The organism is Planotetraspora silvatica (assembly GCF_016863315.1).
Taxonomy (GTDB): Bacteria; Actinomycetota; Actinomycetes; order Streptosporangiales; family Streptosporangiaceae; genus Planotetraspora; species Planotetraspora silvatica.
On record NZ_BOOQ01000026.1, the window covers coordinates 115,344 to 171,231 of the forward strand.

A 55,888-nucleotide genomic window follows, 5' to 3' on the forward strand; every position below is an offset into this window, starting at 1 on the left:
CGCATCCCCGGGACGTTGCCTCCGTTGGAGGCGTCGGTGATCTTCCCGTGCTGCAGCGTGTTGTCCACGGCGATCAACCCGCCCGGCGCGAGCCGTACCAGGACCTCCTCGTAGTAAACGGGGTAGCCGGCCTTGTCCGCGTCGATGAACGCGAAGTCGATCCACTCCTCGCGAGGCAGTGCCCGCAACGTCTCGGCCGCCGGGCCGAGACGAAGCTCGATCTTGTCGGCCACGCCCGCCTTGTCCCAGTAGCGGCGCGCGATCGACGTCCATTCGTCGCTCACGTCGCAGGCCAGAAGGCGCCCGTCGGACGGCAGGCCACGGGCGATGCAGATCGAGGAGTAGCCGGTGAAGGTCCCCACCTCGACGGCCTGCCGTGCTCCGGTGAGCTGGACGAGCATGGTGAGCAAAGTGCCCTGCTCGGGGGCGATCTGCATGCCGGCGTTGCCGCCGGTGACCCGCAGAGTCTCCTCCGCCAGGCCGAGCAGCAGATCGTCGGGCGGGCTGGTGTGCGAGGCGGCGTACTCGGCCACGGCGACGTCGATGAAATTGGCAGCCTTCATGACGACCACCCTAGACAACGCCGATCGCGAGGAGCATGGCGATTCGGACATGCTTCGCGCCGCGTCCACACCGCTCCGGCGGCGGTCCGAGGGCCACCGCCGCAGCAGGCAGCCGTCTCGTCATTCGAGATCGATGTGCCAGATGCTGAAGTCGTATGGCAGACTGCTAGGCACTATGCGCTTCGGTCTGCTCATTATCAGCAGGCGCGCCGGCTAAAGGACAACGCCGGCGCGCAGACCTCTCACGTCCGTGGGGGGTCTTTTTGTTTGGCCGGAAAACCCGGGAAGCGCGCGCGGCGACATGAACACCCGCGAAGGAGACAGAGCAATGGCCGATGACGGCTTCCATGTGTATGACACGACGCTCCGTGACGGCGCCCAGCAGGAGGGGCTCAATCTCACGGTGGCCGACAAGCTGGCGGTCGCGCGGCACCTGGACGGCCTCGGCATCGGCTTCATCGAAGGCGGCTGGCCCGGCGCCAACCCCAAGGACACCGAATTCTTCCGGCGGGCCCGAACAGAGCTCGACCTGAAGCACGCGCAGCTCGCCGCGTTCGGCGCGACCCGCCGGGCCGGAGTGAAGGCCGCCGACGATCCATTGGTGGCCGCATTGCGCGAGTCCGGCGCGCCGATCGTGACCCTTGTCGCCAAGAGCCATGACCGGCACGTGAAGCTGGCCCTCCGGACGACACTTGAGGAGAACCTCGCGATGATCCGCGACACGGTCTCCCATCTGCGCGCGGAGGGCCAGCGCGTCTTCCTCGACGCCGAGCACTTCTTCGACGGCTACAAGTCGAACCCGGCGTACGCGCTGGAGGTCCTCCGTACCGCGGCGGAGGCCGGGGCGTCGGTGATCGCGCTCTGCGACACCAACGGCGGCATGCTGCCCGACGAACTCGCGGGCGTCGTCCATGAGGCGGTGGGCACGGGCGCCCGGATCGGCATCCACTGCCACGACGACACCGGCTGCGCGGTGGCCAACACCCTCGCCGCGGTCGCGGCCGGCGCGACCCACGTTCAGGGCTGTGCCAACGGGTACGGCGAGCGCGCCGGGAACGCCAACCTGTTCACGGTGGTCGCCAACCTGCAGCTCAAGAAGGGCTTCGACCTCGTCCCCGCGCAGTCGCTCGGCGACATGACGCGCATCGCCCACGCGATCACCGAGGTGACCAACGTCACGCCCAACTCGCACCAGCCGTACGTCGGGACCTCGGCGTTCGCGCACAAGGCAGGGCTGCACGCGTCGGCGATCAAGGTCGATCCCAACCTCTACCAGCACATCGACCCCGCGGAGGTCGGCAACGACATGCGGATGCTGGTGTCCGACATGGCCGGCCGGGCGTCGGTCGAGCTCAAGGGCCGCGAGCTGGGCTACCAGCTCAGCGGCGACCAGTCCCGCCAGCTCGTCGACCGGGTCAAGGAGCTGGAGTCCCGCGGGCACACGTTCGAGGCGGCGGACGCGTCGTTCGAGCTCCTGCTGCGCGACACGGTCTCAGGCGAGCGGAAGCGGCACTTCTCGGTCGAGTCGTGGCGGGTGATCGTCGAACGGCGTCCCGCCGGGGACATCGTGAGCGAGGCCACCGTCAAGCTGCACGCCAAGGGTGAGCGGATCGTCGCCACGGGTGAGGGCAACGGCCCCGTCAACGCGCTCGACAAGGCCGTACGGCTGGCCCTCGAGCAGCTCTACCCGGAGCTCGCGGCGGTGCAGCTGGTCGACTTCAAGGTGCGCATCCTGGAGGGCACGCTCGGCACGGACGCGGTCACCCGCGTACTGATCACGTCAAGCGACGCCACCGGCGAGTGGGCGACCGTGGGCGTCGACGAGAACATCATCGAGGCCTCGTGGCATGCGCTGGAGCAGGCCGTGACGTACGGCCTGCTGCGCGCGGGACACACCGCCTGATCGTTCAGGCCCGGCCCGCGGAGAGTCGGGGGCGCGGGCCGTGGGGAGTCGGGGGCGCGGGCCGTGGGGAGTCGGGGGCGCGGGCGCGGAGGCTCCGGGGCGCGGCCGCGAAGATCAGGACTCGCGGGGCGCGGCGCTCTGGACCACCTCGAAGGACCACAACTCCGACCCTGAGGCGGCCGGGCCCTGTCCGTGGCCATGCCCCTGGGCCTGCCCGTGACCGTGGCCCTGCGCGCCGGCCTCCGCCGCCGCCCGGGCGTGGCCCGCCTGGAACGCCTGGCTCTGCTGCCAGCGCTGGAAGTCCTCCTCGCTCCGCCAGCGGGTGTAGACGAGGTAGCGGTCCGTGCCCTCGACGGGGCGCAGGAGCTCGAACCACTCGAACCCGTCGGAGGACTCGACCATCCCGGCACGGTTGGCGAACCGCTTCTCCAGTTGCTCGCGCATCTCCCCGGGCACCGTCAGCACATTGATCTTCACGACCGAAGGCACATGGACTCCCGTACGACTCGATGCTCGTCTGACCGGTGACCCCTCGGGCACCAAGGACCACCATACGGCGACCGTACGGCCCTGCCTGGCGGGCGGCTCGCCGCGAAGCGAAAGTCGAGTGTGACCACTCGTCGATCGGCACTAGGCTCGTGACGTGCGTATCGCGAGGTTCTCCACGGGCGACGGGGTCGCTTTCGGAGTGGTGGAAGAGGGCGAGCAGGTCATCGCCAAGATCGACGGTCATCCCTTCGGCGGGATCCAGCTCACGGGTGAGCGGTATCCGCTGGCGGAGGTCCGGGTGGTCGCCCCGATGTTGCCGAGCAAGGTCATCGCGATCGGCCGCAACTACGCCGACCACGCCAAGGAGATGGGCAACGAGGCCCCGGCCGAGCCGATCGTGTTCCTCAAGCCCAACACGTCGGTGATCGGGTCGGGCGAGGCCATCGCGTACCCGGAGAAGCTGTCCGAGAGGGTCGACTTCGAGGGCGAACTCGCCGTGGTCATCGGGCGGCTGTGCCGTGAGGTGCCGGTCGAGCGCGCGTTCGACGTGATCTTCGGTTACACCTGCGCCAACGACGTGACCGCCCGCGACCTCCAGTCCAAGGACGGCCAGTGGACACGGGCCAAGGGCTTCGACACGTTCTGCCCGCTGGGCCCGTGGATCGAGACCTCGCTCGACCCGAGTGACCTCGCGCTCACCACCACCGTCAACGGCGAGCTTCGGCAGAGCGCGCGCACATCGCTGCTGCTGCACGACATCCCCACGCTCATCGCGCACGTCAGCGCCTTCATGACCCTGCTGCCGGGGGACGTCATCCTGACGGGCACTCCCGCCGGGGTCGGCCCGCTGTCCGTCGGCGACGAGGTCAGCATCGGCATCGAAGGAATCGGAACTCTCACGAACCGGGTGGTCTCACGTGACTAGGGTGCGCTTCGCCCCCTCACCGACCGGCATGTTCCACGTCGGCGGGGCACGTTCCGCGCTGTTCAACTGGGCGCTGGCCGAGCAGTCCGGCGGCACCTTCGTCCTGCGCATCGAGGACACCGACGCGGCGCGCAACCGGCCGGAGTGGACGGAGGGCATCATCTCGGCCCTCGCCTGGATCGGCATCAACGGAGACTCGCCTCACTTCGAGGGCCCCTACTTCCAGTCGGCCTACGAGCAGCAGCACCGCGAGGCCGCGGCGAAGCTGCTGAAGGACGGTCGCGCCTACCACTGCACCTGCACGCGCGACGAGGTCAAGGCCAGGACGGGTTCCGAGCACCAGGGCTACGACGGCTTCTGCCGGGACCGGGGTCTGGCCGAGGGCGCGGTGCGGTTCCGCACGCCCGACGACGGCATCACCGTCGTGGAGGACAAGGTCCGCGGCCGGGTCGAGTTTCCGAACTCGGCGATGGAGGACTTCGTGATCGTCCGCGGCGACGGCTCGCCGCTGTTCGTCCTCGCCAACGTGGTCGACGACATGGAGATGCGGATCGACAGTGTCGTCCGGGCCGAGGAGCACCTGTCGAACACGCCCAAGCAGCAGCTTCTCTGGGAGGCGCTCGGCGCCGAGCCGCCCCAGTGGGCGCACGTGCCCGTGATCGTCAACGAGAAGCGGCAGAAGTTGTCCAAGCGGCGCGACAAGGTCGCCCTGGAGTCCTATCGGGACGAGGGCTACCTCGCGGAGGCGATGGTCAACTACCTGATGTTGCTCGGCTGGTCGCCCGGTGACGACCGCGAGATCCTGCCCTGGTCGGAGATGATGCCGCTGTTCCGGCTGGAGGACGTCAACCAGTCGCCGGCGTTCTTCGACGAGAAGAAGCTGCGGGCCTTCAACGGCGAGTACATCCGGGCGCTGCCGCTCGACATCTTCGTCGCCCGCTGCGAGCCGTGGCTGGACCCGTCCTGGGACCGGGGCGTGTTCGGCAGGGTGGCGGAGCTGGCCCAGACCCGGATCGCGGTGCTCTCGGAGATCACGGCCAACGTCGACTTCCTCTTCCTGGAGGAGCCCGTCTTCGACCAGGCGTCCTGGGACAAGGCGATGAAGCCGGGGGCGGCGGAGATCGTCTCCAGCTATGCCGAGCGACTGGAGACGGTCAGCTGGGACGCGGAGTCGCTCAAGGTCGCTCTGGAGGAGGTCGGCGCCGAGCGGGGGCTCAAGCTGGGCAAGGCCCAGGCCCCGGTGCGAGTCTCGATCACGGGCAGGACGGTCGGCCTGCCGCTGTTCGAGTCCATCGAGGTTCTCGGCCGAGCCCGCTCCCTCGACCGCCTCCGGACCACCCTGACCAAACTCACCTGACCCGTTCCTTGGGCGTGATCATGCACAGGTTCGTGAATGTAAGCCTTGAGCTGGCCGAACACCGCGCGTGATCATGCACCGGTTCGGTGCTTGCGGGCATGACCTGCGCAGATCTCAGTCGTGATCATGCACAGGTTCTTATATATGCAACCTGACCAGCCCGGACGCATTTCGTGATCACGCATGGGATGTGCCAGACGGCTCTCGCGCCGGCGTGTGGCCGGTCCCACCACCGGCCCGCGCCCGTCGGCGTCGTCGCCATCCCCCTGTAAGACCTGAGACCGTCCGCGTCAGATCTCCGACGGGTCGTTCCATCCTTCGTACGGCTTCATGCCGAGGAGGTGCTCTGCTGACTCGAAGAGGATCGACCGCGCGATGGAAAGGGCGTCGTCGATGTCGTACTGGCCGGTCCAGACACGCTCGGCCAGAACGCGGGCGAGCTGCTTCCGGACGATCATCGCTTTGCCGTAGACCCAGTCGATGCAGTACGCGTCGGAGAAGAACGCGCACTGACTCGTCGTGGGAAGCATGTCGAGCCGTTCGCTCATGAGCTGCCGGATCGAGTCGGGGTAGAAGTTGTGCCACCAGTAACCCGCGATCGAGAGGTTGGGCAGCTCCCGGGCGAGGCTGGCGAGCCCGTGGTTGGCGTGGCGGGTGGCGTTGTTCACCTGGAAACGCAGGCCGGGATGCCGGTCGATCATGAGGGCGAGCTGGCCGAGGGTGTCCTGGCGCAGCCGTGCCCCTGTCTCGAACGGAAGAGGCTCCGCGCCGAAGCTGAACTGGAAGGCGACGTCAGGGCGTTCCGCCTCAAGCCGCGTGAGCAGGAGTTCGTTGAGGTAGGAGGCGTAGATGCCCCGCTCCGCGGGGCCGGCCGTGTCACGCCTCGCGAGCGCGGCCTCGAACTCGGCGGCCGTCGGCGCCGTGTAGTCGATGTCGGTGGACAGGTGTGTCGCCATGGCGATGAGGTATCCGGGGATGAGCCGTACGAAATGCGCGGTCGCCTCGTCGGCGTCCGCCGCCGAGCGGATGCGTTTCGGCAGATCGGGGCGGACACCGCCGCCGATCTCCATCGGGCCTCCTGCCGCGTCCATCGCCCAGCATCGCTCGAGTTCGTAGAGGGGCGTGTCGAACTCGCCCCACTGCGCCCGGGTGACCATCCCCCACTCGAGTGAGTACAGGAGCCGCGAGTCGTCGGCTCCCTCGCCACGGCGTGTGTACTCCGCGTTCGTGCGGGCGATCCTCAGACGGTCGAGGATCGAGTACGCCCAGTCGGCGGACGCCGACCGCTCCCGGATGATCGCGTCGAGGCGACGCCAGTTTCCGGGCTCGATCGGCTCGGTCCAGTCGTAGAGGTCGCGCAGGATCATCCGCAGGCCCCACGCGTTGCTCGTGTTGCGGGCGCGGTGCAGATAGGGGAGCGCGCGTTCGATGCGCGACTCCGCCTCCGCGTCGTCAGGGGCGTCCGGGTACGGGGTGAGGCGCGCCCCGTCCGGGGCGCCCGCGGCGTAGAGGTCGCTGATGACCATGTGGTAAAGCAGCACGTCGTGGAGGCCTCGCGCCGCGAGCGAGCCGCTCGTGAGGTGCGTGTGCACGTCGTACATCGGGACCTCGGCGAGTCCGTCTTCGAGCTGCCGGGTCAGTTCGTCCTGGTTCATGGTCGTGCTCCTCGGGAGGTTCTACAGAGGCAGCGGAGCCGTCGCGAGGAGTTCGTCGACTTCCTCGCGATTCGGCAGTCGTTCCGGTCCGCCGCGACGGGTCGAAAGGACGGCGGCCGCGGCGGAGGCGAAGCGGAGGGAGTCGAGCGGTGCGACGCCGCGCGCGATCGCCGAGGCGTACGCGCCGTGGAACACGTCGCCGCAGCCGGTCGTGTCGATCGCCTCGACCGGGAAGGCGGGCATGTGCCGCGCAGGGTCGCCGCCGGCCGAGTGGAAGAGGCCGTTGGCGCCGTCCGTGACGGCCGCCAGCGTCCGCTCGGGGCCGCCCAGCCCTTCGGCGGCGTCCGACGGGCTGGAGGTGCCGGTGACGGCCATCGCGAACGCGGCCGGGAGGATGAGATGGTCCACGAGGTCGAGCAGCTCGCGTGAACGGGGGTGCTGGATGGTCTCGCAGTCGGCGACGATCGGGATGCCGCGGTTCCTCGCGAACTCCGCGGCGACGATCGCGCCCGGCACCCCGTGACCGTCGAGGAGAAGCACGGCGCACTCCCCGACCCGGGAGAGGTCGGGGGTGTCGTCCGGGCCCGCCGGGCTCGAGTCGTCGAAGAAGATCGTGCGCTCTCCCGACGGCGCGACGGCGATCGTGGAAAGCACAGGGTGCACGTCTTCACGCCGTGGCGCGAACGAGGTCGTGACACCGAGCTCCGCCAGCTCCTCGTCGACGAACGCCCACTCGTCGTGTGAGCCCAGGAGCCCCTCGAACGAACATGTCGAGCCGAGTCGGGCCGCCGCCTGGAGGGCCAGGGCGGTCAGGCCGCCGATCTGCCGCCGCCGGCCGATCACGCGTGCCTTTTCACCGGCGACGGCCGGGCTCTCTGTGTAGAGGAAGTCGTCGACGGCGACACACCCCAACCCGACGATGTCGATCATTCGCAGCGATCCTCCTAGCCCGCACGTTCACCCTAGAGCGCGTCGTCGACCGCTACGCCGTCGTGGATCACGGACTTGAAGGCCTTCGCGACGGCGGCGGGATCATCGTGGCCCCAGACGTTGCGTCCGACGGTGAGTCCGACGGCACCCGCCTTGAGTGATTCGTTCGCGGTGGTGAGCGCTTCGTGGAGGCTCGACGTGCGCAGGCCGCCGGCGACGACGATCGGCCGGGGGGACGAGTCGACGATCTCCGCGAAACTGTCGATGGAACCGGTGTAGGCGATCTTGATGACGTCGGCGCCGCACTCGATGCCGCAGCGGGCGGCCCATGCGATGTCCTCGGCGTCGGTGACGATCTCGGGCCCGTTCACGTAGGAACGCGGGTAGATGTGGGCGATCACCGGCAGTTCGAGTTTCTCGGCGGCGGCCACGGTGCGATCGAGGTAACGGAGGTAGGTGCCCTCGTTCGGCCCGCGCACGCCGATCGCGAGGGCGATGGCGTCCGCGCCGAGCCGCAACGCGTCCTCGGGTGTCGCGAGCACCTCCATCACCCTGTCGTCCGGGGTGAAGCAGCCCGCCTGCACGATGAGGGGGAGCGTGCCGGCGTACGGCATCCAGATCGCCCTGGCCGAGCCCGCGAACATCGTGATGGCGTCGGGTGCCACGTCCACGAGTGTCTTGACCATGCTCGGGAGGTCGCGCAGACCGTCCTGCATGGTGCGCGGATACCCCACGAAGTGGTCGACCGCGACGGAGAAGAACCGTCCGCTGGGGTTGGAGAAGATCCTGTTCAGGCGTACGGCCGTGCCGAGACCCGGCATGGGGCAGGTTCCTTTCGTTTCGCTCCACCTGCGGGCGCAGCTGGACGAGGTATTCCTAACACTCAAAAGAAAGTAAAAGCAAGTATTGTGTTTGCGTTACGTTGGGATTAAGGTCCCTTCAACCGAAGTGCGGGTGTGCAAAGCAAGTAAACGAAAGACCAGCACTGTCGATCTCTTGTCTGTTGGGGTCTCACGGGGAAGGCTGCCGGCGGGCATCGGGAGCATGAGAAGGAGCGCACCTTGATCACAGCAACCGCCCGGCGCCTCCGAAGGGAGGTCGCCCTGGTGGCGATCTCCGCCACCGTGGCACTGGGGACGACCGGATGCGGCGGATCGTCCGGATCCAACGACGACACCCCGGGCCAGATCACCCTCACCGTGCAGGACTACTACACCCAGCCCAGTTCGGGCGTGTACGACGCGATCTTCAAGCAGTACGAGCAGACCCACCCGAACATCAAGATCAAACACGTCGAGCTGCCCGGCCCGACCTACCTCACGCAGGTCCTGCAGCAGGCGCAGTCGAACACGCTGCCTGACGTGCTGATGCTCGACAACCCGACCCTTCCGCAGGTCGCGGACACGGGCGTGCTCCAGCCGCTCAGCGACATCGGGAACATCGATCTCTCGCAGTTCATCGACTCCGCCAAGCAGATGATCACCTACAAGGGCGCCGTGTACGCGGTCCCGATCGTGACGACGACGGTGGCGCTGTTCTACAACAAGGCGACCTTCTCGAAGGCCGGGCTGCAGCCTCCCCGCACCTGGCAGGAGCTCCTGACGACCGCGAAGCGGCTTTCCGGCGGAGGGAACTACGGCATCGGCGTCACGGCCGACACGAGCGACGGCGGCGACGCGCCATGGCAGTTCCTCCCGTTCGCCTGGAGCAACGGCGGGTCGCTGGCGGATGCGTCGTCACCGGAGATGAAGGAAGCCCTCCAACTGTGGGTCGACCTCGTGAACGAGGGCGCCATGTCCAAGTCGGTCGTCAACTGGGGCGCCCAGGATCTCGTCGATCAGTTCTCGGCCGGCAAGCTGCCGATGATGGTCAACGGCGCTTGGAACTTCCCGGCCCTCGACGCCGTCGGCGGCCTCGACTACGGCGTGGTGCCCCTGCCGGTCAAGGACTCGAGCCACAAGGCGAGCGGTGCGTTCGGCGGCGAGGTCTGGTCGATCCCGAAGTCGACCCCGTCCGACCGGCAGAAAGCCGCACTCGACCTCCTGGCCTACCTCTCGAACGCGGACAACTCCGTGAACATCGCTGTGAAGTCCTACGCGGTGCCGCTCGTGCAGTCGGGCATTCCGAAGGCGGTCCAGCAGATCGGGCCGAACCTGCAGCCCTTCGTGGACGAGCTGGAGAACGGACGCCAGCGCACCGAGAGCGTGGGCGCCCACCTGCCCCAGGCGGCGCGCATCCTGACGAATGCCATCCAGTCGGCGCTCACCGGGACGAGAACGGTCGACGACGCGCTGAACGACGCCGCGCAGCAGATCAAGCCGCTCCTCATCAGTCAGTGACGACCGGCGGCCGGAGGGGCGTCCTCTCCGGCCACCGCCACCCGAAAGGCAACCATGTCCACCGCGACCGAAGTCGTGACCCGTCGCTCCGCCGAGTCGACCGGTCGTGCGCCACGGCGTCCCGTGGCGCGCAGGAGACTGGTCTCTGCCGCGTTCGTCGCCCCGCTCGTCGTGTTCCTCCTGGTCTTCTTCGCGTATCCGCTCGGGCTCGGCATCGCGATGAGTCTGCAGGACTTCGACGTGGCCGCGCTCGTGCGCGGCTTCGGTGACTTCGTCGGCCTCGCGAACTACGTCGACGTCCTCAAATCCCCGGTGACGCAGGCCGCCGTCGTCCGTACCGTGATCTTCACGGTGTTGTCCGTGGTGTTCTCCGTGGGGATCGGGCTCGCCATCGCGCTCTACTTCAATCGCCGGTTCCCGCTCAGCCGCTTCCTGCGGGCGCTGATCCTGCTGCCCTGGCTCCTGCCGACCATCGCGAGCGGCACGCTCTTCAAGATCATGTTCGCGGACGACGGCCTCGTCAACAAGGTCCTCGCCACCCTCGGGATCATTCAGCAGCCGGTCCCGTGGCTCACGGACCCGACGGCCGCCATGGCCGCGCTCATCCTCGTGAACATCTGGGCGGGGATCTCCTTCCCCGCCGTCGCGTTCTACACCGGACTGCAGGACATTCCGCGCGACCTGTACAACGCGGCGGCCGTCGACGGCGCGGGACGCTGGCGGGTGTTCCGCAGCATCACGTTCCCGCTGCTGCGGCCGGTCACGATGATCGTCCTCGTCTACGGAATCATCTACACGCTCAAGGTCTTCGACATCGTCTACGTGATGACCGGCGGCGGGCCCGCGGACGGCACGCAGCTCCTGTCGACCTGGGCCTACACCGAGTCCTTCACCAACTACAGCTTCGGCGGCGGCGCCGCCGTGAGCAACATCCTGCTGGCGTTCAGCCTGGTCGCCGCCTCGTTCTACATCTGGCTGCAGAGGAGGTCGGCTCGTGTCTGAGACACGGGAAACCCGCCGCGCCGCGTCCCTTCCGCGGCAGCTCGCCTGGACCGCCGGCGCCGTACTCATCATCGCCGCGCTGGTGTTCCCGGTGTACTGGATGGCCGTGCTCGCCTTCGACGACAGTAGGTCGATCCTCGCCGACACCCCGGTGTTCTGGCCGCGGCAGCCCTCGCTCGACAACTTCACGCACGCCTGGGACCTCGTCGCGGGGAACATCCTGATCAGCACGATCGTCGCGCTGTCGGTGACCGTCATCACGCTCGTCATCGCGGTTCCGGCGTCGTACTATCTCGCGCAGTTCCGGTTCCGCTGGACGGCGGTCATCATGCTCGGGCTGCTCGTGGCGCAGATGATCCCGGGCATCGCGCTCGGGCTGAGCTTCTACACGATGTTCGCGCAGGCACACCTGCTGAACTCGTACGTGGGGCTCATCCTCGCCGACACCACCTACGGCATCCCCTTCGCGGTGGTGCTCCTGCGCGCGTTCATGGAGTCGGTCCCCGCGGACACGCTCGCCGCCGCCCGCATCGACGGATCAGGTGAGTGGCGCGTGTTCATCAGGATCGCGGTGCCGCTCGCAACGCCGGGGATCATCACCGCGGCGCTGTTCGCCTTCCTCTTCGCGTGGGGCGACTTCCTGTTCGCCGTCACGCTCAACGGCACGGGTGCGGTTCAGCCCGTGACCGTCGGACTGTACAAGTTCGTCGGGACCTACGGCTCCGACTGGGGTGGCATCATGGCCTCGGTCGTGCTCGCGATCATCCCGGCGAGCGTCTTCCTCATCCTCGCCCAGCGCTGGCTCACCGTCGGCGTTCGCACGGGCGGCATGACCGGGTGACGGTCTCCGTCATCATCAGTGAAAGGAACCCCTCTTGTCGGAACGTCCGATGGATCGCCCGATCCGCGTCACGGTCTGGAACGAATTCATTCACGAGCGTCGCGACGAATCCGTGCGCGCGATCTATCCCCGGGGTATGCACGCGGTGATCGGCGACGCCCTGGTGCGCGAGTTGGGTGAGCGCGTCACGGTACGGCATGCGACGCTCGACATGCCCGAGCACGGCCTGACCGACGAGGTGCTCGAGGCGACCGACGTGCTCACCTGGTGGGGGCACTGGGCCCACCAGGACGTCTCCGACGAGATCGTCGCCAAGGTCGTCGACCGGGTGCGCCGCGGCATGGGCCTGGTGGTCCTGCACTCCGCGCACTTCTCGAAGGTGTTCCGCACGTTGATGGGCACGAGCTGCAGGCTTCGCTGGCGAGGGGGCGAGGACCGTGAGCTGGTCTGGACCGTGAACCCGGCGCATCCGATCGCGCGGGACGTCCCCGTCCCCATCGTGATCCCCGAGCAGGAGATGTACGGCGAGTTCTTCGACATCCCCGCGCCCGACGAACTCGTCTTCGTGAGCTCGTTCAGCGGTGGTGAGGTGTTCAGGAGCGGCTGCTGCTTCTACCGGGGGCACGGGAAGATCTTCTACTTCAGCCCTGGTGACCAGGAGTACCCCGTGTACCACCATCCCGCGGTCGGCCGTGTGCTCGCGAACGGGGTGGAGTGGACGGCGCCGGCGGCCGGCGTCCTCGGCAGCGAGTACGCGCCGGAGCTGTGCGAGACCGGTTGGTACGACGAGGAGATCGCGAAGCAGGGCGCCGCCCAGGCCGAAGCGCTCGCCGCAGAGGCGAAGGCGGGTGTGCGATGAGCGGCGGGACCCTTCGCGTCGGCGTCGTGGGGCTCGGCTGGGCCGGTGTCACCCATGCGGACGCCTACGCGCTCCTTCCCGGGGTCGAGGTGCACGCCCTCGCGGGCCAGGAGCCGGAGCAACTGGCGGCGGTCGGTGAGCGGCTCGCGGTCCCGCACCGCTACACCGACTGGGAGGACCTGGTCGCACGCGACGATCTCGACATCGTGAGCATCGCGGCCCCCAACTGGTTGCACGACCAGGTGGCGGTCGCCGCGCTGGAGGCGGGCAAACACGTGCTGTGCGAGAAGCCGCTCGCGCTCGACGCCGCGCGTGCGCGGCGGATGGTGGACGCCGCCGTCGCCGCGGATCGTGTGCTCTGGACGGTGTTCAACTACCGGGAGCGCGGCGACGTCCGTACGCTCCGGCGTTTCGTCGACGAGGGCGGCCTCGGGCGGATCTACCACGTCAAGGCTTCCTGGTCACGGCGGCGGCACCCGATCGGCGACACGTGGTTCACCCGCAGGGACCGGTCGGGCGGCGGACCTCTGATCGACATCGGGGTGCACATGCTCGACCTCGTCCTCTACCTGATGGACGAGCAGGTCGTGACCCGCGCGTCGGGGTTCACGCACGCCGAGCTGGTGCCGGCCTCGATCGCGGCGGCCGGCGGCGACTCGGCGGGCTACGAGGTCGAGGATCTCGGCGGCGGCATGTTGCGGACTCGGTCGGGCGCGAGCGTCTACCTCGAGGCCAGCTGGGCGTTGCACGCGCCGATCCCCGACAACGAGATGGCGTTGACCCTGCACGGGACGGAGGGAGCCGCGACCCTCGTGATCAAGGATTACGCGCCGGTCGGGACCCTCCAGTTCTCGACGGACGTGGCGGGGAGGCCTGCGGAGACCTTCCCCGTCGTCCCGCTCGGCGGCGGCCACGCGGACGTCGTCGCGAAGTTCGTCGCGGCGGTCCGGTCGGGCGAATGGGGGGAGCATCGCGGGATCGAGGGGCTCCGGCGATCGATCGTCATCGACGCGCTCTACCGGTCCGCGGAAAAGGACGAGGAAGTCGACGTCGCGTACGAACGCGACGCGTAATCGAAGGGGAACTCATGGTTGCGCCTGGTAACGAGGGCGCGAGCGGAGGCGGTGAGGCGGCGAAGCTCCTCTCGCCGGACCGCCGCAGCCAGATGCTCGCCCTCATCACGCGTGAGGGGAGCGTGCAGGTCGACGAGCTGAGCGAGATCTTCGGAGTCTCGAAGGTGACGGTCCGCGGCGATCTCGACTGGCTCGCGAGCCGTCAACTGGTCACGCGCGCCCGGGGCGGAGCAGTCGCGATGAACGCACACGCGCTCGCCACGGGGTTCTCCGAGCGCGCGGCGCTGAACTCGGACGAGAAGCGGCGCATCGCCCGGGCCGCGTACGAGACACTCGGCTCGAACGAGACGATCATCCTGGATGCGGGCACCACCGTTTTCGAGCTCAGCAGAATCCTCGGCCAGTCGAGCGGGCTCACGGTCGTGACGCCCGCTCTCAACGTGGCCGCGCAGGTCACCAACTATGCGGACATCGAGCTCATGGTGGTCGGCGGCCGGTTCGACTCGCAGACGATGGGATCGATCGGGTCGATCGCGGAACGGGATGTGGCCGAACTGCCGGCACACCGGGCCTTCGTCGGCGCTCACGCCATCGACTCCGACTTCGACGTCGTCGACGTCTCGGTCGAGGTCGCACGCCTCAAGCGGGCCATCGCAAGCTCGGCTCGCGAGGTCGTGCTTCTCGCCGACTCCAGCAAGTGGGGCAGGAGCGGGCTCGCGAAGGTGGTGCGGCTGACCGAAGTGAGCATGGTGATCACCGACTCCGGGATCGACGACCGGATCCGAGGCGAGATGGAGGATCTGGGGGTCAAGGTTGTCATCGCCTGAGACCCCGATCCGCATCGGGATCGTCGGCACGGGATTCATCGCGCGTGCCCACGCCGAGGCCTACCGCCGGGTGCGGGACCTGGGGACGGGGCGGCCAGTCGAGCTCGCGTCTGTGGCTTCGCGGCGGCTGGACAACGCCCGGTCCTTCGCGGACAGGCATGGGATCCGGGACGCGATGGACGACTGGCGCGGCCTCGTCGGGGCCGACGTGGATCTGGTGGACGTGTGCACGCCGAACGATTCGCACGTGGAGATCGCCGGCGCCGCGATCGACGCCGGCCACGACGTCGTATGCGAGAAACCGCTTGGACGCGACGCGACGGAGGCGCGCGGGCTGGCGGACCGCGTCGAGGCGAGCACAAGGCGGCTGTTCTGCGTGTTCAACTATCGTTTCGTGCCCGCAGTCGCGTTGATCGCGGAGCTCGTCCGCTCGGGTGAGTTCGGGGACCTGCACGGGTTCCGCTTCGACTACTCGCAGGACTGGGGGCTCGGCGAGGGAACAGGGTGGAAGTTCGACGGTGTGGCCGCCGGATCCGGTTCTGTCGGCGACCTCGGCTCGCACGCCTTCGACCTCCTGCGTGCGCTCGTCGGGCCGATCGACTGGATCTCCGCCAGGACGACGACCGTCGCCCCCGGCCGTTCCGTGGACGACGCGTTCGTCTCGCTCGTCACCACGGTCGGCGGGGTGAGCGGGACCGTGTCGTCGTCCCGCGTGGTCCCCGGCGCCAAGAACCGTCTCGCCCTCGAGATCACCGGAACCCGCGGTGCGGTCTCGTGGAACCTCGAGCGCCTCAACGAGATCACGGTCGTCCGGGAGACTCCGGGCGGCTTCGAGCGGACGACACGGCTCGTGACACGGTCCGCCGATCCGTCGATCGATCGCTGGTGGCCCGAAGGGCACGTCCTCGGCTGGGAGGCGGCGATGTTCGGCAACCTCGCGGCGGTGATCGAAACGCTTTCCGGGCGCGCCGACTGGTGGGCGCTTCCCCCGGCGGATCACCGTGACGGGCTCGCCGCGGCGCTGGCGGTCGATGCGACGCTGGCCTCGGCGGCGGATGCGACGGCCGGCGCCGCCACCGTGGCGCCGGTGGGCGGCGAGTCGTAGCGGCAGGGCCGTGTCGTCCTGATCGGCGTGGCCCTTCACGAACATGATCGGAGCCCCCGGGGAGCGTTCACGCCCCCCGGGGAAAGTCCTTGGGCCTCAGAGGAGGCCGCGGCGGGTGAGGAGGGGGGTGATCTCCGGGTCTCGGCCGCGGAAGTTCCGGAAGGCCGTGAGCGCGTCGACGCTGCCGCCCTTCGACAACAACTCCCGCCGGAACTTGTCGCCGTTCTCGCGCCGGAGGCCGCCGTTCTCCTGGAACCACTCCACCGTGTCGGCGTCGAGCACCTCGCTCCAGATGTAGGAGTAGTAGCCGGCGCTGTAGCCGCTCGCCCAGATGTGAGCGAAATACGTGCTCCGATAACGGGGAGGCACGGCCGCGAGGTCCACTCCGGCCCGCTTCAGCGCGTCCGCCTCGAACCGCTCCGCCTCGCCGCCGGTGTAGGCCGTGTGCCAGGCCCAGTCGAGCAGGGTGGCGGCCAGGTACTCCACGGTCGCGAACCCCTGGTTGAACTTCTGCGCCTCCAGCATGCGGTCCACGAGTTCCTGCGGCATGGGCTCGCCGGTCTCGTAGTGCTTCGCGTAGTTCGCCAGGATCTCCGGATCGGTCGCCCACATCTCGTTGACCTGTGACGGGTACTCCACGAAGTCTCGCGGCACGGCCGTACCCGAGAAGCGCGGGAACCTGACGTCGGAGAACAGGGCGTGCAGCGCGTGCCCGAACTCATGGAACATCGTGTTGACCTCGTCGAACGTCATCAGGGTCGGCTCGCCCTTGACGATGTTGAGGTTGTTGACCACGACGGGCCCGGTGCCCAGGAGGGCCGACTGCTTGACCAGGCTGTTCATCCACGCGCCGCCCCGCTTGGAGGCCCTGGCGTGGAAGTCCCCGAGGAAGAGGCCGAGCGGTGTGCCGTCCTCGTTGAAGACTTCGAAGACCCGGACGTCGGGGTGGTATCCGTGCAGATCGGACCGCTCGGTGAAGGTGATGCCGTACAGCCGGGTCGCGGCGTGGAAGACGCCCTTCTCCAGGACGGTGTTCAGCTCGAAATACGGCCGCATGCGGGCGCTGTCGATGTCGTAGCGCGCCTTTCGCACCTTCTCGGCGTAGAAGGGCCAGTCCCACGGCTGCACGGCGTGTCCGGCGATCTCCTCGAGGTCGGACTGCTCCTTGCGGGCGTTCGAGACGGCCGGGGGGACGAGCCTGTCGAGCATGTCCGTGACGGCCTGGGTGGTCTTGGCCGTCTGGTCGGCCAGGACGTACTCCGCGTGGTTCGCGTATCCGAGCAGGCCCGCCCGCTCCTGCCGCAGCGCGGCGATCTCGGTGATCAGCTCGGCGTTGGCGGCGCCGCGTCCGGTGGACGCCTCGTGGATCCGCTGCCGCAGCGACCGGTCGGTCAGCTCCGTGAGGTACGGCTGGCTGGTCGGCAACACGAGTGTCACCAGGTACTCGCCGTCGAGGCCGCGCTCCTTCGCGGTCTCCTGGAGCCCCTGCACCGCGTCGGCCGACAGCCCGTCGAGTTCCGAGACGTCGTCGACGACCACGGCCCGCGCGTTGGTGTCGGAGAGGAGGTTCTGCTGGAACGTCGTCGCCAGCGTGGAGAGCCGTTCGTTGAGCAGCCTGAGGCGCTCCTGGTCCTCCTGGTCGAGTACGGCTCCCGCCCGCGTGAAGTCCGTGAGATACCGGTCGAGCAGCCAGCGCTGCTCCTCGTCGGCCGCCTCGACCGCCTGGATGCGGGCGAAGAGCTTCGCGTTGAGGTGGACGGCGTCGGCGTGCTTGGACAGCCGGGGCGTGATGTCCTTCTGGATCTCCTGGACGCCCGGAGTCGCGTCGGAGGACACCTGGTTGAAGAAGACCGTGGAGACGCGGTCCAGGAGCTCTCCGGACCTTTCCAGGGCCTCGATGGTGTTCGCGAACGTCGGCGGCTCCGGATCGTCCGCGATCGCCGTCACCTCCGCGAGATGCTCGGCCATGCCCTGCTCGAACGCCGGCGCGTAGTGCTCCTCCCTGATCTCCTGGAACGGAGGCAACCGGTAGGGGAGCGGGCTGGTGCTCAGGAAGGGATTCGCATCCGGCGTCATCGGTGACGGCTCCTCACAGGCTGCTGACGTGTGGTTCCACCCTCGCATAAGTCAAGCTCACGCTGTGATCGCGGGACGCGCGAGAATCGTTTTGGTGGTGGGTCCCAAGCTGGGCTATTCTTTCGGAGTCGCAAGCGGCCCCTGTGGTTCGCGAGCAGATGGGGTATGGGGTAATTGGCAGCCCGGCTGATTCTGGTTCAGCTAGTCTAGGTTCGAGTCCTGGTACCCCAGCTGGATCCCCCCATGGGATTCTGCTGGATAAGATGCAGTGCGAAGGTCCCGTCGTCTAGTGGCCCAGGACGCCGCCCTCTCAAGGCGGTAGCGGCGGTTCGAATCCGCTCGGGACTACTCACTGCGTAAGGCTCCGTCGTCTAGTGGCCTAGGACGCCGCCCTCTCAAGGCGGTAGCGCCGGTTCGAATCCGGTCGGGGCTACAAACTCGGGTAGGACCCTCGGACGCTCCCGTCCGGGGGTTTTTTGCCGTTTTCCGGCATTTCGCCCGCCCAGGCGCCCACCCACTGCACACAGCCCGCTGCGTTCGCCCGCCGCCTCTGCCCACTGCGCTGCCCGCCGGCCGCCGCGTCCGCTTCCACCGCTCTTCACAGCCTTCCGGGCTTTCCGACACCCGCCGGCATTGACTGGACAGCACCGCTATCCAATAATTGGACAGCGAAGCTATCCAATGGAGGTGTCCGTGTTCACGTTGCTGATGGACGGCCGGGAGGACCAGGTCGAGAGTCTGACCGTTCCGCACGGCGAAGCGATCTTCGGGTGGGTGCGCAAGCCGCACGGCTGGTGCCGCGACGACGCGTGCATCCCCGCCTTCCGCGCGGCCGAGGTAGAGACGCCGGAGGGTGTCGACCTCGCCGGCTTCGCCGGGCTGCTGGGCCGGATCGCGGTGGTCGATCCCGTCGAGCGGCTGATCGCGGTGGGCGACGCCCAGAGGCTCGGCCCGGACGAGGCGCCGGATTTCACACTCGACGGCTTCTCCCTCCGGGAGGCGCGAGGCAGCAAGATCGCGCTCGTCTTCTGGGCCTCCTGGTGCGGTTGCCGCTACGACCTGGGCGCGTGGGACGAGCTCCACGAGGAGCTCTCGCCGAGCGGGCTCACCGTCGTCGGCGTCTCCCTCGATCGTGATCCCAAGGACGCCAGGCCGTGGATCGAGGGCCTGGAGCACCCGTCGCTGATCGACGCCGAGGGCTCGGTGGCGGAGCTCTACAACGTCGTCAACGTGCCGACCGTCGTATGGATCGACGAGGAGGGTCGGATCGCCCGGCCGCAGGACACCATGACCGCGACGGACACGTTCCGTGAGATGAACGGCCTGTCCTCCGAAGACGCCAAGAACGCCCTCCGGAGGTGGGTCCTCGACGGGGAGTCCGGCCTGACGCCGGAGGCCGTACGGGAGCACCTGCGGATCCCGACGGAGGAGGAGCGCCGTGCCCGGTTGCACGCGAGGCTCGCCGCGTGGCTGTTCCGCCATGGCCGTACGGCTCCCGCACAGGGGCACGCCCGCACGGCGGCGGAGCTCGCGCCGCACGATGTGGCCGTCAGGCGGAGCCTCATGCCGCTGAACGGGCTCGACCCCTTCGGCGACGAGTACTTCAGGCTCAGGGACGAACTGGAGGCCAGGGGCGTGGCCATCTACCGACCGCTGCCGGACTGGTCAGGGGGAGGAACTGCCGCGGAGGTGCGCGGCTGAGGGGAACCCGCGGCTTTCGATTGCGTTCGGCGGCACCTGGGTTCCAAACTTAGACCCATGACGACGACCGCCAACTCGCGAACGCATTCCTGGCTTCCCCCGACCCCGGCCACCGGGGAGCTCAGTGGGCTGGACTTTCTCCGCGCCCTGATCGACGGAGAGATCGCGCCCCCGCCGATCGCCGGAACGCTCGGCTTCACCCTCGTTCACGTGGAGCCGGGCAAGGCGATCTTCGAAGGGGAGACCGGCGAGCACCTGTACAACCCGCTGGGCTCGATCCACGGCGGCTATTACGCCACCCTGCTCGACTCGGCCCTCGGCTGTGCGGTGATGACCCGGTTACCGGTCGGCCGGGCCTACACCACCACCCAGTTGGGGGTCCACATGATCCGGCCGGCGTTCGCCCACACCGGAGTCCTCCGCTGTGAGGCGAACACCGTGCACGTCGGAAGGACGACCGCCACCGCGGAGGCGCGGCTCGTGGGCGCGAGCGACGGCAAGCTCTACGCCCACGGCACGACGGCCTGCGCTATTTTCCCGACCGCGCCTTGAACAGGGCCCGCTTGGCGGCCTTGCCCACCTGCTGGTCCGGGTGGGCGTCGCCCACGGCCTCCAGCAGCTCCTCCAGATGCGGGTGAGGGACCTTCCAGATCACGTCGAGCAGGCCGATGATCGTCTGCGCCGTCCCGATGTCGTGGAGGCTGCTCACGAACTCGGTGCGGCCGAGACCCGCTGAGATCGTCCACATGTCGAGGATCAGCCAGTGCGTGTCCGCCTGGGTGGGCTCGAGGGCGTCCTCGGCGTCGAGTTGGGCGAGGTGGGTCGCGGCGTACGGCCGGAGCGAGGCCTCCTCGAGCGCCTCGCGCCAGGCCGGCACGGCGACCTCGCCGAGGGAACCCACCAGGCTGGCCGCCTGGACCCGGATGAGGGCGTCGGCCTCGTCCTCCGCGGCGGCGGCCAGCAGCTCGGAGGCCGCGCGACCCGGATCCCGAAGCGCCATCCAGGCGGCGAACTCGGCGTCGGCCTCCTCCTCCGGCAGGTCGGCGCTGAACGACAGCAGATCGAGGGCCGTCATCGCGTCGATAGCCGGACGGGCGTCCACCTCGATGTCCGCCTCGTCGATCATGTGGACGACGCCTTCGGTGCCGAGCGGCGTCAGTGTGACATCGCTCTCCTCGACGGTGACCATTCCGTAGCCCGTGAGCCAGGCGATGACGGGGGCGAGCGGGTCGCCGGCGGCGGCCCACGCGTCCGTGCCGAGATCGTCGTACTCGGCCGTGGCCTCGGCCAGCTCGTCCCGCAGTTCGTCGAGAGAGCGGCTGCCGCCGTTGAGCAGGACTCTGATCAGCAGTGCCCGGGTGAGCCCGGAAAGCGCCAGCGTCAGGTCGTCGTCGTCGAGTTCGGGGTCGCCGTAGTCGATCGAGTGCAGGCCGAGCATCCAGACGTCCAGGGCGTCCTCGTCGTCCTCGAACGGCCAGGCGGCGGTGTCGGAGTCGACGCTCACGGTGTCTTCGCCGTCGGGAGCGATGAACTCCAGATCGATGGCGAGGTTCCAGATGTTCCAGAGGGACTGCGGCTCGGACAGGCCGAGCGCCTTGACGGCGTCGGCGACCTCCTCGTCGCTGAGCAGGGTCTCCTCGCCGACCTTGCGGCCCGTGCCGACCCACAGCGCCAGATCGCGCGCCTGGGCGACGAGCCGGACCTGGCGGGCGGCTCCGGCCAGCTCGGAGTCGGGCCGCAGCCGGATGGTGGGGAGGTCGGAGATCTCGTCGGCGAAGGGCTCGAAGTCGCCGAGGCTCTCGTCCTCGTCGAGCTCGTCCTCCTCCTCGTCCCAGTCGCGCTCGGAGAGTGCGTCCTCCATCGCGTCGACGAAGTCGTCCTCGAGTTCGTCGAGCTCCTCGATCAGGCCCTCCAGCGGGTCCGAGCCGGCCGACAGGTGGCCGGTCGAGGACAGGAAGGTCAGGTATGCCCGGAGGGCCGGCACCATGCCGTCCGCGGCGGCGTCGGGATCCTCGACGGCCTGCGGCATCCGCTCCAGAAGCAGGTTGCGCAGATCCTGTCGTTTCCACAGCCCTGCGTCGCCCTTGACGTCCAGGCGATGCCACAGCGCGGCCGGGCCCACGAGGTCAGGGTCACTGCCCGGTGCGTTGGCCGGCGCCCAGAGGATGAATTCTTGGAGCAGGGGACGCAGTTCAGCGGCGGCTGCCTCGATGCGATCTGTCACCCCGCCAGCCTAGGGCCAACAGCCGCAGCTCTCTAATCAGTTGGCCCGCCGCATCGCCTCGGTGATCCTCTCGGCCGCGGCCAGGACGGGGGCGGCGTGCATGCGGCCGGGCGTGCGGGTGAGGCGCTCGATCGGGCCCGACACCGAGACGGCCGCGATGACCTTGCCGCCGGCGCCGCGGATGGGGGCGGATACGCTGGCCACGCCTTGTTCGCGCTCGCCGACGCTGTGGGCCCAGCCCCTCCTGCGTACGCTCGCGAGGGTGGCGGCGGTGAACTTGGCCCCACGCAGCCCCCGGTGCAGCCGGTCGGGCTCCTCCCAGGCGAGGAGGATCTGCGCCGCGGATCCGGCGGTCATCGGCAGCGCCGACCCGACGGGAACCGTGTCGCGCAGGCCGCTGGCCCGCTCCGCCGCGGCGACGCAGACGCGCTCGTCTCCCTGGCGGCGGTAGAGCTGCGCGCTCTCCCCGGTGAGGTCGCGGAGGTGGATGAGGACGGGCCCGGCGACGGCGAGCAGCCGGTCCTCTCCCGCCGCGGTGGACAACTCCGACAACCGGGGTCCCAGAACGAATCGTCCCTGCGTGTCGCGGGAGACGATGCGATGGTGCTCCAGCGCCACCGCGAGCCGGTGTGCCGTGGGTCTGGCAAGCCCGGTCGCCTGGACCAGCTGGGCGAGGGAAGCGGGGCCCGCCTCCAGGGCGTTGAGTACGAGAACCGCCTTGTCGAGTACTCCGACCCCGCTAGAGTTGTCCATACCCCGATACTGCCGTCTCGGTATCCGAGATGCAAACCCAATACGGGAACACAGCGGGTACAGTGTCCATATCCCGATATTTCCGTCTCATCATCAGAGATGCCGGGGTAGAGCGCAAGGAGGCGTCACAATCATGGGCCGCACACTGGCTGAAAAAGTCTGGGAGAAGCATGTCGTCCGCCGTGCAGAAGGCGAGCCCGACGTGCTCTACATCGACCTGCACCTCATCCACGAGGTGACCAGCCCGCAGGCCTTCGACGGCCTGCGTCTCAGCGGCCGGACCGTGCGCCGTCCCGACCTCACGATCGCCACGGAGGACCACAACGTCCCGACCGTGCTCGGTCCCATCGCCGACCTGGTGTCGCGCACCCAGGTCGAGACCCTGCGCAAGAACACCGCCGAGTTCGGCATCCGGCTCCACCCCATGGGGGACGCGGGCCAGGGCGTCGTGCACATCATCGGCCCCCAGTTCGGTCTCACGCAGCCCGGCATGACGGTCGTCTGCGGTGACTCCCACACCTCCACGCACGGCGCCTTCGGGGCGCTGGCCTTCGGCATCGGCACCTCCGAGGTGGAGCACGTGCTGGCCACCCAGACCCTGCCCGCCTACCGGCCCAAGACGATGGCGATCGAGGTCGCCGGCGAGTTGCCGGTCGGCGTGACGGCCAAGGACCTGATCCTCGCCATCATCGCCCAGATCGGCACGGGCGGCGGCCAGGGCTACATCGTGGAGTACCGCGGGGAGGCCGTGCGCAAGCTCTCCATGGAGGGCCGGATGACGGTCTGCAACATGTCGATCGAGGCCGGGGCCCGGGCCGGGATGATCGCGCCCGACGAGACGACGTTCGAGTACCTCCGCGGCCGGCCCCACGCCCCCACGGGGACGGCGTGGGACGAGGCCGTCGAGTACTGGAAGAGCCTGCGCACCGACGACGACGCCGAGTTCGACAAGGTCGTGCACATCGACGCCTCGACGCTGACGCCCTTCGTCACGTGGGGGACCAACCCCGGCCAGGGCGCGCCGATCGGCTCCGCCGTACCCTCGCCTGAGGACTTCACCGACCCGGTCCAGCGGTCCGCCGCGGAGCGTGCGCTGGAGTACATGGGGCTGGCCGCCGGCACGCCGCTCCGGGACGTCGAGGTGGACACGGTCTTCGTCGGGTCCTGCACCAACGGCCGGATCGAGGACCTTCGCGCCGCGGCCGACATCCTGCGCGGCCGTACGGTCGTGACCCGCACGCTGATCGTCCCCGGGTCGATGCAGGTCAAGAAGGCCGCCGAGGAGGAGGGCCTGCACGAGGTGTTCAAGGCCGCCGGCGCCGAGTGGCGCGAGGCGGGCTGCTCGATGTGTCTCGGAATGAACCCCGACACGCTCCAGCCGGGGGAGCGCAGCGCCTCGACCTCCAACCGCAACTTCGAGGGCCGCCAGGGCAAGGGCGGCCGGACCCACCTGGTGTCGCCGCAGGTCGCCGCCGCGACCGCCGTCACCGGCAGGCTCACCGCCCCCGCCGACCTCTGACCCGGCCCGTTCCTAGGAGAGAACACTCATGGACGCGTTCACCACTCACACCGGCCGGGCCGTGCCGCTGCGCCGTAGCAACGTCGACACCGACCAGATCATCCCGGCCGTCTGGCTCAAGCAGGTCAGCCGTACCGGCTTCGAGAACGGCCTGTTCTCCGCCTGGCGCGAGGACCCGGCCTTCGTCCTGAACAATCCGGTCTACGAGGGCGCCTCGATCCTCGTCTCCGGCCCCGACTTCGGCACCGGATCCTCGCGCGAGCATGCGGTCTGGGCGCTTCAGCAGTACGGCTTCCGCGTCGTCATCTCCGCGAGGTTCGGCGACATCTTCCGGAACAACTCCACGAAGATGGGCCTGCTGCCGGTCGTGCTCCCCGACGACGTCGTCGAGCGCATCCAGGCCGCCGTCGAGGCGGACCCGGCCGCCGAACTGACCGTCGACCTCGTCGAGCGGCAGGTACGGCTCGGCGATCTGGTGTCGGAGTTCGAGATCGACGACTACACGCGGTGGCGCCTGATGGAGGGCCTGGACGACATCGGGCTCACTCTGCGTCACGCGGACGACATCGCGAAGTACGAGAACGGCCGCCAGCAGTGGCTGCCGACGACCGTCTGAACGATCTTCAGAGCGTATATTGCCTGCTGGCACGGCGACTGCGTGATGCGCGGCGCCGTGCCGGCGCGCTAGCCTTACCACAGGAGAAGCGGTGCGCCCGACTCGACGGGGCTCGCCATCTGTGACGTGGCATATCGGGACATAACCCATGCGGCTCGCCCGGCCGGACGCCTTCATCGCCTGTCTGGACGGCGCATTCGACACGCCGAGCAGGCGAAACATGCCCCCCGGTGATTGAGTCCCGCGCCCTCGTCCCCTAATTTCAAGCGCGTAAGGGGGAGGAACCAATGAACAAAAAAGAACTCGTCGACGCGATCATCGATCGCGTAGGTGACCGGAAGACGGCCACAGAGGCCGTCAACGCGGTACTCGACGCGATCCAGCAGGCCGTCGCAAGTGGTGACAAGGTTTCGATCACCGGCTTCGGTGCCTTTGAGATGGTGCACAAGCCCGCCCGTACGGCGCGCAACCCTTCGACCGGCGACCCGATCAAGGTTGCGGAGAGCTGGGCGCCGAAGTTCCGCCCGGGCGCCGACTTCCGCGACCAGGTCAACGCCGGGGGCAAGGCGTCCTCGAAGAGGAAGTAACCAGCGGAACCATCATCAGAGCCATGAAACGGCGTCCGGCAACCCCGGGCGCCGTTTCCGCTTATCCGGGGCCGGTGTTCCTGGGGCCGTCTCCCGCGGGCTCAGGCCGTATCGGGGCCGGTCTCGGGGAGCGGGAACGTGGAGAGCGTCACGTAGGTGATCCGCTCGCCGGTCATGACGATGTTGACCCGCTGCCCGGACCGCAGGTGCCGCAGCGGCCCGGCGTCGAACGCGGCGGCGTCGAACGGGATCTCCGTCCCGTCGTCGAGCAAAACCGATCCCGAGCGGGTCTCACCGTCGAAGGTCTTCACTGTGGCCTGCACATGATCAGACTACTCACGATGACCCGCCTGCCGGCACGGCTCAGCCGTACATCAGGGGGCTTCGTCCCCATCGGGCGCGGACGGGGACACGCTGTATGACGCGAGCCCCCGGACGATGATGTCGAGGCCCAGCTCGAACCGGTAGTCGTTGGTCTCGCCCACCATCAGGTCGGCCAGGGCGACCAGGTTCGGGAACCGGTCGGGCGGCAGCGAGGCGAAGTAGTTCTCCGTCTCCGTGCTGATCGTCTGCCAGGAGGCCTCTCCCATGCGCTCCCGCCACATGTTCTCCTCGAGGGTGAAGCCCTCCATGTACGTCGAGAGCAGATCGCCGGCGATCGCCATCACCTTGTCGGGGAGCCCGCCGGCCTTGAGGATGGCGAACAGCTTCTCGATGTGCGGGAGCAACTCCCCCGTGAAGGGGACGTGCCCCATCGAGATCCGGGCCATGTCGCGGTGGCGCAGCAGGCGCTCACGGCCGGATCGCGCGAAGTCCTTGATCTGCTCCTGCCACGTCTCGGGATCGGGATCGGGCAGATCGACGCCCTCGAACATCCGGTTGTACATCAGCCGGAGCAACTCGTCCTTGTCGTCGACGTGGACGTACAGCGCCGACACGGCGACGCCGAGCTTGGCCGCGACCTGGCGCATGCTCAGCTTGTCGAAGCCGTCCCTGTCGAGGACGACGAACGCGGCGTCGACGATCCGCTCCCTGGTGAGAGGAATCCTGGCCGGAGCCTGGCGCTTCCGCGGACGCTCCCACGGCGGTGTGGGCACGTCGTCCTGCTGGCTCATGAGGTCCTCCTCCCGCTGTCGCGCCCATCGTAGGGAACGGTGCTCGGTGCGGGCGAACAGCGCTTCTTTTTGAGATATATCTTGTCTCTCCTCAAGTTGAGATATATCGTGAGAACGCTGAACTTGTCACTGAGCACTGTTCAATAGTAGAACAGTGCTCGGTACATTGTGAACAGTGTTCTTTCGGCTTTCAGGAGGAGTGATGGTCAATCCCGCCGATGTGACGGCGTCCGCGGCGCCGGCCGGTGAGGCCGTGCCGTACAGGTGGCGCTGGGCGGCTCTGTTCGTGATCCTCGCCGCGGAGGTCATGGACCTGCTTGACGCCATGGTCACCAACATCGCCGCGCCCACCATGCGCGCCGATCTCGGAGGAACCCCCGCGACGATCCAGTGGCTGGGCGCCGCGTACACGCTCTCGATGGCCGTGGGCCTGATCACCGGCGGCAGGCTGGGTGACATCTTCGGGCGCAAGCGGATGTTCCTGATCGGCGCCGTGGGGTTCACCCTCGGGTCGCTGGCCTGCGCCGTCGCGCAGTCACCCGAGATGCTGATCGGCGCCCGCGTCATGCAGGGCCTGTTCGGCGCGGTGATGCTTCCCCAGGGCCTGGGGATGATCAAGGAGATGTTCCCGCCGAAGGAGATGCAGGCCGCCTTCGGCATGTTCGGCCCGGTCATGGGGCTTTCCGCCGTGGGCGGTCCGATCCTGGCCGGCTGGCTCGTCGAGGCCGACTACTTCGGCACCGGCTGGCGCATGATCTTCCTCATCAACCTGCCCCTCGGCGCCGCCGCGCTGCTCGCCGGCATGCGCTACCTGCCCGAGTCGAGGTCGCCGCACCCGCTCAGGCTCGACATTCCCGGGATCATCCTCGCCTCGCTGGGCGGATTCCTGGTGATCTACCCCCTGGTTCAGGGGCGTGAGAGCGACTGGCCCGCCTGGACGTTCGTCATGCTCGGGGCGGCGGTCGTCGTCTTCGCGGCGTTCGGCTGGTTCGAGTCGCGCAAGAGCCGCCAGGGCGGTGACCCGCTGATCGTGCCGAGCCTGTTCCGCAAGCGTGCCTTCACGGGCGGCCTTCTCACGGGCACGGTGTTCTTCTCCGGCATGGCCGGCTTCATGCTGGTCTTCAACCTGTACACCCAGATCGGACTCGGCTACTCCACGCTGAAGGCCGGACTGACGATGGTGCCCTGGTCCGCCGGCATGATCGTCGGATTCGGGCTCGCCCAGGCCGTAAAGAGGTTCGGGCGCAAGGTGCTGCACGGCGGCACCTTGATCATGACCGTCGGTGTGATCGCCGTGCTGTTCACCGTGAGCTCCGGTGGGCTCGAGGTCACGCCGTGGCAACTCGTGCCGGCTCTGATCGTCAGCGGTGTGGGAATGGGCCTGCTGATGGCGCCGTTCTTCGACATCGTCCTGGCGGGTGTCGAGCAGCACGAGACCGGATCGGCGTCCGGCACGCTCACCGCCGTCCAGCAGTTGGGGAACGCCTTCGGTGTGGCGCTGCTCGGCACGGTCTTCTTCGATCTGCTGGGCTCCGTTCCGAGCGGCGCGACCTTCGACCACGCGATGAAGGTCACCCTCTGGGTGGTGGCCGGAATGCTGATCGTCACCTACGCAGTGGCCTTCCTCCTCCCCAAACAAGCCAGAGAGGAGCCCCCCGCCTGATCCCCCCTTCAACCCTTCGCCGTGATCATGCACACATTCGGATTCATGCGGGTCCACCTGGGAAAACCTCGCCCGTGATCATGCACAGGTTCGCGTGCGGCGCCTCCGACTTGCTGATTCCCCATTTGTGATCATGCGCAGATTCGCGGGGGCGTGGGCCTGCCTGGGAAGCCGTCGAGCGTGATCATGCGGAGCGAGCCTCCCGTGATCACGCTCGCGGCTTTGTCCACCCAGGTGCCGTACGGGTCCCCGCAGGTTGTGGGCGCGATCCGCCGGATGCGTGCATGATCACGGTCGAGGTTTCGGCTGGTCAACCTCATTGATCACGAATCTGTGCATGATCACGGGGAGGGTCGCAGCAGGTCGGGAGGGCCGCACGCGAACCTGTGCATGATCACGGGCGAGGGTTTCCCAGGTGGGGCCGCAGAAGCCCGAACGCGTGCATGATCACACCAAAGGGTTCGGCTGGTGGGGTGCCATGATCACGAACCTGTGCATGATCACGGGCGGAGGATGTGGGGGGTGATTTTGGTGGTGGCGGGGCCTAGGCCTAGGGCTTGGGCTTGTCTGAGGTCCTCGATCGTGTCGACGTCCCGCCGGACCGAGGGGATCCCCTCCAGCGTCAGCTCCTTCGCTCCGCCCGACAGATGCCTGGCCCTCGACTCGCCCCCGAACCTCGGCTGGAACGCGACCCCGGGCCGTACACCGTAGAAGGTGGTCCCCACCTCGGTGGCGTCCGGGACGAAGGACTCGTCGAAGTCGAGCGCCGCCGCCAGCACTCGTTCCAGCTCCTGCGGGCGTAACGCCGGCAAGTCCGCCTGGAGGGCTCCCACGGCGTCGCCGGGCGCGAGCCGCACCGCCTCCGCCGCGCCCACCCGCAACGCGGCGTTGAGCCCCGTGTCCGGGTCGTCCACCACATGCGCGCCGAGCGCGGCGAGCCGTTCCGCCGGCACCGGGTCCGCGGTCACCACCACGACGCGGGCCACGAGAGCGCAGGTCAGAGCCGCCGACACCGTGTCGCTCGCGACGGCCACGGCCAGGTCGGCCCGGTACGGCCCGGCCGCACCCGCCAGCCGCGTCTTGGCCCGGATGAGAGTCTTGACCGGCACCACGATGGACCATCGAGGGAGCTGCATAACCTTAAGCATCCCGCCTCGACATTCCGGCGGCGCAGCCGGGAGACTTGAGCCGCGCGCGCGTGACCTGGAGGCCAGGTGGCGGGGCGCAGCGATGCGACACATGGAACATTCAGCGGCCGTCGAACGCGGCCGTGAAGGAGGAGAAGTGAGCCAGCCCAGCGAGCCCACCGGCGAGGTGGAGCAGTCGCCGTCCGGCGAGGCTCGGACACCCGCTTCGAGGCGCAGTTCGCGCCCGCCCCGCTTCTGGGAGTTCCTCGCCGTCCTGATCGTGAAGCCGCTGTCGCTGCTGTTCGTCAGGCGGAGATGGCGTGGGGGCGAGAACATCCCGCGCAAGGGCGGCCTGATCATCGCGGCCAACCATCTGTCCTGGTCGGACCCGGTGCTGCTCTCGCACTACCTCTACAACACCGGTCGCTGGCCGATCATCTTGGCCAAGTCGGGGATCTTCAAGGTCCCCTTCCTCGGTCACGCGGTCTCCCAGTTGCGGGCCATCCCGGTCCATCGGGGGAGCACCGAGGCGACGCAGTCGCTCAAGACCGCCGAGGAGCGGCTCAGAGCGGGCGGCTGCATCCTGTTCTACCCGGAGGGCACGATCACCCGCGACCCTGAGATGTGGCCGATGGCGTCCAAGACGGGCGCGGCGCGGCTGGCCCTCGCGACGGGTGTGCCGGTGGTCCCGATCGCCCACTGGGGTGCCCAGGAGCTCCTGCCGTACGGCGAGAAGAAGCCGCGGCTGTTCCCCCGCAAGACGTTCCACGTGGTCGCCGGCCCGCCGGTCGACCTGTCGAAGTACGCCGGCCTGCCGCTGCGCGGATCGGTCCTGCGCGAGGCGACGGCCGACATCATGGCGGCGGTCACCGATCTGCTTGCCGGGATCCGGGATGAGAAGGCGCCCGAAGTCCCGTATGACCCGAAAAGCGCTGCACAGGACTGAGCACGACGTACGGTAGGGAATGGCACGTGACCGCGAGCCTGGGCGATGAGGAGTGGTGAGCGACCAGTGAGCAAGGCGGTCGTCTTCGGTACAGGCTCGTGGGGCACCACGTTCGCGATGATCCTCGCTGAGGCGGGCACCGACACGGCCCTGTGGGGGAGGCGGGCGGAGGTCGTCGAGGCGATCAACGATCGGCACGAGAACCCCGAATACCTTCCCGGCGTGAAGCTGCCCGAGACCCTGCGCGCCACGACCGATCCCGTCGCGGCCATGGACGGAGCGGACTTCGTCGTCCTCGCCGTCCCCGCACAGACGCTGCGCGGCAACCTCGACGAGTGGAAGGACGCCATTCCGCCCGGCGCCGTGCTGGTCAGTCTGATGAAGGGCGTCGAGCTGGGCACCGGCAAGCGGATGAGCGAGGTCATCTGCGAGGTGGCCGAGGTGCCGGAGAGCCGGGTCGCGGTGGTCTCCGGGCCCAACCTGGTCCCCGAGCTGGCCCGGCGGCAGCCGGCCGCGGCCGTCGTCGCCTGTACGGACGAGGCGGTGGCCGGCAGGCTCCAGGACGCCTGCCACCTGCCGTGGTTCCGCACCTACACGAACACCGACGTCGTCGGCGTCGAGCTCGGCGGCGCGGTCAAGAACGTCATCGCGCTGGCCGTGGGCGTCGCGGCGGGTATGGGCCTCGGTGACAACATCCGGGCCACGCTGATAACCCGCGGACTCGCCGAGATCGCCCGGCTGGGCGGGGCGCTCGGCGCCGACCAGCACACCTTCGCCGGTCTCGCGGGGATGGGCGACCTGATCGCGACCTGCACGTCGCCCCTGTCCAGGAACCGGACCTTCGGGGAGAACCTCGGGCGCGGCATGACGCTGGCCGAGGTCGTGGCCGCGACCAAGCAGACGGCCGAGGGCGTGAAGTCCTGCGAGTCGGTTCTCGAGCTGGCCAGGAAGCACGATGTGGAGATGCCCATCACCGAGGTCGTCGTGGGAGTGGTCCACGACGGTCTGACACCCAGTGAGGCCGCGCTCCTGCTGATGTCCCGGAGTCCCAAACCGGAGCGATACGGCCTGTGAACCCCATGAGGCGGTCGCGGAAGAGGCCCGGGGAGAACACCCGGGCCGTCCATCTGCCCTCGCCTCCGCTGCCCCGTCAGGTCCCGATCGGCCTGCCCGTCTGGCGGACCGCCTCGTGGAGTTTCGAGTCGTCCGGCGAGTACGCCGACGTCCTGGCGGGCCGCGTGCCGGGTTTCGCCTACAGCCGGATCGACAACCCGACCGTGGCGGCCTTCGCCGCCGGGGTGGCGGCCCTCGAGGGCGCCGCCGCACCCGATGACGTGTCGGGCCAGGCCTTCCCGTCGGGAATGGCCGCGATCAACACGGTCTTCCTGAGTTTCCTCCGCGCGGGGGCGCATGTCGTCGCGCCCGCCCCCGTGCACGGGGGGACGTACGCGCTGCTGACCGACGTGTTGTCCCGGTTCGGGGTGGCCGTGGACTTCGTCGACTACACCGACCTGCGGCGGGTCCACGCCGCGATGCGGTCGACGACGAAGATCGTGTACGCGGAGGCGCTGGCCCACCCGACGATGATGGTGGCCGACATCCGCGGTCTCTACCGGATCGCCGGCGAGGCGGGGGCCCTGCTCGTCGTCGACTCCTCGACCGCCACCCCGATCGTGTGCCGCCCGCTCGAGCACGGCGCCGACCTGGTCGTCCACTCGGCCACCAAATACCTGGGCGGGCACGACGACAGCACCGGCGGCGTGGTGGTCGGGCGGCACGACCTGATGGCCCAGATCCGTGAGGTCCGCGTCGCCACGGGCGGTTCGCTCTCGCCGGACGACGCGTTCCTCCTGCACCGGGGCCTGGAGACGCTGACTCTGCGCGTGCGGCGGATGTGCGCGACGGCGATGGAGGTCGCGGCCGCCGTGGCCAAGCACCCGGCCGTGCGCCGGGTCGACTATCCGGGTCTGCCGGGCCACCCCGCGCACCAGCTCGCCCGGCTCGTCTTCGACTCCGGTCCCGAGGGCACCCGGTTCGGCGCGTGCATGACCGTAATCCCTCACGGCGGGTACGCGGCGGGCATGACCCTGGCGGACGGCCTGCGCCTCGCCGGGATCGCCTCCTCCGTCGGCGGCACCCACACCAAGGTCACGCACCTCGCCTCGGTCGCCCGTTCCGACGAGGCGCTTTCCGGGGTCGACGCGGGAGCCGTGCGGTTCTCGATCGGCCTCGAGGACGCCGACGACCTCATCATGGACGTCACCCAGGCGCTCGACACGCTGCGTTCCGCCAGTCCGGCGCGCGGCTGACAAGCCGTTTTGCACCCCAGACACGGTAGATTCGGGCATCATGAACGAGGTTCGCGAGTCACGGTCGCGTATACGTGTGGCGGTCGTCTTCGGAGGACGCAACTCCGAGCACGCCGTCTCCCTGATGGGCGCCGGAAGCGTGCTTGAGGCGATCGACCGCTCAAAGTACGAGGTGTTCCCCATCGGCATCGCTCAGGACGGGCGCTGGGTGCTGGCCTCCGGCAGCCAGAGTTATGCGATCGAGGCGGGCCGCCTGCCCTCCGTCGAGGAGTCCGGTACGGCTCTCGCGCTGCCGTCCGAGTCGGGTTCGCTCGTCGCCCTCGAGCCGGGGCAGATCCCGCGGTCTCTCGGTGAGGTCGACGTCGTCTTCCCCGTCATGCACGGCCCCTTCGGCGAGGACGGGACCATCCAGGGACTGCTGGAGATGGCCGGGGTGCGTTACGTGGGGTCCGGCGTGCTGGCCAGCGCCGTCGGCATGGACAAGGCCTACATGAAGCTCGTTCTCCGGGCGGCCGGCCTGCCCGTGGGGCCGTTCGTCGTCGTCCGTGACCGTGACTGGCGGACGGACCGCGCGCGGGTACTCAAGGAGGTCGAGGAGCTCGGCTGGCCCGTTTTCGTGAAGCCGGCCCGCGCCGGGTCGTCGCAGGGCATCTCCAAGGCCCACGACGTGGAGTCCCTCGAGGCGGCGGTCGAGTTCGCCCGGGCCCATGATCCCAAGGTGCTGGTCGAGGCCGCCATCGTCGGCCGTGAGATCGAGTGCGCAGTGCTGGAGTCCTTCGGCGACGCGCCCGCGGAGGCGAGCATGCCCGGCGAGGTCCTGGTCAGGGGCGAGCACGAGTTCTTCGACTTCGAGGCCAAGTACTACCCCGACCAGATGGCGCTCGACGTGCCCGCCGACCTCCCCGAGGAGACGATCGAGGCGCTGCGGGCCATGGCCGTACAGGCCTTCGAGTCGCTCGGATGCGAGGGGCTGTCCCGGGTCGACTTCTTCTACACGCCGTCGGGTGAGCTCGTCCTGAACGAGATCAACACCATGCCCGGCTTCACGTCCCTCTCGGTCGCCCCGCAGTTGTGGGCCGCGAGCGGCCTGCCGTACGCCGATCTCGTCGACCGGCTGATCCAGCTCGCCTACAACAGGCCGGCGGGGCTGCGCTGACTCGCTCGCCGACTCACTCGGGGATGGCGGCCTTGATGGGCCCGGCGAGATCGACCTGGACCTCCGCGGGCTTGTGCTGGGGAGAGATCGTCACCTCGACGTACGCCTCGCGGTTGACGGCGGTGTACAGCGCCGGCCGCTGCGGATCGTTGAACCAGCCGATGCCGTTGACGTCCGACACGTCGGCGGTGGCGTCCATCGCGGCGGGCCGGTCGACGCCGCAGCGCAAGGCGATCTCGCCCTCGCCCCAGACCACGACGTACGGCGAGGCGGGCTCGGACGCGACGCGGTCGAGCCCGTCGAGCGTGCGGGGAAGCGCGCCGGCGAGCTTCTGGCACGCGGCCGCGGCTGGGCCCGTGGGTGTGGGCGGGTCGACGCGCACGACGCCGGAGCATCCGGCCAGGACGGTCAGAGCCGCCAGTGCGGCCGCCGCCCCGGCGGGCAGGGCTGGTCTTGGCATGGTCTTCCAGATCGGCTGTCCGGCGGGTGTCGAGGCCCGCCGGACCGGGCTAAATGTGGACTATCGGACACGTAAGCGTACGTGTGATGCCCGCCACCGCCTGAATCTGGGCCACGACGAGCTTGCCGAGTTCGTCCACGTCCCGGGCCTCGGCCCGGACGATCACGTCATAGGGGCCGGTGACATCCTCGGCCTGCGTGACGCCCACGATCGACGCGATCTGCCCGGCCACATCGGCGGCCTTGCCGACCTCGGTCTGGATAAGGATGTAGGCCTGCACCATCACGTCCTCCGGATAGAGATCAGTGCCGGAGCGTAACCGTACCTCGAATGCACAAGGGGTGTGTCATCAGAGTCGGAGATCTCGGTGAATTCGGTGTGATCAGGCGAATTTCGGGACGCCTGCCCCAAGGTTCGGGGGTGATCCTGGGCCCCGGCGACGATGCCGCGATCCTGGAGGCACCTGATGGACGGGTTGTGGTGAGCACCGATCTCCTGATTGAGGGTAGGCACTTCCGCCGCGATTGGTCCAGTGGGTACGACATAGGTAGAAAAGCCGCAGCACAGAATCTTTCCGACATCGTTGCCATGGGGGCGAATCCCACGGCGATCGTGGTCGGCCTGGGGTTGCCCGGCGAGGCGTCGGCCGAGTGGCTGGACGCCCTGACCGACGGTTTCCGGGACGAATGCGCTCTGGTCGGGGCCACGGTCGCCGGGGGAGACATCGCGCGCTCGGACACCGTGGTGATCGGGGTGACCGCCCTCGGCGATCTCGGCGGGCGGACGCCGGTGACCAGGTCGGGGGCACGGCCTGGCGACGTGGTCGCGGTCGCGGGCCGGTTGGGATACGCCGCCGCAGGCCTCGCCTTCCTCTCGGCGGAACAGGGACTCGCCCTACCCCCGGCGGAGCGGACGACCGCCGAGGCCGGATCCGCGGAGATCGCGGACGAGTTCGTGGCGGCCCACCGCCGGCCGGCCCCGCCGTACGCGTGCGGGCCGGAGGCGGCCGGGCTGGGCGCCACGGCCATGCTCGACGTCAGCGACGGGCTGCTGCAGGATCTCGGCCACGTGGCGACCGCCAGCGGTGTGCGGATCGTCCTCGACCCCGGCTCGCTGCCCGTGCCCGAGGCGATGGCCCGGCTCGCCGCCGGACTGGGCGCCGATCCTCTGGAGTGGGTCCTCACCGGGGGCGACGACCACGCGCTCGCCGCGACCTTTCCCCGGGACGTCCCGCTCCCCCCTTCCTGGCGTGTCGTCGGGCAGGTGTCCGACGCGGATGGGGAAGCGAAGGCAGAGGTCAGCGGGCGTGCCGAGGCCTCGGGTGGCTGGGATCACTTCCGAGAATGAGGGGAATTTTGTGACAAGGATTAATTAGCTCTGTTATTAAGTAAGGCGGTTACCAACAGGAAAGGACCCTCATGGGCCGCCACGCGGCAGAACATCAGGGCGGAGCGGGACACCCGCCCTTACCGGACGACGGGACGAGCGCGGCCATCCGGTCCGGCGATCCGGCGGAGGGCCGGCAGGAGGGTGAGCAGACCCGGCGGAGCGCCGGGCTGAGTGGTGATGCAGCATTGGGCGACGCGCCCTCGAAGGGGCTGCGCAGGCTGGCTCTCGTGTCGGGTGTCTCGGTCGTGCTGACCCTGGGTCTGATCGTCGGTGGCGTGCGGGTGTTGTCGGGGCGCACCGAGCTCACCGTCCAGTCGTCGGGCGCCAGTTGTGCCGCGCCCGACCAGTGCCGTGCCGAGCGGACGGCGGACACCGCCCCCACGGACGGTCGTCGGACCAGCGACGGCCCGGCGTCCCCCACTCCTACGATCTCCGCTGGACAGACGCCACGCGGCTCGCACAGCGCGACGCCCGGCGTCACCCCCGGCCCTGTCACCAGCACGACCGCCTCGGCCACTCCGGGTACCACCGCGGTTCCCGAGCCAGGCGAGTCGCCCACCCGTGCCGTCACGCAGACCCCCGGGACGACGCCGAGCGCGTCCTCGCCGGTGCTCGGCGCCGCTCCTCCTCCCTCTCCTGACGGCGAAGCGTCCGTGCCCGCGACCACCCAGCCGGCCGCCCCGAACCGGGTGCGCGTGAGCGTCGAGCTCTTCTCGCGGGGCTACCGGGCGGAGGTCACCGTGCACAACGAGGCCGCCGACCTCGACTCCTGGGCGGTCGACCTCCCCCTCGGAGCCAAGATCGCGGGAGCGTACTCGACGCAGGGGGGCGTCGACACGCGGGGGAACACGATCACCTCCAGCCGGCCGCTGCGGAGCGGACGTGACATCACAGTGACGATCTACGGGTTCGGCTCGTTCCGGTCCCCTGGCGGATGTTCCCTCGCCGGAGGTGAGTGCACCGTCTCCAGCGGGCGACGGTGACGCGGGCGATTCCCATTGGTCCTGGTTGGATGGGGGCATGACCACCACCCCTCCACGCGTGCTGACGATCGCGGGCTCGGACTCCGGCGGGGGCGCCGGCATCCAGGCCGACCTCAAGACGATGCTGGCCCTGGGTGTCCACGGGATGAGCGTGATCGCCGCCGTGACGGCCCAGAACTCGCTGGGTGTCCAGGGTTACTGGGAGCTTCCCCCCGAGGCGGTACGGGCCCAGCTCGACTCCGTTCTCGGGGACATCGGCGCCCAGGCGATCAAGACCGGCATGCTGGCCTCCCCGGCGCTCGTGGAGACCGTCGCCGAGGTGCTCTCCGGCGTCGACGCGCCCGTCGTGGTGGACCCGGTCGGCGTCTCCAAGCACGGCGACTCCCTCCTCGCGCCCGAGGCCGTGGGCACGGTCAAGACCCGCCTGCTTCCCGTCGCGACCGTCGTGACCCCGAACCTTTGGGAGGTCGCGCAGCTCACGGGCGTCAAGGTCGAGGACGAGCGTGATCTGCCCCGGGCGGCCGAGGCCGTGCTGGCGCTGGGGCCGACGTGGGCGCTGATCAAGGGCGGGCATCTGCCCGGCGAGCCCGTCGACCTGCTCACCGACGGATCCCGGAGCTTCCGCTTCACCGCGGAACGGCACGACAACCGGCACACCCATGGCACCGGCTGCACGCTCGCCTCCGCCATCGCCTCCTACCTCGCGCTGGGAGAGGACGTCCCCGGTGCGGTACGGCAGGCCAAGGAGTACGTCACAGGGGCGATCGCGCGTGGTTTCCCCCTCGGGGCGGGCATCGGCCCGGTCGACCACGGCTGGCGCTGGAGGTCCTGACCCGGGCTCAGGTCAGGCGGGCGACGGGGTCGCTCGCGAGGCGGCGGAGGATCGCGGCGGCCTGGGCGGCGTCGGGCTCCGGGCGCGCGCCCGACTCGATCGCGTCGGCCAGGGCGTTCAGTTCGTCCGGGGGCAGGAGCCCCCGGTCTCTGCCGTGGAGCCGCAGCCGCACCGGCCTCCCTGAGGCGCTCCCGGCGATCAGCCGGGGGACCCTGCGGCCGGTGGGCACCACATGGTCGTCCGCGTTGCGGACGTACTCCGGGACCGAGTCGATCTGCACGTGCGCGCTCGCCAGATCGGCGCGACGGGTGGAGAGCGCTCCCGTGAGCTCTAGCGTCGTTCCCGACAGCGTGGCCCGGCCCCGGAAGGTCTGCAGCAGGAATGTGACCACGGCCGCGGCGGCGACCATCGCGATCAGCGTGAAGAAGGCCGCGAACACGACGGCCCCGCCGTAGAGGACGCCTCCGCTGTCGGGCTCGATCGAATCGGGGAAGCCGGGCTCCGCGTCGACCGCCACGAAGGCGGAGAACACGAGGGCGCCGATGCCGACGACGCCCGCGAGGATGCCGAGGAAGATGATCCCGAAGACCGAGGCGGCGATCTTCTGCCCTCTGGTCGCGTGAACGCTTATCCGAGTGATCACGGTTCGGATGCTAATCGCGCTCGCGCCCCGTGGCGCCCCCGTTACCGAAACGGCCGGAAACGGCCTTCCACGCGAAAGCCCGCCACCGGACGGTGACGGGCTCGGCGGAACCTCTGGGGGTCAGCGGGTGACCTTGCCTGCCTTGATGCAGGAGGTGCACACGTTCAGCCGCTTCGGCGTCCCGTCGACCACCGCGCGCACAGTCTGGATGTTCGGGTTCCAGCGGCGGCGAGTACGGCGGTGCGAGTGGGAGACGTTGTTGCCGAAGATCGGCTTCTTGGCGCAGATGTCGCAGACGGAAGCCACGGTAAATCGCTCCTTCAAATCAGTCGATCGGCCCGGTCCGCGTCGAGCGGCCCATCCGAGCAATGCCGGGACAACCGGCTGGCCAGACGAGGATATCCGATGTCAGCCGCTGCACACCAAACGGAGATCCCGGCGAACGGGGATAATCTCGTATCCGCCAACGGTAGCGCATTGGGGGAGCGGCGCGCCTGGAAGGAAGGACGGCAGCGATGCTGGACGTGCTCGACCCCCCGGCCGTGCGGCGCTGGCTCCGGCACTGCGCGGACGCCCTCGGCAAGGCCAGGGCGGAGATCGACGCCCTCAACGTGTTCCCCGTTCCCGACGGCGACACCGGGACCAACCTGCATCTGACGCTGCTTTCCGCCGCCGAGGCGCTGGACGGCCTGCCCCGCGACGCGGGCAGCGACACCACCTGGCAGACGCTCGCCCGCGGCGCGCTGCTGGGCGCGAGGGGCAACTCGGGCGTGATCGTCAGCCAGGCCATCAGGGGCATGGCCGAGGTCCTCAGACGGGCCGAGGGCCGCGGAGCCGATCTCCGCGACGGCCTGGTCAAGGCGGCGGAGCTGGCCAGGGCCGCGGTCGTCCGCCCCGTCGAGGGCACCCTGCTCAGCGTCCTGTCGGCGGTGGCGGGAGCCGTACGGGACGCCCCCGACGACCTCGCAGAGGTCGCGAGGCGGGCCGCCGAGGAGGCGCGCAAGGCTCTGCGCAGGACCACGGGGCAGCTCGACGTGCTGGCCCGCAACGGCGTGGTGGACGCGGGCGGCGCCGGGCTGGCGATCATCCTGGAGAGCCTGGCGGAGGTCGTCTCCGAGGCATACAGCGACAGGCACGAGGTCCCGGCTCCGACCGAGAAGATCACCGCCGAGGCGGACGCGGGGGCGGGCTACGAGGTCATGTACCTCCTCGACGCCGAGCAGGCCGGCATCGACCGGCTCAGAACCGAACTCGACTCCCTGGGCGACTCCCTGGTGGTCGTCGGAGGCGACGGCCTATGGAACGTCCACGTCCATGTGGACGACGCCGGCGCCGCGATCGAGGCCGCGCTGGGTGTGGGCCGCCCGCATCGCATCCGCGTCACCTACCTCGGCGGGCGCACGCACGAACCGAGCCACGGGCGGGGCGTGGTCGCGGTCGCGGCCGGCGACGGCCTCACCGCGCTGTTCCGCCAGGCGGGGGCCGTCGTCGTGCGGCGGGATCCCGGCTCTACGCCGTCGCTCGCGGCCGTCATGCAGGCCGTCAAGGAGGCCGGGACCGAGGTCGTGGTCCTGCCCAACGACGGCGGCGTCCAGGCCGTCGCGGCGGCCGCGGCGGAGGTCGCGCGCGAGGAGGGCGTCACGGTCAGCGTGCTGCCGACGAAGGCGTCGGTCCAGGGGCTCGCGGCCCTCGCCGTGCACGACCCGCTGCGCCGCTTCGACGACGACGTCGTCGCGATGACCGACGCGGCGGGGCACACCCGCCACGGTCACGTCTGGGTCGCCGACCGTGAGGTGATGACCAGTGCGGGGATCTGCGGCCCCGGCGACGTGCTCGGCGTCGTCGACGGCGAAGCCGCCCTCATCGGTACGGCTCTCGCGGACACGGCCGTGGAGGTGACCCGTCGCCTGCTGTCCGGGGGGAGCGAGCTCGTGACGCTCGTGACGGGCGCGGACGCCCCAGGAGACGTCCTGCGGGCCGTACAGGGCCATCTGGAGGCCACCCGGCCGGACCTCGAGGTGACCGTCCTCGAGGGCGGTCAGGGCGGTTATCCGATCCTCATCGGTGTCGAGTGACCCGCGTTGTCGGTGATCCGGGGTAGAAACTGATGCCGTGACAAGGTTCGACGAACCGCTGAAGAAGGCCCTCGGCGACAAGACGGCCGCTCCGCTGGAGAGCGCGCTGGGCATCGCCACGGTCGGTGAGCTGCTGCGGCACTACCCGAGGCGCTACGCGCAGCGCGGCGAGCTGACCCCGATCGCCTCGCTCGAACACGACGAGCACGCGACGGTCGTCGGCAAGGTGTCGGCGGCGATGCGCCGCCCGATGAAGAACCGGCAGGGCACCTGGCTCGACGTCCAGGTCACCGACGGCAGGGACAAGCTGCATCTCGCGTTCTTCGGCAAGGGGGCGTACGTCGCGGAGCAGCGGCTGACGCCGGGCACCGAGGCCATGTTCTCCGGCAAGGTCAACATCTTCGCGACCGGGAAGACGCGGCGGGTGTCGCTCGCCCACCCCGACTACGAGTCGTTCGACGAGACGCCGGAGACGGTGGAGGAGTTCGCGACCGCGCCCGTGCCGATCTATCCCTCGGCGCAGGGCCTGGCCACCTGGAAGATCCGCCGGGCCGTGCGCACCGTGATCGACGTGCTGACCCTCGAGGATCCGCTGCCGGCCGAGGTGCGCGAGCGGCACGAACTGTCCGCCCTCGACGTCGCGCTGCGCCGGATCCACCGGCCGCGCGACATGGGGGAGGTGTCCCAGGCGAGGCGCCGGCTGAAGTTCGACGAGGCCTTCGTCCTGCAGGCCGTGCTGGTGCGGCGCAGGCTCGCCGCGTCCGCCTGGCCGGCCAGACCGCGGCCGGGGGCCGAGGACGGGCTCCTGCGGGCCTTCGAGGGGAGGCTGCCGTTCCAGCTGACCGAGGGCCAGTTGGCGGTCGGTGCGGAGATCGCCGCGGACCTCGCCCTTGAGCACCCCATGCACCGGCTTCTCCAGGGGGAGGTGGGCGCGGGCAAGACCGTGGTGGCGCTGCGAGCCATGCTGCAGGTCGTCGACTCCGGCGGTCAGGCCGCGCTGCTCGCCCCCACCGAGGTGCTCGCCCAGCAGCACCACAGGTCGATCGTGAAGATGCTGGGCGACCTCGCCACCGGTGGCATGTTCGGCGGCACGGCGGTCGCCCTGCTGACCGGCTCGATGGGCGCCGCCGCGCGCAGGAGCGCGCTGCTCGACGCCGCCTCCGGCAGCGCGGGGATCGTGGTGGGGACCCACGCCCTGCTCCAGGAGCACGTCCAGTTCGCCGATCTCGGCCTGGTCGTTGTGGACGAGCAGCACCGGTTCGGGGTGGAGCAGCGCGACGCCCTGCGCGAGAAGGGCGGCGGCGGCCGGCCGCACGTCCTGGTGATGACCGCGACCCCCATTCCCCGGACGGTCGCGATGACCGTCTTCGGCGACCTGGAGGTCTCCACCCTCACCCAGTTGCCCTCGGGCCGGGCGCCGATCTCGACGCACGTCGTGCCCGCGGCCGAGAAGCCGCGATTCCTGGACCGCACATGGGAGCGGGTGCGCGAGGAGGTCGGGCTCGGCCGGCAGGCGTACATCGTCTGCCCCCGCATCGGTGACCAGGAGGGCGACGAGGGCGACCTCGACAAGGCCGACTCCGAGGAGGAGCGCAGGCCCCCACTGGCGGTCCTGGACGTCGCCGAGGCGCTGTCGGGCGGTCCCCTGCAGGGGCTGCGGATCCGGGTCCTGCACGGCAAGCTGCCGCCCGAGGAGAAGGACGGGGTGATGACGGCCTTCAGCCGGGGCGAGATCGACGTCCTGGTGGCCACCACGGTCATCGAGGTGGGCGTCGACGTCCCGAACTCGTCCGTGATGATCATCATGGACGCCGACCGGTTCGGCGTCTCACAGCTCCACCAGCTGCGCGGTCGCGTCGGGCGGGGCGGCCTGCCGGGGCTGTGCCTGCTGGTGAGCGAGGCGCCGGAGGGAACGCCCGCACGCGCCCGGCTGGACGCTGTCGCGGGCACGCTGGACGGGTTCGAGCTGTCGCGGGTGGACCTGGAGCAGCGCCGCGAGGGCGACGTGCTCGGTGCGGCGCAGTCCGGCCGCAAATCGTCACTGAAGATGTTGCAGTTGCTCAGAGACGAGGACGTGATCGAGGCCGCCCGGACGGAGGCGATGTCCGTGCTGGTGGGCGATCCCGATCTGGAGGCCCATCCGGCCCTCCGATCGGAGCTCGACGCGATGGTCGCCGACGAGCGGGCAGAGTACCTGGAAAAGGCATGAACCCTGCAAGACCCACTAAAAGGCAGAAGATCTCGGAAAGGCCGCAAATGGGTTCCAGGCGCTGACGCGCCGAGGCCCTGGGCGCTTAAATGACCCAGGGCCCAGCCATGGGACGGCCTCCCCCCGAATGCCGTCCCCGGCTGGGCCCACCCTCGGGTCAGGTGCCGAGGGCGCCGACGCGCGGAAGGGCTCACGATCACGTCGGCCGGCCTTCCCCTGGGTCACCTGAAGGCCGCAGAACTCATCATGCGGATGCCACAGGCCTCGCGATACCGCTCTTACTCATTCCTCGCTCCCGCTTGCCCACTCTTGACCTGAGACGATCTCCGCGGGAACCGGGCCGCGGAGCGGGACGGCCGCGGCGGACGGGACAATGAACGGATGACGCGGGTGATCGCAGGGACCGCCGGAGGCCGCAGGCTCGCCGTTCCCCCAGGTGGTTCGACCAGACCCACCAGTGACCGGGCCAGGGAAGGCCTGTTCGCCACGGTCGGGTCGGTGTTCGGCTCGCTCGGGGGACTGCGGGTGGTCGATCTCTACGCCGGGTCCGGGGCCGTCGGCCTCGAGGCGCTCAGCCGGGGGGCCGCGCACGCGCTGCTCGTCGAGTCGGACGCGAGAGCCGTACGGACGATCAAGGAGAACATCGCCTCCCTCGGCCTGCCCGGAGCCGTGCTCGCGCCGGAGAAGGCCGAGCGGGTGGTGGGCCGCCCGTGCGAGGAGCCGTACGACTTCGTCTTCGCCGATCCGCCCTACGCCGTCACGGACGAGGCGGTCGTGAGGGTGGTGGAGGCGCTCAGGGACAACGGCTGGCTGGCGGAGGACGCCCTTGTGGCGGTGGAGCGGGAGTCCAGGGGGAAGGACCTGGTGTGGCCGCGTGGGTTCGAAGAAGACAGGGTCCGTCGGTACGGCGAAGCGTCCGTTTGGTACGGTCGCGCCGCCGGGAACCCGTAAACCGTGGGGGTGCGCCTTTGCGTCGCGTCGTCTGTCCGGGGTCGTTCGACCCCGTGACCAACGGACATCTGGACATCATCGGCCGGACGTCACGGCTCTACGACGAGCTCGTCGTCGCCGTGCTCATCAATGTGGAGAAGAAGAGCCTGTTCACCGTGGACGAGCGCATCGAGATGCTCACCACGGTGACCAAGGAGTACGGCAACGTCCGTGTGGAGAAGTTCCACGGGCTTCTGGTCGACTTCTGCAAGCAGCAGGGCATCCCGGTGATCGTCAAGGGACTGCGGGCGATCAGCGACTTCGACTACGAGTTGCAGATGGCCCAGCTGAACTACCGCATGTCGGGCGTGGAGACGCTCTTCATGTCGACGAACCCGGAGTACTCGTTCCTGTCGTCGAGCAGGCTGAAGGAGATCGCCCGCTACGGCGGCGACGTCTCCGGCCTGGTCCCCGACCTGGTGAAGGAGCTGCTCGTCGAGCGGCTCAGAGGTTGACGCCGGGCTGGTATCCTTTCCTTTCAGCCTTGCACGACGGCGGTTGTTCGCCATGCCTAAACGAGAGCAGGATGACTCAGCGCACCCTTGACCCCCGAGCCCCTTGGGTGATCTCCACCCATGATCTGGGACGACGACCGGGGTCGATGCGCAAGATGACCCCCGTTCTCCCGGCGCCGGTGGATCTCGCAGTCGGAATGATCGGCGTTCCCAAGGACGCCGACGTCGAGCTGGACATCCGGCTCGAGGCGGTGATGGAGGGCGTGCTCGTCACGGGCACGGCGCGGGCTCCACTCCACGGAGAATGCTCACGCTGTCTGGACCCGTTGACCTCGGAGATCGAGGTCGACTTCCAGGAGCTCTTCTACTACTCGGCGGATGACGCGCTTCCTGGAGGCGCGGGGGGAGAGGACGACCTCTTCCTCGATGGTGAGTTGCTCGATCTCGAGCCGGTATTCCGTGACGCGGTGGTGCTCGCACTGCCGCTGAGCCCGGTCTGCGGTGATGACTGCGCCGGACTCTGCACGGAGTGCGGGGTCAAGCTGGCGGATGCCGGCCCTGACCACGGTCACGAGAAACTCGATTCACGCTGGGCGTCGCTGCAGGGTTTGGTTGTGGACAACAAAGACGATCAGGAGGGTTGACGTGGCCGTCCCCAAGCGGAAGATGTCGCGGAGCAACACCCGCGCCCGCAGGGCCCAGTGGAAGGCCGCCGCGGTGTCACTCGTGAGCTGCCCCCAGTGCCGCTCGCCGAAGCGCCCGCACGTGGCGTGCCCCACATGTGGCACCTACAACCGCCGTCAGGTCATCGAGCCGTCGGCCTGATCGCGCTCTGAGCGGATCGGGACGCCGGCCGGATCGTCAAACGACCCGGCCGGCGTTACCTTGCTTAGAGGCGCGTGCGGTGGCGGTTGGAGCGAAAGACCGGCATTAACGTGCCCGCGGCCGTGGTGGACGCCGGGGCCCCCGACTTCGGTGGCCCGGCGTCCACCACGCCTTCGGGCCTCACATCGATCCCGCTTGCCTCCGTGCTCGGCCTTGCCATGCATGAGTCAGGAGGAGAGAAGTGGCTTCAGCATCGGGAAAACCGGTGGCCGTAGAGGTCGCCAGGGATGAGCTTTACCAGGTCATCGAGGTGCGGCTCAGCACCCCGATCCTTGAGCGGGCGCTGACCCACCGGTCCTACGCCTACGAGAACGGCGGCCTGCCCACCAACGAGCGCCTGGAGTTCCTCGGCGACTCGGTGCTGGGCCTGGTGGTCACGGACACCCTCTATCGGGGCCACCCCGACCTGCCGGAAGGGCAGCTCGCGAAGCTGCGCGCCGCCGTCGTGAACATGCGGGCGCTCGCCGACGTGGCGCGGACCCTCGGTCTCGGCAAGTACCTCCGCCTCGGACGGGGCGAGGAGGGCACCGGCGGGCGTGACAAGTCGTCGATCCTGGCCGACACCCTGGAGGCCCTGATCGGCACGGTCTACGTCGACAAGGGCCTGGACGAGGCGTTCCGCGTCGTCCACCTGCTCTTCGACCCGCTGATCACGCGGTCGGCGTCGCTGGGCGCGGGCCTCGACTGGAAGACCTCGCTGCAGGAGCTGACCGCCGCCGAGATGCTCGGCGTACCGGAGTACCACGTCGACGAGAGCGGGCCCGACCACGCCAAGTCGTTCGTGGCCGCGGTGCGCGTCGGCGGCCGGCAGTACGGCACGGGCGCGGGACGCAGCAAGAAAGAGGCCGAGCAGCAGGCGGCGGAGGCGGCCTGGACGGCGATCCGCGCGCTCAGGGACGCCCGTGAGGGTGCGGGGCTCGGCCGGGCCTGACGGCTCGCCGCAGATCGTCGCCCGGGACCGACAGGCGCCCGGGACCGGCACGAGGTAGGAGCAGGATGCCCGAACTGCCTGAGGTGGAAGTCGTCCGGCGCGGCCTGGAGCGCTGGGTCGCCGGCCGTACGATCGCGTCGGCGGAGGTCCTGCATCCCCGCGCGGTCCGGCGGAACGCGGGGGAGCTGCCCGACCAACTCAAAGGCCGGACCGTGCTCTCGGCCGAGCGCCGCGGCAAGTATCTGTGGCTGCCGCTGCACGACGGCCCGGCGGACCGGTACCTGGTCGCCGCGGGGGATGATGAGGCCCCTGAGTCGCCTGTGGCCGCGGAGGCGCTGCTGGCGCATCTCGGCATGAGCGGCCAGTTACTCGTGGTGGACCCCCTGGCGCCCGTCGAGAAGCACCTGCGTGTACGGCTCTGCTTCGCCGATGGCGGACCGGAGCTGCGGTTCGTGGACCAGCGCACGTTCGGCCACGTCCTGGTCGCCCCGATGGTCCAGCGGTCGCCGAGGCCCGTTCCCGAGCCGATCACGCACATCGCCGCCGATCCCCTCGAGAGCGCCTTCGACGACGCGGAGTTCGCGACCCGGCTGCGGCTCCGCCGTACCGGGATCAAGAGGGCACTGCTCGACCAGTCGCTGATCAGCGGGGTCGGCAACATCTACGCGGACGAGGCGTTGTGGCGCGCGCGGCTGCATTGGGCACGTCCGACGGAGACGCTCTCCCGCCCGGTGATCGCGGAGTTGCTGTCGGCCGTCCGCGAGGTCATGGCCGAGGCGCTCGGCCAGGGCGGCACGTCCTTCGACAGCCTGTATGTGAACGTCAACGGTGAGAGCGGCTACTTCGATCGGTCACTCGCCGTGTACGGCAGGCGGGACGAGCCGTGCCCCCGATGCGGGACGCCCGTCCGGCGGGAGGCGTTCATGAACAGGTCGTCGTACAGCTGCCCGAAGTGCCAGCCGACGCCGAGAAACGCCAGGCCATGACGGTCCCCCGGCGGCCGGCACCCAGGACCGGCCGGATACTGTGAACGTGGTCAGGTTGACGGCGTGGGTCCGGGGCCGAGTGCAGGGGGTCGGCTTCCGATGGTGGACCCGGGCCAGAGCACTTGAGCTCGGCCTGGTGGGCTGGGCGGCGAATCTCGCCGACGGCAGGGTCGAGGTCGTGGCCGAAGGGCCCCGGGAATCGTGCGAGAGGCTTCTCGAGCTGCTGCGGGGGGCCGGCACGCCAGGTCAGGTGGAGGGGGTGGTGGAGCGCTGGAGCGACGCCAAGGGAAGTATGGCGGGGTTTGTAGAGCGATAGGGCTTCCCTCAAACCACCCAAATGCGGTATATTTACCTACCGAGAGTGCCCACCGGCAGATCTGTCCGGAGCGTTCAACTTGACCGCCTCCATTGCCGGTGCGACTCTTGAGAGGAACCACGCGCACCCCTCCCGCGGCAATGAAGTGCGCGAACCAGTCTGGTCACTCAGCGTGGAGGACCCTTTACTATGGCGAAGGCTCTACTCGGCCACGTCGGCGGTCCTGACCCTCGAATGGTCTCGGAAATGCGCCGTCTCCAGCAGCGCATCCGGGATCTGGAGGCAGAACTCACCCGGCTCCAGGCACAGAACGACGCGCTAGCAGCGCAAACTCGTGACGAAACCCTGGTCCGGCTGCAGGATCGCGAGCCGGCTCTCACTTGAGAGACCGGCCACAGGAAGGATTGTCAGGGACGCCCCGCAAAGGCGTCCCTTGTCATTTGCGGAAACCGTTCGACCGCCATTCAGTCGTCGGCAAATTATCCGTAATGTCCTTTTCTGTATCGGCTGGTAGCGCGTTTGGCGATTCGTCATCGAACGCCAGTGCTCGGTGAATGGCCCCGGTCATCGTCGCGGGGTCATCGGCGATCAGGACGGCGGCTTCGCGCGACATCCGGCGGCCGGCCGTACGTATAGCGGGTCTTCGCGGGGGCAGTATGGCCCGATGTCGGGGACCGCGTCACCGGAACCGGTGTCATGGGGTCTATCCGACGTCCCGGGCCTGCCCGGGCCGGTAGTCTTCCCCGATAAGTCTGGCGTCTGGGAGGGGGCCGTGTGTATCTGAAGACGCTCACCCTGCGCGGCTTCAAATCCTTCGCCTCCGCGACGTCCCTGCGTTTCGAGCCCGGTATCACATGTGTGGTCGGCCCCAACGGCTCGGGCAAGTCCAACGTCGTCGACGCCCTCGCGTGGGTCATGGGCGAGCACAGCGCCAAGTCGCTGCGCGGCGGCAAGATGGAGGACGTGATCTTCGCGGGCACCTCGAGCCGCCCGCCGCTCGGCCGCGCCGAGGTGACGCTGACCATCGACAACTCCGACGGCGCCCTGCCGATCGACTACACCGAGGTCACGATCAGCCGGCTGATGTTCCGGTCCGGGCAGAGCGAGTACGCCATCAACGGCGACACGTGCCGCCTCCTCGACATCCAGGAACTCCTGTCCGACTCCGGCATCGGCCGCGAGATGCACGTCATCGTCGGCCAGGGCCAGCTCGACCAGGTGCTCCATGCCGGCCCGGAGGAGCGCCGCGCGTTCATCGAGGAGGCCGCCGGCGTCCTCAAGCACCGCAAGCGCAAGGAGAAGGCGCTTCGCAAGCTCGACGCGATGCAGGCCAACCTCACCCGGGTGCAGGACCTCGCCACCGAGTTGCGCCGCCAGCTCAAACCACTGGGACGGCAGGCGGAGATCGCCCGGAAGGCGGCCGTCATCCAGGCCGACCTGCGCGACGCACGCCTGCGCCTGCTCGCCGACGACGTCGTGAATCTGCGCGAGGTCCTGCAGCGGGAGGCCGCGGACGAGGCGGCCGTCCTGGCCCGGCGCACCCAGGTCGAGACCGATCTGGCGAACGGCCAGCGGCGGGAGGCCGAGCTGGAGGCGGCGGAGAACGAGGCCCAGCCCCGGCTCAAGGCCGTACAGGAGACCTTCTACCGCCTGTCGGCGCTCAGGGAGAGGCTCCGCGGCGTCGAGAGCCTCGCGGCCGAGCGGGGACGGCACGCCGCGGACGCCGCCTCGATCGAACGCCGCGGCCGTGACCCTGAGGATCTCGAGCGGGAGGCCGCCGAGATCCGGGAGCAGGAACAGGCGCTGTCCGACGAGCTCGACGAGGCACGTGACCGGCTGGAAGCCGCCGTGGAGATCCGTGCGGAGGCCGAGGAGGCACTGACCTCGGAGGAGCGCCGTCTCTCCTCCGCCGCCCGTGCCGCCGCCGACCGGCGTGAGGCGCTCGCCAGGCTGCGCGGCCAGGTGGAGTCCGCCAGGAGCCGTGCCCGCGCCGCGAGTGACGAGATCGGCCGCCTGACCAAGGCGGTGGAGGACGCCCACCACCGGGCCGAGCGGGCGCAAGCTGACTGCGACGCGCACGAGCTCGGCGAGCCCGCCGCGGATCCGGAACTGCTCGCCGAGTTCGAGGCGGCCCAGGAGGGCGTCGACCTCGCCAGGGCGGCCGTCGAGGCGGCGCGGGGCGTGGCCGAACAGGCCGAGACCGCCGTGGCGCAGGTCAAGGCCGCCGCCTCCGCGCCACGTGAGGCGCTCGGCGCCGCCAAGTCCGCCGTCGGTACGGCACGGGCCGCCGACCAGGAGTCACAACGAGCCCTCGCCGGGCTCAGGGCACGGCGTGAGGCGCTGGAGATGAGCCTCGCCGGAGGCGTCGACGGGGCGGCCGCGCTGCTCGGGGCGGACCTTCCCGGTGTCCTCGGCCCGATCGCCACCATGCTCGCCGTCCGGCCGGGGGCCGAGGCGGCCGTCGCCGCGGTCCTGATGGCCGACGCCGTCACCGTCGACTCCCTGAACGCCGCCGTGGCCGCGCTGGAGCACCTGCGCTTGGCCGACGGAGGCCGTACGGCGCTGCTGATCGCCGCCGACGGCCAGGCCACCCCGGCGCGACCCGCCGTCGACGGCGGGGAATGGGCCGCCGAACTGGTCACCGTGCCGGAGGCGCTGAGGGGCACCGTCGACGTCCTGCTGTCGGACGTGGTCGTCGTCGACGATCTCGCCGCGGCGCGGAAGGTCGTGGACGCCGACCCGAGCCTGCGAGCCGTCACCCGCTCGGGAGACGTCCTCGGGGCGCACTCGGCGCACGGCGGTTCCGGCAGCGTGGCGTCACCGCTTCAGGTCCGGGCCGCGCTCGACGAGGCCGCCGCGGACCTGGCCGCCGCCGAGACGGCGGCGGAGGCGCACGCGCTGGCGCTGGAAGAGGCCGTGGCGGCCGAGGGACAGGCCCAGCTGGCGGTCGACGCGGCCCAGGCGCGCGTCGCCGAGGCGCAGAACGACGTCACCATGGCGCAGAACGGCATCAACGGCGCGCAGACCGGGCTGAACGCGGCCCAGTCCGTCCTCGACCGGCTGCGGAGCCGCCAGCGGGACGCCGACCAGAAGGCGGCGGCCGCCGCCAGGGAACTCGCCCGGCTCGAGGCCGCCGTCAAGGCCGCCCAGGACGAGGCCGCCCGGCTGGCGAAAGCCGTACAGGACGGGGAAGAGGCCCGCGAGCTGGCCCAGGCGGCGGTCGTCGAGCTGGAGGAGCAGCTGGCCGAGGCGGAGTACGCCCAGGAGCTGGAGGCCGAGCCGACCACCGACACGCGTGACGACCTCGCGGCCGCTGTCGGGGTGACCCGCCAGGCTGAGATGGAGGCCAGGCTCACCGTCCGGACCTCCGAGGAACGCGTCAGGGGCATCGCCGGCCGCGCCGACGGGCTGATGCGCGCCGCCCGCCGGGAACGTGACGACCGCGCGCGTGCGGCGGCCCAGCGAGAGCGACGGCGCAGGCAGGCCGAAGTCGCCGCCGGTGTCGTCGGCGCGGCGCAGATCGCCCTGAAGGCGCTGGAGGCCTCACTCACGCGGGCCGCGGCCGAGCGGGACGAGGCGGAGCGGGCGCGCGGCGAGATCGACGCGGAGCTCAAGGCGATACGGCTCCGTGTCCGTGCGCTCAGCTCGGAGCTGGACACCCTGGTCAACCGCGCCCACGGCAGCGAAATGGCCAGGACCGAGCAGCGCCTGCGGCTCGAGCAGATGGAACAGCGAGCCCTCGAGGAGTACGGCGTCGAGCTGGAACCGCTGATCTCCGAGTACGGCCCGGCCGTCCCGGTGCCCGGCGACCCTCCGGTGCCGTACGTCCGGGAGGAGCAGGAGAAGCGGGCCCGAGCCGCCGACAGGCAGATGACCCAGCTGGGCAAGGTCAACCCGCTCGCGCTGGAGGAGTTCGCCGCGTTGGAAGAGCGGCACGCCTTCCTCACCTCGCAGCTCGAAGACCTCAAGAAGACCCGCAGGGACCTGCTGCTCGTCGTCAAGGAGGTCGACGACAGGGTCGAGCAGGTCTTCTCCGCGGCCTACGAGGACGTGGCCCGGGAGTTCTCCCAGATCTTCGAGCGGGTCTTCCCCGGTGGTGAAGGCCGTCTGCTGCTGACCGACCCGTCCGACATGCTCACCACGGGAGTCGAGGTGGAGGCCCGGCCGCCCGGCAAGAAGGTCAAGCGGCTGTCGCTGCTGTCCGGCGGCGAGCGGTCGCTGACCGCCGTGGCGTTCCTCATCTCCATCTTCAAGGCCCGTCCTTCGCCCTTCTACGTGATGGACGAGGTCGAGGCCGCGCTGGACGACACCAACACCCAGCGCCTGCTGACCCTCTTCGAGGAACTGCGCCAAAGTTCGCAGCTCATCGTCATCACCCACCAGAAGCGGACGATGGAGATCGCCGACGCGCTGTACGGCGTCTCCATGCGCGGAGACGGCGTCACCCAGGTGGTGAGCCAGCGCCTGCGCGAGCACGCGTGACGTGCTTGATTGCGCTCGCTTCGCTCGCGCGGGCTCGTGGCGCCTTAGAGGCCGTCGGTCGTGCCGGAGGCGCGCCATGAACACAGCCCTCGTCGTTCGGGGTCGCTCGTTCCTCGCTCCCCGCTCACTCCTCAGTCCAGAAACGGCCGCGCCCCTCGCGTGACGGTGGCGCTTGCCACACAAGTCCGTGCTCGAGGCCCACGCATGGTGGCTGGGGTTCGCGTCCTCTCGCATGATCCACGTGGTCGGTCGGGAGGCATCTGACGCGGTTTGGTGACCGGAGCAGTGCGGTGTGTCTGGGAAACTGCATTTGTGGATGGTTACCTCGGCGTCATCGTGATCGTGGCCGTCGTCGCCGTGCTGGCGGTCGGTGGCCTGTTCCTACTTTTCCGGCCCAAGGCCAAGGACCGCCCCACGGTGGAGGCGCCCCCGGCGCCCCGCGCCCCGGGCGCCGAGGAGCCGCAAGGCGGCGGCCTCGGCGAACAAGAAGGCGGCCTGACCACGACGTTGCCCCCTCCGGCCCCCGCCGAGGAGCTCGTCAAGGCACCGGAGATCGAGGTCCCGCCGCCGTCCGCAGGCCGGATGGTGCGCCTGCGCGGACGCCTGGCCCGTTCGCAGAGCGCGTTCGGTAAGGGGCTGCTCGAACTGCTCTCGCGTGACCGGCTCGACGACGAGGTCTGGGACGAGATCGAGGAGAACCTGATCACCGCCGACGTCGGTGTGGCCCCGACCCGGGCCATCGTCGAGGACCTCCGTACGAAGGTGAAGGTCCTCGGCACCCGCACGCCGAGCGAGGTCCGGGCGATGTTGCGCGAGGAGCTTCTCACCCAGATCGCTCCTGAGCTCGACCGCACCCTGCACGTCCGGCCGCACGGCGAACGCCCTGCGGTGGTCCTGGTCGTCGGCGTCAACGGCACGGGTAAGACCACCACGTCGGGCAAGCTCGCCCGGGTGCTGATCGGCGACGGGAACAAGGTCGTCCTCGGGGCTGCGGACACGTTCCGCGCCGCGGCGGCGGACCAGCTCCAGACCTGGGGTGACCGGGTGGGGGCGACCGTGGTCCGCGGACCGGAGGGCGGCGACCCGGCGTCCGTCGCGTTCGACGCCGTGGCCAAGGGCTTCGAGGATCACGCCGACACCGTCATCGTCGACACCGCCGGGCGTCTGCACACCAAGACCGGCCTGATGGACGAGCTCGGCAAGGTCAAGCGAGTGATCGAGAAGCGGGCGCTGGTCGACGAGGTGCTGCTGGTCCTCGACGCGACCACGGGTCAGAACGGCATGCGCCAGGCCCAGGTGTTCGCCGAGGTGGTCAACATCACGGGCATCGCGCTGACCAAGCTCGACGGCACCGCCAAGGGCGGCATCGTGATCTCGGTCCAGCGTGAGCTGGGCGTTCCGGTCAAGCTCGTGGGGCTCGGCGAGGGCCCCGATGATCTGGCCCCGTTCGACCCCGAGGTGTTCGTCGACGCCATCCTCGGCGACTGACGGCGACCCTCGCCGCAGGGCCCGAGCCGGCCCCGCGGGCGTTCGGGATCAGCTCAGCAGGAACCTGCGGAACTCGGCGAGGTGGGGCTCGATGTCGAGGCCCGTCTCGGCGAGCCACTGGTCGTTCCCGTAGGTGTCGCGGTAGCGCTCGCCGCCGTCGCAGATCAACGTGACGACGCTGCCCCGCTCACCCCGGGCGCGCATCTCCTTGACGATCTCCATGGACGCCGCGACATTGGTGCCGGTCGAGCCGCCGACGTCGCGGCGTGTGACCTCTTTCACCCAGTGCATGGCGGCGACGGAGACGGCGTCGGGCACGTGGGTCATCCGGTCGATGACCGTGGGCAGGAACGACGGCTCGACACGGGGCCGTCCGATTCCCTCGATCCGCGAACCGGGGCCCGTGAGATCGTCTCCCGAGATCCACGACGGGAAGAACGCCGAGCCTTCCGGGTCGGCGACGCACAGGCGGGTCGTGTGGCGGCGGTACCTGATGTAGCGGCCGATCGTCGCGGACGTGCCCCCGGTGCCCGCTCCCACCACGATCCACGCCGGCTCCGTGTGCCGCTCATGGGACATCTGCTGGAAGATGCTCTCGGCGATGTTGTTGTTGCCCCGCCAGTCGGTGGCCCGCTCCGCGTAGGTGAACTGGTCCATGTAGTGGCCGCCGGTCTCCTCGGCGAGCCTCCGGGACTCCTCGTAGATCGCCCCGGGGTCGGAGACGAGGTGGCACTTGCCGCCGTAGAACTCGATGATCTCCCGCTTCTCCGGCGACGTGGTGGCCGGCATCACGGCGATGAACGGCAGGCCCAGAAGCCGCGCGAAGTAGGCCTCGCTGACCGCGGTCGATCCGCTGGACGCCTCGATGACCGTCGTCGTCGGCCCGATCCACCCGTTGGCCAGGCCGTACAGGAAAAGAGAACGGGCGAGCCGATGTTTGAGTGAACCGGTCGGGTGTACCGACTCGTCTTTCAAGTAGAGGTCCACACCCCAGTGGGAGGGGAGGGGGAACACATGCAGGTGCGTGTCACAACTGCGGTTCGCGTCGGCTTCCACGGCCAGGATGGCGTCGGCGGCCCATGCTCTGATGCCGGGATCATGCCGGTCCACGTGTTTCATGCCGATACTCTAGCGAGTGAGGTTTGCCACACTTTACTCCGGATTGAGGCTGGAGTGTTACGCTACTGAGATTCGTCCGGCCCGCACGTGACCTGCCCGTGCCGGGCACCCAGCCTGAGCGACCCCGCTGAACAGGTAAAACATTTAACACCGTGCTTACGGTTCGCCTGGGACGATGGCCCGGGACAGCAAATGAACCAGGCCTTCTCGCATGGGTCAATGCCGGACGGGTAACGGGGGAGAAGTTCCGTAGGGGGAAGAGATGATCTCGATGACTGAAGAGCAGCGACACGCGTGGTTCGAGCGCGACGTCGTCCCGGTTACCGGTCAGCTCTACGCGTCCGCCATGCGGCTCACCCGTAACCCGGCCGACGCGGAGGACCTGGTCCAGGAGACCGTGGCGAAGGCGTACACCTCCTACCACCAGTTCCGTGAGGGCACGAACCTCAAGGCGTGGCTGCACCGGATCCTGACCAACAACTTCATCAACGACTACCGGAAGAAGCAGCGCTCGCCGAAGCTCTCCACGGCCGAGGACATCGAGGACTGGCAGCTCGCCGCCGCCGAGTCCCACACCTCGACCGGCCTGCGCTCGGCGGAGAACGAGGCGCTCGACCAGTTGCCCGACAGCGTCGTGATGGACGCCCTGCGGTCCCTCCCCGAGGAGTTCCGCATGGCCGTCTATCTGGCCGATGTCGAGGGGTTCGCCTACAAGGAGATCGCCGACCGGATGGGCACCCCCATCGGAACGGTGATGTCCCGGCTCCACCGCGGGCGCCGGCAGCTTCGCGGAATGCTCGAGGGCTACGCGCGTGAAGAGGGCGTGGTCCGCGTCCCCGAGCCCGCCGTGGCCGCCTGAGATCTTCCACCTCCTCCGCGGTTCCTCCTCGGTACGGCTGTCGCGTCGCGGCAGCCGTACCGGCATGTCCGGGGGTCAGGACGCGGCGATGAGGGCGACGGCGCCCAGGGCGAAGCCGACCCCGGTGATCTGCACCGGGCTCAGCCGCTCACCGAGCACGTATCGCGCCAGCAGCAGGGTGCTCGCGGGGTAGAGCGACACCAGGACCGCGATCAGGCTCAGCAGGCCGCGCTGCGCGGCGAAGAGATAGAGCACGTTGGCGGCCATGTCGAGCAGCCCGGCGGCGACGGTCACCGTCAGCGTCCCCGGAATGGGGCGGAGACTTCTGCGCGTCACGACCGCGAGCAGCGCGACCAGCGTGATCGACGCGATGCGGGCGCCGAGGAGCGGCCAGACCCCGGCGTCCTCCGGCGCCAGCTTCAGCAGGATGAAGAAGCCGCCGAACCCGGCGCCGGAAGCGAGGGCGTTGAGGATCGAGCCGGCCCGGGATCCTGCGGCGGGGTCGTTCGGGGACCGGCTGACCAGGGTCACCGCGAACAGGCCGAGGAGCACACCCGCGAGGGCCGGTATCGACGGGCGCTCGCCGGTGATCAGGCCGAACAGCACCGGCACCGCCATCGAGGCGGTGGCGGTGGTGGGGGCGACCACCGACATCACGCCGGTGGCCAGGCCTCGGTAGAACATCACGATTCCGACGGCGCCGGCCACGCCCGACGCCATTCCCCACAGCAGGGCCGCGGGACTCAGGGTCCCCGGCAGGAAGGCGAGCAGCGCCGCGATCAGCAGCAGCCCCCCGATCTGGGAGAACACGACGACCGCGAGCACGCGCGAGCGCCTGGTGGCGAGACCTCCGAAGAAGTCGGCCGTCCCGAAGATCACCGCGCACGCCGTCGCCAGTGCAGCCGCTGTCACCTGATCGCCTCTCAATGGACTTTTCGATAGTGCAATGGAGTGTATATGTGAATCACTAGACTGTACTCATGCCGGATCCGGAAACCCTCGCCGCGGCCATCGCGGCCAATGTCCGCGGCCAGCGCGCGCACCGCGGCATGACGCTCGACGAGCTCGCCGCGCGGTCGAACGTCAGCCGCGGCATGCTCATCCAGATAGAACAGGGCAGGACCAA

At 69.4% G+C, this 55,888-nt stretch carries 55 protein-coding genes and 3 tRNA genes (2 of these 58 only partly in view); 40 read left to right on the plus strand and 18 right to left on the minus strand.

What is annotated here, in order from left to right; all coding sequences use genetic code 11:
• Positions 1-563: the 5' portion of an O-methyltransferase gene (locus Psi02_RS19760; RefSeq protein WP_203976216.1), read on the minus strand. The gene continues 91 nt to the left of window position 1, outside the view; the window shows 563 of its 654 coding nt (coding positions 1-563); it begins with the start codon at positions 561-563; its stop codon lies beyond the left edge, outside the window.
• Between the two features lie 328 nt (positions 564-891).
• Between Psi02_RS19760 and cimA the strand changes: the two genes are divergently transcribed.
• Complete coding sequence (gene cimA / locus Psi02_RS19765; protein WP_203976218.1) at positions 892-2,466, plus strand: citramalate synthase; 1,575 nt, start codon at positions 892-894, stop codon at positions 2,464-2,466.
• Positions 2,467-2,580: 114 nt separating this feature from the next.
• Here the strand turns inward: cimA and Psi02_RS19770 are convergent, their stop codons facing one another.
• Positions 2,581-2,955, minus strand: a complete 375-nt coding sequence (locus Psi02_RS19770) for an antibiotic biosynthesis monooxygenase family protein (RefSeq protein ID WP_203976219.1) — start codon at positions 2,953-2,955, stop codon at positions 2,581-2,583.
• A gap of 154 nt (positions 2,956-3,109) precedes the next feature.
• Here Psi02_RS19770 and Psi02_RS19775 point away from each other — a divergent pair, with 154 nt between their 5' ends.
• Positions 3,110-3,880 (plus strand): fumarylacetoacetate hydrolase family protein, encoded by a 771-nt coding sequence (locus Psi02_RS19775; protein ID WP_203976221.1) that lies wholly within the window; start codon positions 3,110-3,112, stop codon positions 3,878-3,880.
• A complete protein-coding gene (gene gltX / locus Psi02_RS19780) occupies positions 3,873-5,237 on the plus strand; it encodes a glutamate--tRNA ligase (protein WP_275415219.1) in 1,365 nt (454 codons plus the stop codon). Before Psi02_RS19775 ends, gltX begins: the two co-directional genes overlap by 8 nt.
• A 290-nt stretch (positions 5,238-5,527) precedes the next feature.
• Here the strand turns inward: gltX and Psi02_RS19785 are convergent, their stop codons facing one another.
• From Psi02_RS19785 to Psi02_RS19795, 3 genes are read right to left on the minus strand one after another with little or no spacing between them, the layout of a single operon-like run.
• Positions 5,528-6,892: a hypothetical protein gene (locus Psi02_RS19785; protein WP_203976223.1), complete on the minus strand. Its 1,365-nt coding sequence runs from the start codon at positions 6,890-6,892 to the stop codon at positions 5,528-5,530.
• A gap of 21 nt (positions 6,893-6,913) precedes the next feature.
• Entirely contained in the window at positions 6,914-7,822 is a 909-nt protein-coding gene (locus Psi02_RS19790) for a PfkB family carbohydrate kinase (protein ID WP_203976225.1), read from the minus strand.
• 32 nt (positions 7,823-7,854) lie between these two features.
• Positions 7,855-8,643, minus strand: coding sequence for a class I fructose-bisphosphate aldolase (locus Psi02_RS19795; protein ID WP_203976227.1), 789 nt, complete (start codon positions 8,641-8,643; stop codon positions 7,855-7,857).
• Positions 8,644-8,883: 240 nt separating this feature from the next.
• Here Psi02_RS19795 and Psi02_RS19800 point away from each other — a divergent pair, with 240 nt between their 5' ends.
• From Psi02_RS19800 to Psi02_RS19830, 7 genes are read left to right on the plus strand one after another with little or no spacing between them, the layout of a single operon-like run.
• Entirely contained in the window at positions 8,884-10,161 is a 1,278-nt protein-coding gene (locus tag Psi02_RS19800) for an ABC transporter substrate-binding protein (RefSeq protein ID WP_203976229.1), read from the plus strand.
• Positions 10,162-10,215: 54 nt separating this feature from the next.
• Positions 10,216-11,163, plus strand: coding sequence for a carbohydrate ABC transporter permease (locus Psi02_RS19805; protein WP_203976230.1), 948 nt, complete (start codon positions 10,216-10,218; stop codon positions 11,161-11,163).
• Complete coding sequence (locus Psi02_RS19810; protein ID WP_203976232.1) at positions 11,156-12,004, plus strand: carbohydrate ABC transporter permease; 849 nt, start codon at positions 11,156-11,158, stop codon at positions 12,002-12,004. The genes Psi02_RS19805 and Psi02_RS19810 overlap by 8 nt, the downstream gene beginning before the upstream one ends.
• A 49-nt stretch (positions 12,005-12,053) precedes the next feature.
• Positions 12,054-12,863, plus strand: a complete 810-nt coding sequence (locus Psi02_RS19815; RefSeq protein ID WP_203976234.1) for a ThuA domain-containing protein — start codon at positions 12,054-12,056, stop codon at positions 12,861-12,863.
• Positions 12,860-13,936, plus strand: coding sequence for a Gfo/Idh/MocA family protein (locus Psi02_RS19820; RefSeq protein WP_203976236.1), 1,077 nt, complete (start codon positions 12,860-12,862; stop codon positions 13,934-13,936). The genes Psi02_RS19815 and Psi02_RS19820 overlap by 4 nt, the downstream gene beginning before the upstream one ends.
• A 14-nt stretch (positions 13,937-13,950) precedes the next feature.
• Entirely contained in the window at positions 13,951-14,763 is an 813-nt protein-coding gene (locus Psi02_RS19825) for a DeoR/GlpR family DNA-binding transcription regulator (RefSeq protein WP_203976237.1), read from the plus strand.
• Complete coding sequence (locus Psi02_RS19830; RefSeq protein WP_203976239.1) at positions 14,750-15,868, plus strand: Gfo/Idh/MocA family protein; 1,119 nt, start codon at positions 14,750-14,752, stop codon at positions 15,866-15,868. Before Psi02_RS19825 ends, Psi02_RS19830 begins: the two co-directional genes overlap by 14 nt.
• A 96-nt stretch (positions 15,869-15,964) precedes the next feature.
• Here Psi02_RS19830 and Psi02_RS19835 read toward each other — a convergent pair whose 3' ends face one another.
• Positions 15,965-17,944, minus strand: coding sequence for a M3 family metallopeptidase (locus Psi02_RS19835; RefSeq protein WP_203976241.1), 1,980 nt, complete (start codon positions 17,942-17,944; stop codon positions 15,965-15,967).
• Between the two features lie 159 nt (positions 17,945-18,103).
• On the opposite strand from Psi02_RS19835, the gene Psi02_RS19840 reads away from it, so the two are divergent.
• The 5 genes from Psi02_RS19840 (at position 18,104) to Psi02_RS19860 (ending at position 20,197) form a co-directional block, all read left to right on the plus strand.
• Positions 18,104-18,175, plus strand: a tRNA-Gln gene (locus tag Psi02_RS19840).
• Positions 18,176-18,219: 44 nt separating this feature from the next.
• Positions 18,220-18,292: transfer RNA gene (locus Psi02_RS19845), tRNA-Glu, on the plus strand.
• A gap of 12 nt (positions 18,293-18,304) precedes the next feature.
• A tRNA-Glu gene (locus tag Psi02_RS19850) sits at positions 18,305-18,377 on the plus strand.
• A 260-nt stretch (positions 18,378-18,637) separates the two neighbouring features.
• The gene (locus tag Psi02_RS19855; protein WP_203976243.1) at positions 18,638-19,645 is read left to right on the plus strand and encodes a TlpA disulfide reductase family protein; all 1,008 of its coding nucleotides are present in this window, start codon (positions 18,638-18,640) and stop codon (positions 19,643-19,645) included.
• Between the two features lie 57 nt (positions 19,646-19,702).
• Positions 19,703-20,197 carry a PaaI family thioesterase gene (locus Psi02_RS19860; RefSeq protein WP_203976245.1) on the plus strand — a complete coding sequence of 165 codons (495 nt, stop codon included), beginning with the start codon at positions 19,703-19,705 and terminating at the stop codon, positions 20,195-20,197.
• On the opposite strand, the gene Psi02_RS19865 is transcribed toward Psi02_RS19860, so the two are convergent.
• Positions 20,175-21,869: a hypothetical protein gene (locus Psi02_RS19865; protein ID WP_203976247.1), complete on the minus strand. Its 1,695-nt coding sequence runs from the start codon at positions 21,867-21,869 to the stop codon at positions 20,175-20,177. The genes Psi02_RS19860 and Psi02_RS19865 overlap by 23 nt on opposite strands.
• 36 nt (positions 21,870-21,905) lie before the next feature.
• A complete protein-coding gene (locus tag Psi02_RS19870) occupies positions 21,906-22,622 on the minus strand; it encodes an IclR family transcriptional regulator (RefSeq protein ID WP_203955612.1) in 717 nt (238 codons plus the stop codon).
• A gap of 133 nt (positions 22,623-22,755) precedes the next feature.
• Here Psi02_RS19870 and leuC point away from each other — a divergent pair, with 133 nt between their 5' ends.
• From leuC to Psi02_RS19885, 3 genes are all read left to right on the plus strand, one after another.
• Entirely contained in the window at positions 22,756-24,141 is a 1,386-nt protein-coding gene (gene leuC / locus Psi02_RS19875) for a 3-isopropylmalate dehydratase large subunit (RefSeq protein WP_203976248.1), read from the plus strand.
• A 28-nt stretch (positions 24,142-24,169) separates the two neighbouring features.
• Positions 24,170-24,757 (plus strand): 3-isopropylmalate dehydratase small subunit, encoded by a 588-nt coding sequence (leuD, locus tag Psi02_RS19880; RefSeq protein WP_203976249.1) that lies wholly within the window; start codon positions 24,170-24,172, stop codon positions 24,755-24,757.
• Positions 24,758-25,044: 287 nt separating this feature from the next.
• Positions 25,045-25,344, plus strand: coding sequence for an HU family DNA-binding protein (locus Psi02_RS19885; RefSeq protein WP_203955609.1), 300 nt, complete (start codon positions 25,045-25,047; stop codon positions 25,342-25,344).
• Positions 25,345-25,445: 101 nt separating this feature from the next.
• Here the strand turns inward: Psi02_RS19885 and Psi02_RS19890 are convergent, their stop codons facing one another.
• Entirely contained in the window at positions 25,446-25,667 is a 222-nt protein-coding gene (locus Psi02_RS19890; RefSeq protein WP_203976250.1) for a cold-shock protein, read from the minus strand.
• A gap of 51 nt (positions 25,668-25,718) precedes the next feature.
• Complete coding sequence (locus Psi02_RS19895; RefSeq protein WP_203976251.1) at positions 25,719-26,459, minus strand: TetR/AcrR family transcriptional regulator; 741 nt, start codon at positions 26,457-26,459, stop codon at positions 25,719-25,721.
• Positions 26,460-26,661: 202 nt separating this feature from the next.
• Here Psi02_RS19895 and Psi02_RS19900 point away from each other — a divergent pair, with 202 nt between their 5' ends.
• The gene (locus Psi02_RS19900) at positions 26,662-28,122 is read left to right on the plus strand and encodes an MFS transporter (protein WP_203976252.1); all 1,461 of its coding nucleotides are present in this window, start codon (positions 26,662-26,664) and stop codon (positions 28,120-28,122) included.
• 500 nt (positions 28,123-28,622) lie between these two features.
• Here Psi02_RS19900 and cofC read toward each other — a convergent pair whose 3' ends face one another.
• Entirely contained in the window at positions 28,623-29,258 is a 636-nt protein-coding gene (gene cofC / locus Psi02_RS19905) for a 2-phospho-L-lactate guanylyltransferase (RefSeq protein WP_239095008.1), read from the minus strand.
• Positions 29,259-29,406: 148 nt separating this feature from the next.
• On the opposite strand from cofC, the gene Psi02_RS19910 reads away from it, so the two are divergent.
• From Psi02_RS19910 to Psi02_RS19925, 4 genes are read left to right on the plus strand one after another with little or no spacing between them, the layout of a single operon-like run.
• Positions 29,407-30,195, plus strand: a complete 789-nt coding sequence (locus tag Psi02_RS19910) for a lysophospholipid acyltransferase family protein (protein ID WP_239095009.1) — start codon at positions 29,407-29,409, stop codon at positions 30,193-30,195.
• A gap of 45 nt (positions 30,196-30,240) precedes the next feature.
• On the plus strand, positions 30,241-31,269 hold the full coding sequence (locus Psi02_RS19915; protein ID WP_373317636.1) for an NAD(P)H-dependent glycerol-3-phosphate dehydrogenase: 1,029 nt from the start codon (positions 30,241-30,243) through the stop codon (positions 31,267-31,269).
• Between the two features lie 5 nt (positions 31,270-31,274).
• Positions 31,275-32,504: a trans-sulfuration enzyme family protein gene (locus Psi02_RS19920; protein WP_203976256.1), complete on the plus strand. Its 1,230-nt coding sequence runs from the start codon at positions 31,275-31,277 to the stop codon at positions 32,502-32,504.
• 40 nt (positions 32,505-32,544) lie between these two features.
• The gene (locus Psi02_RS19925) at positions 32,545-33,660 is read left to right on the plus strand and encodes a D-alanine--D-alanine ligase family protein (RefSeq protein WP_203976257.1); all 1,116 of its coding nucleotides are present in this window, start codon (positions 32,545-32,547) and stop codon (positions 33,658-33,660) included.
• Positions 33,661-33,673: 13 nt separating this feature from the next.
• On the opposite strand, the gene Psi02_RS19930 is transcribed toward Psi02_RS19925, so the two are convergent.
• Positions 33,674-34,120, minus strand: coding sequence for a DUF3515 domain-containing protein (locus Psi02_RS19930; RefSeq protein WP_203976259.1), 447 nt, complete (start codon positions 34,118-34,120; stop codon positions 33,674-33,676).
• Positions 34,121-34,169: 49 nt separating this feature from the next.
• Entirely contained in the window at positions 34,170-34,403 is a 234-nt protein-coding gene (locus tag Psi02_RS19935; protein WP_203945897.1) for an Lrp/AsnC family transcriptional regulator, read from the minus strand.
• A 47-nt stretch (positions 34,404-34,450) separates the two neighbouring features.
• On the opposite strand from Psi02_RS19935, the gene Psi02_RS19940 reads away from it, so the two are divergent.
• From Psi02_RS19940 to thiD, 3 genes are all read left to right on the plus strand, one after another.
• The gene (locus Psi02_RS19940; protein ID WP_203976261.1) at positions 34,451-35,467 is read left to right on the plus strand and encodes a thiamine-phosphate kinase; all 1,017 of its coding nucleotides are present in this window, start codon (positions 34,451-34,453) and stop codon (positions 35,465-35,467) included.
• Positions 35,468-35,538: 71 nt separating this feature from the next.
• A complete protein-coding gene (locus Psi02_RS19945) occupies positions 35,539-36,492 on the plus strand; it encodes a hypothetical protein (protein WP_203976263.1) in 954 nt (317 codons plus the stop codon).
• Between the two features lie 37 nt (positions 36,493-36,529).
• Complete coding sequence (thiD, locus tag Psi02_RS19950) at positions 36,530-37,324, plus strand: bifunctional hydroxymethylpyrimidine kinase/phosphomethylpyrimidine kinase (protein ID WP_203976265.1); 795 nt, start codon at positions 36,530-36,532, stop codon at positions 37,322-37,324.
• Positions 37,325-37,331: 7 nt separating this feature from the next.
• Here thiD and Psi02_RS19955 read toward each other — a convergent pair whose 3' ends face one another.
• Both Psi02_RS19955 and rpmB read right to left on the minus strand, forming a co-directional pair.
• A complete protein-coding gene (locus Psi02_RS19955) occupies positions 37,332-37,967 on the minus strand; it encodes a hypothetical protein (protein WP_203976268.1) in 636 nt (211 codons plus the stop codon).
• A 120-nt stretch (positions 37,968-38,087) separates the two neighbouring features.
• Positions 38,088-38,273 carry a 50S ribosomal protein L28 gene (rpmB, locus tag Psi02_RS19960; RefSeq protein ID WP_203955596.1) on the minus strand — a complete coding sequence of 62 codons (186 nt, stop codon included), beginning with the start codon at positions 38,271-38,273 and terminating at the stop codon, positions 38,088-38,090.
• A 209-nt stretch (positions 38,274-38,482) separates the two neighbouring features.
• Here rpmB and fakA point away from each other — a divergent pair, with 209 nt between their 5' ends.
• The 10 genes from fakA (at position 38,483) to Psi02_RS40120 (ending at position 47,198) form a co-directional block, all read left to right on the plus strand.
• Positions 38,483-40,042 carry a DAK2 domain-containing protein gene (gene fakA / locus Psi02_RS19965; RefSeq protein ID WP_203976270.1) on the plus strand — a complete coding sequence of 520 codons (1,560 nt, stop codon included), beginning with the start codon at positions 38,483-38,485 and terminating at the stop codon, positions 40,040-40,042.
• Positions 40,043-40,079: 37 nt separating this feature from the next.
• The gene (recG, locus tag Psi02_RS19970; protein WP_203976272.1) at positions 40,080-42,251 is read left to right on the plus strand and encodes an ATP-dependent DNA helicase RecG; all 2,172 of its coding nucleotides are present in this window, start codon (positions 40,080-40,082) and stop codon (positions 42,249-42,251) included.
• A gap of 381 nt (positions 42,252-42,632) precedes the next feature.
• Positions 42,633-43,202 carry a 16S rRNA (guanine(966)-N(2))-methyltransferase RsmD gene (rsmD, locus tag Psi02_RS19975; RefSeq protein ID WP_203976281.1) on the plus strand — a complete coding sequence of 190 codons (570 nt, stop codon included), beginning with the start codon at positions 42,633-42,635 and terminating at the stop codon, positions 43,200-43,202.
• 17 nt (positions 43,203-43,219) lie between these two features.
• Complete coding sequence (coaD, locus tag Psi02_RS19980; protein WP_203955592.1) at positions 43,220-43,696, plus strand: pantetheine-phosphate adenylyltransferase; 477 nt, start codon at positions 43,220-43,222, stop codon at positions 43,694-43,696.
• A gap of 71 nt (positions 43,697-43,767) precedes the next feature.
• Positions 43,768-44,340, plus strand: coding sequence for a YceD family protein (locus Psi02_RS19985; protein WP_203976460.1), 573 nt, complete (start codon positions 43,768-43,770; stop codon positions 44,338-44,340).
• A gap of 1 nt (position 44,341) precedes the next feature.
• The gene (gene rpmF, locus Psi02_RS19990) at positions 44,342-44,521 is read left to right on the plus strand and encodes a 50S ribosomal protein L32 (RefSeq protein ID WP_203885404.1); all 180 of its coding nucleotides are present in this window, start codon (positions 44,342-44,344) and stop codon (positions 44,519-44,521) included.
• A gap of 304 nt (positions 44,522-44,825) precedes the next feature.
• The gene (gene rnc, locus Psi02_RS19995; protein WP_239095024.1) at positions 44,826-45,512 is read left to right on the plus strand and encodes a ribonuclease III; all 687 of its coding nucleotides are present in this window, start codon (positions 44,826-44,828) and stop codon (positions 45,510-45,512) included.
• Between the two features lie 65 nt (positions 45,513-45,577).
• The gene (mutM, locus tag Psi02_RS20000) at positions 45,578-46,498 is read left to right on the plus strand and encodes a bifunctional DNA-formamidopyrimidine glycosylase/DNA-(apurinic or apyrimidinic site) lyase (RefSeq protein WP_203976283.1); all 921 of its coding nucleotides are present in this window, start codon (positions 45,578-45,580) and stop codon (positions 46,496-46,498) included.
• Positions 46,499-46,544: 46 nt separating this feature from the next.
• A complete protein-coding gene (locus Psi02_RS20005) occupies positions 46,545-46,814 on the plus strand; it encodes an acylphosphatase (protein WP_239095010.1) in 270 nt (89 codons plus the stop codon).
• Positions 46,815-47,003: 189 nt separating this feature from the next.
• Positions 47,004-47,198, plus strand: a complete 195-nt coding sequence (locus Psi02_RS40120) for a hypothetical protein (protein ID WP_239095011.1) — start codon at positions 47,004-47,006, stop codon at positions 47,196-47,198.
• A gap of 52 nt (positions 47,199-47,250) precedes the next feature.
• On the opposite strand, the gene Psi02_RS20010 is transcribed toward Psi02_RS40120, so the two are convergent.
• Positions 47,251-47,427 carry a hypothetical protein gene (locus Psi02_RS20010; RefSeq protein ID WP_203976287.1) on the minus strand — a complete coding sequence of 59 codons (177 nt, stop codon included), beginning with the start codon at positions 47,425-47,427 and terminating at the stop codon, positions 47,251-47,253.
• 161 nt (positions 47,428-47,588) lie between these two features.
• Between Psi02_RS20010 and smc the strand changes: the two genes are divergently transcribed.
• Both smc and ftsY read left to right on the plus strand, forming a co-directional pair.
• Positions 47,589-51,296, plus strand: a complete 3,708-nt coding sequence (smc, locus tag Psi02_RS20015) for a chromosome segregation protein SMC (protein ID WP_203976296.1) — start codon at positions 47,589-47,591, stop codon at positions 51,294-51,296.
• Between the two features lie 312 nt (positions 51,297-51,608).
• Positions 51,609-52,784 (plus strand): signal recognition particle-docking protein FtsY, encoded by a 1,176-nt coding sequence (gene ftsY / locus Psi02_RS20020; protein WP_203976298.1) that lies wholly within the window; start codon positions 51,609-51,611, stop codon positions 52,782-52,784.
• A 48-nt stretch (positions 52,785-52,832) separates the two neighbouring features.
• Here the strand turns inward: ftsY and Psi02_RS20025 are convergent, their stop codons facing one another.
• Complete coding sequence (locus tag Psi02_RS20025; RefSeq protein WP_203976300.1) at positions 52,833-53,903, minus strand: PLP-dependent cysteine synthase family protein; 1,071 nt, start codon at positions 53,901-53,903, stop codon at positions 52,833-52,835.
• 262 nt (positions 53,904-54,165) lie between these two features.
• Between Psi02_RS20025 and Psi02_RS20030 the strand changes: the two genes are divergently transcribed.
• Complete coding sequence (locus tag Psi02_RS20030) at positions 54,166-54,762, plus strand: sigma-70 family RNA polymerase sigma factor (protein WP_203955584.1); 597 nt, start codon at positions 54,166-54,168, stop codon at positions 54,760-54,762.
• Positions 54,763-54,837: 75 nt separating this feature from the next.
• Here the strand turns inward: Psi02_RS20030 and Psi02_RS20035 are convergent, their stop codons facing one another.
• A complete protein-coding gene (locus Psi02_RS20035; protein WP_203976302.1) occupies positions 54,838-55,674 on the minus strand; it encodes an EamA family transporter in 837 nt (278 codons plus the stop codon).
• Between the two features lie 68 nt (positions 55,675-55,742).
• On the opposite strand from Psi02_RS20035, the gene Psi02_RS20040 reads away from it, so the two are divergent.
• Positions 55,743-55,888, plus strand: the beginning of a protein-coding gene (locus Psi02_RS20040) for a helix-turn-helix domain-containing protein (RefSeq protein ID WP_203976304.1). It continues 433 nt past the right edge of the window; the window shows 146 of its 579 coding nt (coding positions 1-146); it begins with the start codon at positions 55,743-55,745; its stop codon lies beyond the right edge, outside the window.

Excerpts from the sequence above, each read along its gene's own strand:
- Psi02_RS19940 (WP_203976261.1), top strand. The coding sequence starts at position 34,451 with ATGCACAAGGGGTGTGTCATCAGAGTCGGAGATCTCGGTGAATTCGGT.
- Psi02_RS19935 (WP_203945897.1), bottom strand. The coding sequence starts at position 34,403 with ATGGTGCAGGCCTACATCCTTATCCAGACCGAGGTCGGCAAGGCCGCC.
- leuC (WP_203976248.1), top strand. The coding sequence starts at position 22,756 with ATGGGCCGCACACTGGCTGAAAAAGTCTGGGAGAAGCATGTCGTCCGC.
- Psi02_RS19815 (WP_203976234.1), top strand. The coding sequence starts at position 12,054 with ATGGATCGCCCGATCCGCGTCACGGTCTGGAACGAATTCATTCACGAG.
- Psi02_RS19825 (WP_203976237.1), top strand. The coding sequence starts at position 13,951 with ATGGTTGCGCCTGGTAACGAGGGCGCGAGCGGAGGCGGTGAGGCGGCG.
- Psi02_RS19895 (WP_203976251.1), bottom strand. The coding sequence starts at position 26,459 with ATGAGCCAGCAGGACGACGTGCCCACACCGCCGTGGGAGCGTCCGCGG.
- Psi02_RS19930 (WP_203976259.1), bottom strand. The coding sequence starts at position 34,120 with ATGCCAAGACCAGCCCTGCCCGCCGGGGCGGCGGCCGCACTGGCGGCT.
- Psi02_RS19835 (WP_203976241.1), bottom strand. The coding sequence starts at position 17,944 with ATGACGCCGGATGCGAATCCCTTCCTGAGCACCAGCCCGCTCCCCTAC.
- Psi02_RS19790 (WP_203976225.1), bottom strand. The coding sequence starts at position 7,822 with ATGATCGACATCGTCGGGTTGGGGTGTGTCGCCGTCGACGACTTCCTC.
- rsmD (WP_203976281.1), top strand. The coding sequence starts at position 42,633 with ATGACGCGGGTGATCGCAGGGACCGCCGGAGGCCGCAGGCTCGCCGTT.
- Psi02_RS20030 (WP_203955584.1), top strand. The coding sequence starts at position 54,166 with ATGATCTCGATGACTGAAGAGCAGCGACACGCGTGGTTCGAGCGCGAC.
- Psi02_RS19920 (WP_203976256.1), top strand. The coding sequence starts at position 31,275 with ATGAGGCGGTCGCGGAAGAGGCCCGGGGAGAACACCCGGGCCGTCCAT.
- Psi02_RS19805 (WP_203976230.1), top strand. The coding sequence starts at position 10,216 with ATGTCCACCGCGACCGAAGTCGTGACCCGTCGCTCCGCCGAGTCGACC.
- cimA (WP_203976218.1), top strand. The coding sequence starts at position 892 with ATGGCCGATGACGGCTTCCATGTGTATGACACGACGCTCCGTGACGGC.
- Psi02_RS19860 (WP_203976245.1), top strand. The coding sequence starts at position 19,703 with ATGACGACGACCGCCAACTCGCGAACGCATTCCTGGCTTCCCCCGACC.
- Psi02_RS19925 (WP_203976257.1), top strand. The coding sequence starts at position 32,545 with ATGAACGAGGTTCGCGAGTCACGGTCGCGTATACGTGTGGCGGTCGTC.
- Psi02_RS19870 (WP_203955612.1), bottom strand. The coding sequence starts at position 22,622 with ATGGACAACTCTAGCGGGGTCGGAGTACTCGACAAGGCGGTTCTCGTA.
- leuD (WP_203976249.1), top strand. The coding sequence starts at position 24,170 with ATGGACGCGTTCACCACTCACACCGGCCGGGCCGTGCCGCTGCGCCGT.
- Psi02_RS19885 (WP_203955609.1), top strand. The coding sequence starts at position 25,045 with ATGAACAAAAAAGAACTCGTCGACGCGATCATCGATCGCGTAGGTGAC.
- Psi02_RS19820 (WP_203976236.1), top strand. The coding sequence starts at position 12,860 with ATGAGCGGCGGGACCCTTCGCGTCGGCGTCGTGGGGCTCGGCTGGGCC.
- Psi02_RS19985 (WP_203976460.1), top strand. The coding sequence starts at position 43,768 with ATGACTCAGCGCACCCTTGACCCCCGAGCCCCTTGGGTGATCTCCACC.
- cofC (WP_239095008.1), bottom strand. The coding sequence starts at position 29,258 with ATGCAGCTCCCTCGATGGTCCATCGTGGTGCCGGTCAAGACTCTCATC.
- Psi02_RS19945 (WP_203976263.1), top strand. The coding sequence starts at position 35,539 with ATGGGCCGCCACGCGGCAGAACATCAGGGCGGAGCGGGACACCCGCCC.
- Psi02_RS19795 (WP_203976227.1), bottom strand. The coding sequence starts at position 8,643 with ATGCCGGGTCTCGGCACGGCCGTACGCCTGAACAGGATCTTCTCCAAC.
- Psi02_RS20025 (WP_203976300.1), bottom strand. The coding sequence starts at position 53,903 with ATGAAACACGTGGACCGGCATGATCCCGGCATCAGAGCATGGGCCGCC.
- Psi02_RS19915 (WP_373317636.1), top strand. The coding sequence starts at position 30,241 with ATGAGGAGTGGTGAGCGACCAGTGAGCAAGGCGGTCGTCTTCGGTACA.
- fakA (WP_203976270.1), top strand. The coding sequence starts at position 38,483 with ATGCTGGACGTGCTCGACCCCCCGGCCGTGCGGCGCTGGCTCCGGCAC.
- mutM (WP_203976283.1), top strand. The coding sequence starts at position 45,578 with ATGCCCGAACTGCCTGAGGTGGAAGTCGTCCGGCGCGGCCTGGAGCGC.
- Psi02_RS20010 (WP_203976287.1), bottom strand. The coding sequence starts at position 47,427 with ATGTCGCGCGAAGCCGCCGTCCTGATCGCCGATGACCCCGCGACGATG.
- thiD (WP_203976265.1), top strand. The coding sequence starts at position 36,530 with ATGACCACCACCCCTCCACGCGTGCTGACGATCGCGGGCTCGGACTCC.
- Psi02_RS40120 (WP_239095011.1), top strand. The coding sequence starts at position 47,004 with ATGGCGAAGGCTCTACTCGGCCACGTCGGCGGTCCTGACCCTCGAATG.
- Psi02_RS19785 (WP_203976223.1), bottom strand. The coding sequence starts at position 6,892 with ATGAACCAGGACGAACTGACCCGGCAGCTCGAAGACGGACTCGCCGAG.
- Psi02_RS19900 (WP_203976252.1), top strand. The coding sequence starts at position 26,662 with ATGGTCAATCCCGCCGATGTGACGGCGTCCGCGGCGCCGGCCGGTGAG.